We start from the raw sequence: 57,671 nt of genomic DNA, 5'->3' as shown, positions 1-57,671 counted from the left end.
CGAGGACGTCACGTTACAGGTGGTGTAGACAGCGTGGCCCCGTTATTATGGAGTCGTTCAAATGGAGGTGTATGGGTTCGACCATTCCCACTCCGACCGACGACAAAGCGCGCGAGACCATCGGTGACGCTACTCCCGGGTCGCTCGAGTTGGACCCGACCGACGATGGGTTCAAGGCGGCGATGCGGCAGGCGATTATCGACGAGGAACTCGACGATGAGGCTCTCGAGGTGATGACCGAGATCAGCGAGGCGAAGTACACGTTCACGTGCATCTGCACGTGCAAGTGTACGCTCTCCTGCTGACAGGATTCACCTCCGAGTTCTTGCGGATGCTGGCCTGCCAGCACGACCGAGTCCTACACCAATCATACAATCAGTCATTCATGACAGCACTCTTCACGGCATCTCTGTGGCGGCGTATCGCGTGGCAAGCCAGCACTATCGAGGAACGCACGACGGCGGTCGCTTCCCAGCAACGAGGGCTGTCGAGGACGGAGTCTTGGACGGACACTAACCTCGTCGGTGACTGGGCTGCGACCACTCCGGGCTGGACTGAGGACGATGTCGTCCAACGAGTCGCGCGCAGCGATATGGACGAATTCGCCCTTGCGGCGATAGCGGACGTCGACGCGTTCCCAGACGACGTCGCGCTCCCGGACTGGGTCACGACCGCGCAGGATGTCGCCGCGTCCATTACCGACACCCACGCCGACGCTCGGCCAGCACTGGGAAAGCCGCCGGAGGAAATTCCGTTCGCGGACGTGCTCGCACCTATTGTCGCGTTCGCTCGCGATCGTGTCCTCGAGGCGGGTCTGGAGCGGGTACCCTCCTCGGTCGTTACATCGCTGCAGGGGGCGTTGCGCCAGGACCTCGTGCGCCTGTGTAGTGACGTCCTGTACGTCGAGTTCCGGACGTACATCGCCGTGAACCGCCCCAGTGCGTTCCCCGATCCCGCGACGCCAGCAGAGACGGACCTCTACGACGAGTTTATCGCCGGCCTCCGTACCGAGAACGGGCTCGCCGAACTATTCGCCGAATACCCAGTGCTTCCGCGGTTCCTCGCCAGAATCGTCACTCAGTGGTGCGATGCAGTCCGCGAGTTCGACCGCCGACTCGACGCCGACTGGCAGTCACTCGGAGACACGTTCAACTTCGACTACGAAGCGGTGGCGCTGACCGAGGCCTCGATACTCGACTCAGACAGGCACGCCGACGGCCGCCGCGTCGTTCTCCTCACCTTCGACGACGACACGCGAGTCGTCTACAAACCCCGGAGCGTCCGCACGGAGGCTGCGTTCGACAACTTCCTCAAGCGAGCAGGCGACGCAGTCGGCGTCGAAACCCGCTCGGTAGACGTGTTGGCGCGCGAAGCGTACGGGTGGGTGGAGCACGTCGCCGCTGAACCTTGTTCCAGTACTGACGCGATGGACGCGTATTATCGTCGTGCGGGCGTGGTGCTCGCGAGTGCGTACCTGCTGTATTTGAACGACTGTCACTACGAGAACGTCGTCGCGAACGGGCGGTCGCCAGTCGTCGTCGACGCGGAGACGCTGCTGACTCCGGCCGTCTCGCCGAGTACGGATGAAGCGGCGCCGACCGACACCGCGACGGGGGCAGGGAGCGTCCTCTGGACTGGTTTGCTTCCGCAGAGCTACGCCTCGGGGACGATCCCCGAGACTGCGATGGTCAACGGCTTCGGCGAGCCGGAGATCCCGATCGGGTCCGGGCCCGTTGAGACGGCGTGGTCCAACGTCAACACGAACGCGATGCGCCGGCGGGAGCGAGACGCTGAACTCATGTCGCCACCGCCGCGGAACGTCCCGTCTGTCGAGGAGTCACCGGACTCGCCAGTCGCAGCAGCGGGGTACGCAGACGAAATCAGCGAGACGTTTGCTGCCGTTTGTCGCGCCGTCGTCGAGGACCGCCTGTCGCTCCCAAGCAGGTTCTCGACGCTCCAGACGCGGGTCTTGTTCCGGAACACTCAGGAGTACGATGGAATCCTATCGGCGCTGCAGTCGCCGGAGACGCTGCAGGATGGGCGGCGACTGACGTTCACCACAGACGTCCTCGTATCAGAGGCAATGCTCGCCGATGCGGACGATCCTGCATGGGACGTCGTCAACGCCGAACGGCGCGCGCTCCTTCGACTCGACGTACCCAGACTCACCGCCGATGCGAACAGTGGAACCCTCCACTGCGGCGACGCCACTATCGATGGCATCACCGAGAGCGCCGGATACCGCCGAGTGAAAGAACGCTTCACCAGTCTGAACGCGGACACCATCCGCAAGCAATGCGACGTCATCGAGATGGCACTCAACCCGTCTGCCTCGGAAGAGGCCGCCATGTCGACACCATCGCACGCCGCGAGCAGTCCTGACATTGCCGTGAACGACCTCATGGACGCAGCCGGCCGGGTCTACGACTGCGTAGTCGATGCGACCGTTGCTCACGACAACGACGCCGGTGAGTGGGTCGTCCGGCGTGAGACGGACGCGGGCCGGCTGCAGGTCGGAACGGCTGGAGACGGGCTGTACGAGGGGCAACTGGGCGTCGCAGTGTTCGCTGCAGTCGTGGCCGACCAACTCCACCGCGACGACGCCCGCGAGACGGCACTCGAACTGACCGGTCCGCTTCGAGACGCTATCCGGACGAACGGTGCCGAAGCGGTGGACGGCCTCGGCCTGGATGGCCTCGGGGGCGCGATCTACGGGCTATCTGTCGTCGGTACGGTCCTCAATGCATCCGAATGTCTCGCCGCTGCGGAGGATCTGGTCGATACCTTCGAACCCGACCGCATCTCTGAGGGAGGCCCGTACGACGTGATGCGTGGTGCTGCAGGTGTCGTCCTGGGGTGCCTGGTACTCCACGAGCATCGGCCGACGTCGAGTGCCCTCACGGTGGCCCGTGAAGCTGGTGACGCGCTCGTTGGCGCCGCAATCGCCGACAGCGGCGGTGCTGCGTGGCCGACGGGACCGACCGACGAGCACCTCACCGGGTACGCCCACGGCGCCGCTGGCATCGCGCACGCCCTGGGCCGTCTAACGGCTGTCACCGGCGACCCGCTGTACCGCGAGTGCGCCACACAAGCGCTCCAGTTCGAACAGCAATCATACAGCAACCAGCGCGCGAACTGGCCGGACCGCCGGGAACACGGCCCAGCGTTCGCCGACGCGTGGTGCCACGGCCGCACCGGCGGCGTCCTGGCTCGCCTCGCCCTCGGGAACACGCCCGTTCCCGTGCATGCCGACGTTGCGACGGTTGCCAACCGAATTGGCGAGCACGGTCGGGGGGTGGATGGGCTCTGCTGTGGTAACGCTGGGCGTGCCGTCGCGCTGGCCGCGGCCGGCGCAGAGTTGGACGACGACCGGCTGTGCGACCACGCTCGGAGTCGGCTCGGTTCGGAACACGACCTTCAATGCGTAGCCGGTTCCGCTGCCTTGGCGGCGCACACTAGCCGCGTACCGAACCCGACGCTCTTCCAGGGACTCTCCGGTATCGGGTTCGCGCTCTTGTACACCGCGAACCCGACTGTCGTCCCGAACGTTCTCCAATGCGAGCCCGCCTGACCGGCCACCGTGCCAGACTCGTGGCCAACGCGACCGACGTTGTCGCGAGTGGTCTCCGACCCTGAGACGATTTACAACCGTTGTAGTCGCACCCGAGTCATTTCAGGCTCCTCAGCGTCGGTGGGCCTATGCAGAGCGACGACGCACGAGGCGTGCTTCTCGGACTGGCCTGTGGCGACGCCCTCGGACGACCGGTCGAATTCTCGTCCCCGGAGGCACTCAGCGCGGAGTACGGTCGTCTCGAGGAGATGGTCGGGCACGGGACGTGGAATCAGCCGGCAGGGACGCTCACGGACGACACCGCGCAAGCACTGTGTATCGCGCGGAGCGTCGTCGAAGAGGACGGGTTCGATCCAGCGGACGTCGCCGCGCGGTTCGTGGAGTGGTACGAGTCCGACCCGTTCGACATCGGGCGGATGACCGCGCGCTCGCTCCACCAGATCCAGCAGGGAGCGTCGTGGGACGAGGCCGGTAAGCGGGTCTGGGAGCGAAGCCCCGAGGGGCAGAACGCTGGGAACGGGAGCATCATGCGGTGCGCGCCGCTCGCAATCCCGTACGCGGGCAATAGAGACCGGTTGGTCACGGTCAGTCGGCAGTCTTCGACCATCACGCACGCCGACCCACGGTGCAGGGACGGCTGCGCGATACTGAACCTTACCATCGCCGGACTCCTCGAGGATAGGAATGCACCACTCCGAGACGCACTCGCGTTCGTCGAGGACGTACCCGACGACCTCGTCCCGGCTCTGGAGCCACTCGTGGACGGCGAGACGCCCAGTCAGTTCGAGACGTCGGGCTATGTCGTACATTCGCTCCAGACGGCGCTCCACGACGCGCTCACCGCTGAGAGTGCGGAGGACGCCGTCGTCACCGCGGTCAACCGCGGCGGCGACGCTGACACCATCGGTGCCATCGCCGGCGCCGTCGCCGGTGCTCGCTTTGGCGCCAGCGTCCTCCCCGAGCGGTGGCTCGCGACCATCGACGAACGCTCCGAACTCGAGTCGATCGCCGAAGACCTCCTCGAACTGGCCTGAGGTCTCGGTCACGCCGCTTCACCGATCGGTCCGCGCCTCTCGGGAGTGTCGGGACAGAACGCGCTGTATCTCGAACCGGACCGTCTGGTTGCCTTCTTGCGCCAGACGCGTCTCGAAGGTTGCTTGGGTCTCGGCGTCCATGTCCGCACCGAGGGCGCGAGCGGCGTGTGCTCGAACGCGCCAGTCCTCATCGTCGAGCCCATCGAACAGTGCCGACCGCACCGGCGATACCCAGCCGTCGCGTGCATCACCGGACGTCTCAGTGACGTATTCGAGCCACGTCCCGAGGGTCTTGACGGTTGCGGACCGAACACCTGGGTCAGAGTCGGTCATTCTGGCGAGCACAGCGCCTTGGATGGTCGGTGCCCAACCGCCGTAGCCATCTGGACGCGTCTCGTACAGGCGAACGACCTGCTTTCGAAGCGACGCATCCCGGTGTTCGAGGTGCTCCAGAAGCGCTGGCACGGCCTTGTTGGGCGCCGTCTGGATCACCATTGGCGCGACCGCGGTCCGAAGGAATCGCTTGCAGTAGACGGCGTGCTCGAGGTGGAGCATCCGGGAGAGGCGCTCGCGGTCGTCGGTCGCGACGGCAATCCGACCGAGGATCGTCACGAGGTCGCTCCAGCGGTCGTCGCCGGGCCGGATGGTGTTGTTCCACGACCAGAGCGTCTCCTGAAGCGGTTCGAGGGCGGCTGGGTCGTCGTCGCTGAGGGCGACGAGCACGGAGAGGACGTCCGCGACCGGCGCGGACGCGCCGTCGACGGCGTCAACTGCCGCGGTCAGGACTGTATCTGGTGCCCGGTCCTGCAGAGTCGACAGCGCGGCGTACGCACCCGTCGTGTCTGCGATAAGGAGCTTGAATAGGTCCTCGATCACGGATTCGGGCGGTGGCGTCGGGACAGTGGTGGCATACAGTTTGCGGATGCGAGCACCGCGATCGGCCTGCTGGTCGAGTCGCGCCAGCAGCCGGTCCTCCTTGACGACCTCCCACACCAGTTCGCGGTCGCGAGACGCGATTTCGAGGAGGACTCGCCACGCCCTATCTGTGTCCCAACCCTCGCCGGACTGAGTGGATTGCGTCGGGCGCTCGGCGTCGGCCGCCAGAGCGTGGTCCGCGATCGGGATGTCGAGCGCGTGGCCGACTGCGGGGAGCACTTGTTCGGGGTGAGCCGTGGCGACCGAGGCGACTAAGTCGACATTCACGCGCTTCGTCCGCGAGTCGTCTTCGTCCGCCGTCCGCAGCCACTCGCGAACGAGGGTGTCGACCGCGACGGGGTCGGGGTCGTGGACGGCGGCGTGTAGTATCGTGACGACGGCGAGCGTTGTCGGTTCTGGGTCGAGGTCGTCTAGCACGTTCGCGAGGGAGGGTGCAGCGGGGACCAAGAGCGCCGGTCGCTCGGTCGTCAGGTGGTAGAGCGTTTCGACGCTCGACGCCGCTCTGTCGGGCTTTTCGAGGGCGGCGAGGGCGCGGTCGCGGACCGTACGGAGCGTGTCGTCGGCGCCGGCGCGAGCAAGGGCGTCGATAGCGTACCATCGGGTCTCCGCTCGCGCGCCAGACTCGGCGAGGGTGGCGAGCTGGGTGTCGTGTGTCGCGACCTGCTCGGGGAACCAGTCCGCAAGCATCGCCACTGCGAAGGTGGCCTGCCAATGACACGCGGAGCGGCGGGACGCACCCGCGTCGACGGCTCCCCAGAACGTCCGCGTCGGGTGCGTCACGGCGAACGCTGCCGTCCACTCGAAGCGCTCGTCGCCAGTATCGGCTACGAGGACCGCAAGAAGCGCACCGACTGCGGGCTGGAATGTTGCTCTCGTCCCGTCGGGAAAATCGCCACGGGTGTCGTCCCTGACTGCTTCGGCGAGCCAGGCGACGGTGGACGCGGCGGCCTCCCGGACGAGCGGATCAACATCCGTGAGCCTCGGGACGACGGCATCGAGCAGGTCGACTGCGGTGTCCGGGATCGCGCTGGCGGCGACCTGGAACGCGGCCATCGCATGGACTCGCGTCCGTCGGTCTGGCGCGTCGAGTACGGCCGCGAGGTCGTAGAGCGTTGGCTGGACGGCTCGCGCATTTTCGTCGGCGACTGCGGCCAGCAATGCCGCACCGTCGGCCCGGTATTCGGGGTCCCCGCTCCGAAGACACGCGCAGGCGGCGAGCCGCGGGTCGTCCGGCCGGGGTGGCTCCGAGTCGTCTAGCTTCGCTCGAACTACCTCATGAGCCGCCTCGGGGCTCACGGGAAAATTTGTGTGGCTGGACACTACTGGTCACCCCGCTCAAAACGGAACGTGTCGTGCCGGCACCTCGAACGAATCCACATCGAGAACACCATCGCTCCGACAGCGTATAACCACTCTTGCCGACCTACAGGACGTGTGTGCCAGCGCGTTCGACCACGTCGATTGCGCTCGTCCTATTTCGGATTCGACGACATTTGGGGATGGTCGCTAGTCGCGTCTACTCGTGGCTTTCCACTGATTAAGAGCCAGCGCTCGAACTGCCGTTCAACAGCGCTCTCCCGAGCCACTTGAACCAGTGATGTAGTCCAGCGCGCCTCTTGACGTGGACGGTGACGCCAAGTTCCTGTTGTTAGCGGGCGTCGTCGGCCGGACACTCACGGCTGCACGCGATACGGTGGTCGAGATGAACAGCCCGAGGTTCGCGGCGAGCTACGAGACAGCCAACCGGCCGCTGGCATCGGTTCTCGAGACGCTCGGTGCCGTCGTCCGCGACGCTGTCCACGCAGGTCACTGCGATGGACCGTGTACGCACTGGGTCGCCTCGCGAAGGCACGGTCCGAGACCGTATTCGACGCGCTCGTCGCCCTCTGGACACTGCGGCGCAGCCACGGGAGCGTTGACGCCGCCGCTTCCGTCTCTGCGGCGTCGAAGTCAGGGATGGTATAGTAGACACTGAAAGTCAATGCACACCTGATCGCACGACTGCTGTGCGATCAGTATGTAAATCGTTTCAGTTGTTACTATATTCCGGCACCGGAGGTAGGCCGACCGTCGGCGAGCTTGTGTGGCGAGCGTCAGGGCCGTGTCGCTGGCTGCGCGTCCCTTACTGGAACGCCGGGTCGTGGCTCGCGCTGGACTCGCTAACCTCGGCGTCGTCACCGCCGTCACCGCTGACGCCCATGGCCGCGATGTCGTCGAGTTTCGCTTGCTCATCACCGTTGCGCTCGGCGTCGGTGACTCCCTCGCTGTCATCGGGGTCCTCACGGAGATTGCTGTTGATGACGAGGAGCTCGGACCACAGCGCATCCGCGACCTCCGCAATCGTGACTTCCTCGTGCTCGCCCATGAGTTCCTTTATGACCGCCCGGATCGTCTGCTGGATCGCGTTGCTCGTTTCGCTGTCAACACCGAGGGTGAAGTGAGCGATCTTGATCAGTTCCGTAAGCTCCTGGCCGTCTTCGTCGATGGCTTCGAACTGCGCTTCAAGAAGCGCCTCGACGTCGAAGCCGTCGGAGTCGTCGTATTCGTCCGCCGCGTTCTCGAGTTCAGTGCTGTCCTCGCCGTCGTCGTCTGGGCTCGCTGCCATATCTCAACCAAGTGGTGCCACCTTCACCGATCGGTCGTTGACAGCCCACCTGAACTCCGGCTTTATTACAGATACGGGGGTGAGTGGGATCTCGGCAGGCTCGCTCTGGCGGGACGCTCGTGGAACCTCTCGGTTCGACGTGGTTAGTCCCCGCTCGAGGGGTCGTAGCCGTTGCGTTGAGACCTTGAGTATCCGGATGGTAGTCAAACGAGCTTTGACATCCAGGGCGTCCGCTCAGAGGAATGCGCCGAGGGCTGGCGCGTACCGCTGGAAGGCGGCAAGTACCCATGCTGTCACCGTCTTGAACAGGTTGAGCGTGCCAGGCATGGGGTGACTTCAGTCACGAGTGCACGCGTGTCGCTGCTATCTCGGGCGCTCCGTGCGCTAATCGCTGGGCAAGGTCGGCCGGTAGCAGCGCGCTCGCGTCGACCAGTGTTGTCAGCACGGCCCCACCGAATCCTGCCTCCCTTCCCGGAACGCGGCGACGAGCGTCGACCGTATAGCCGGTGGGGCCGTTGTCACCACGCCGGCGGTGACCAACCTTGGCGCTGCCAGACAACTCGTCCAGCCCGAAACACAACGTCGACTCCGGACGAGGCGACGGCGTCGCGGACCTCCGTCGCTCGCTCGGTTACATCGGACATACGAGCGAGATCGACTCCGGGTGCGAGACACTCGCTGTGTCCGCCATCGAGGCCTTCCCTCGGCTGATTCGCCAAGCACAAATCAGTGTAGTGGCCAGGGGGCACCCGGGATCCGATCGACAGGCGGATGCAGCCGCGTTAGCGGTCCATGTTTGCCGCGGTCGTGTCGACCGCGCTGCGTGCGGCCACCGCGTGGAGTCGAGCGGGCGCTTCTGCGTCGGTCGATTCGCGCAGCCAGGCGTCGAATCGAGTGCCGGGGTTGCCCGGAGCTCTCGTTGCGCGTCGTCCGAGTGCGGTCATGAGCGCGTCGAGGAGTGGGTCGCGTATCGGTGGCGGTGATTCCAGGAGCGTCTCGACGGGCGTCGTGTCCACATCGATGGACGATACGAACGCATCGTCGTGCGTCTCGCCGACGGAGAGGGCCGCAAGGAGGTCCTCGACGCCAACTGCATCGACGGCGGTGAGTCCCTGGGTCATGCGACTGCGGCGTGCGCGCTCGAACACCGACGCATCGGTCTCGGCGGGCACGACTCGGTCAAGGACGTTTCCCAGGTCGTCGGCGACGGCAAGTTCGCCGAGGAGGCGTGCGAGCGCTCGCCGGTCCTGGCCGGTCGCGTCTGCGACGGCGTCGACGAGGAGCGCAGGCGCCTCGATGTCTGGGTCGGGGACATCAACGAGGACCTCGCCGAGAGCTCGCGTTAAGTGTGCCCGGGCGTCGCCGCTGGCGTCACTCGCTGCGTTCTGGAGCGCATTCACCGAGGACGGCTCGGCGAGCGCGGGCATGTTAACGTACTCGCCGAGCGCGCGTGCCGTCGTCGTCCGCACAGTGCCCGATGCCTCGCGGACGCTTGCCACAAGCGTATCCGGAACACCCGGGAAAGACTCGGGGTGCGCCGCGGCGACCTCGCCGAGCGTGTACGTTATCGCGCCTCTGCTTTCCGGTGTCCCGCCGAAACCGGTTGTCACCCACGCGAGGACGTCCGGCGCCGGGTACTCGTCCAGGACGAGTGCTGCGCCGAGTGCCCTCGCCGCGCTCTGACTGTCCCAGCCATCGGATTCCACCACCGTCGCAGCGAGCGACCCGCAGCCAGTCGGAACCGAATCCCCCGCGACCGCTGCACCCTCGCCGAGCGCACGGAGCGGCCAGTCGCGGTCGACCGCCGGCACCCCTGCCGGCAGGCGCGTCGTCGACGCGTCTCCAGCCTCCGGGTTCGCCCGCCAGACCGCACGACGCGTCGCTCCCACGACCTCATCGTGGACCGCCAGCCTGGCGACGGCGGTACCGATCGCGGCGGCGTCTCGCGCCCCGAACCCCGCGCGTACGGTCATCGCTACGCCGAGGGCACGAGCGGCCTGCTCGCGGCCCGTGCTGGTCGTCTTGCGAACGCGCTGGATGAGTGCCGTGACCCGGCCCTCGCTCGTTCCGGTGGCAGCGACCCACTCGCCAAGGAGCCTGAGACGGTGCGGGCGTTGGTCAAGCGCGCTCGACGTCACGGCCGCTCGGATCGCCACGAGGGGCGCGCTCCCCGTCGATTCCCGGTACTGAAGTGCCAAACCGAGCGCTTGCGTCGCGAAGCGCCTGGTTGCCCCACGGTTCTCGCGGAGACCGACCCGGGTCTCTCGCGTCAGGTTGAACCCGTCGACGTCCCCTGCCAGAACGCGTTCGCCGCGCACCCGAGTCGCCCGGGTCGACGCGTCCGAACCGACCACGGTCGTCCCCGCCTTCACGCCCCCGGCCGCGACCGCGACGACATACATGCCGAGGACTGCCGCGACCGCCTCACGATCGCCGCCGCTCGTCGACCTGACGACAGCCGCCTGCGAATCCACTTCGGCGTCGACGACGTCGGGGACGTGTGCGACCCACTCGCCGAGCGCGACCGCGGCCCGCTCGCGCTCCCGACCGGTCCCCGCCCGTACCTGCCGACGAAGTACCGCGAGCGGACGACCGTCTTCGGCCGCAGCGACGACGCACTCGCCAACGCCACGCACCGCAGCCGCGTCGGGCGGACTCGCCGCGGCGACCCGCTCGCGGAACCGCCGCGAGACCGGGTCGACTCGTTCAGGGCAGGCCACCGCGACTTCGCCCAGGAGACGCACGCGACGGTGCCGGGCGTCACCCGAGGCGCCTTCCACCCGTTCGACGAGTGCCGCTCCCGTTCTCTCGTTGGACGCGACCGTGTTTGCGACGACCTCGCCGAGTGCGGTCGCCGCCGGTGCCAGCTCCGCTCTGGGTGCCTGTCGCACGCGCTCCACCAGCGCCGCGGGCGCGTCTGCGGTCAGGTCGGGGTCCAGCGCGACGCATCGTCCGACCGCACGAGCGAGCCGACGCCCCTCCCGGTCGCCGAGAGAGGAATCTTCACCGAGCCGCCGGAGCGGCTCAAACGGCTGTTTCCCGGGACCATCAGGTAGGACGCCTTCGAATCCTGCAGGTGCCGTTCGACTCACGGCTCGGGCGAGCGCTCGCGTCGTTGCCGATTCGCTCGCGAGCAAGTGCTTAGTCACAGTCGCAATCGAGGCGTCGTCCCAGACCGACGGCAGCGCTGGGGCGGTGATCGCGAGCAGTTCCGCGACGACGGTCTCCTGCCATTGCTCGGGCGTCTCGCGGCGCTGGAGCCAGTCGACGCCGATGGCGACCGCGTCGCCGTCGAGTGTCTCTTGCACGACATCCGGTCGTACCCGACCGAGCGCGGCGAGCGTCCTGAGACAGTGCTCGCGGACGACGTCCGCGCTTGTCGCGGTCAGCGTCCGCCCGACCGCCGCGACCAGTCCCCGCAGCGAGTACAAACTCGCCTCATAGCCCTGGACCAGTGACGGGTCCGTGATTGACGCCAGCGTTGCCGTGATGAGTTCGCGACGGCGCTCTCGTAGCCCCGACACGTAGAGGTCGCTCGCGGTCGCGTCTCCACTCGCACCGTCGGGCTCCCAGAGTGCTCGTTCGAGCGTCGGCGCGATCGCTCGCACGCTGGTTGGCGCGTCCACTTCCCGTTCCCGTAGCGCTTCCGCGGCACGCACCGCGTCGAGGTGCGCACCGACCGAACTCGACCTGGAGGCACCCTCGTCGAGCGTCTCGGCCAGCGTTAGGATCTCGCCGTCGACCGGGAACGCGATGCCCGCGACGTCGCTCATCGACTCGCCGTCGAAGCACCTCATTGCCGCAGTTGGACGACGCTCGTGGCGTCTTCTCCCGCTATCTCGCGGAGGTACACTAGAATCCTCGCGTGGCTTTGCCGGGTGACTCGGTGCATCTCGTCGTCCGAACGCACACAGGCCCGACGCTTGAGTATGATGGTGGCTCGCGGGACGGTACCGGCCGGGTCACACTCGCTGTGGACGGCACTGTCGTTCTTTGGGTCTCCGTCGCCTCGTTCCACATGGGTGGTCGGGCGATTACCGGCCGCTCGCGAATCGCTAGCTGCCACGACCGGTCAGCCCACAGCAAAGGGGATGGGGCCTGTGGGTGACCGTTTTCGCTCTCGAACGACTCGCCGCTGTGACGACCCGAAATCCAGTCTCTGCATGTGGTCCCACCTGACGCAGGCACTCGTATGACGCCTCGCTCGCCTCCGCGTCCGGGGCGAGTGTCAGCACTTTTCCGGCCGGCTGCGGCCCTGTCGTTTCCGACTGTCGACGAAGACCGACGCCGCATTCACCTTGAGTTCGATACCACATCGCGTTTGAACCAGTCGTTACGAACAGAGATCACAAATGCTTGATTGCGGCCTGTTTCGATGAGATGATTGGTGCTTCTATCCACGACTTGGAGGCACAGACGCGTCGTCAGTTGAACGATGCGAACGTGCGTTTAAGTAGAGGCAGACGAGTGTCACGTACCGGACGATGACGGAGCCGAACGATGTGGGCGCCCACGCGGACCCGCTGGACGGTTACACGCCCAAGGAGCTGGCCGCGAAGCTCCGGGCCCCAGTCGGCCCTGACAACCCTCGGAGCGGGCTCAAGCGGCGACTCGTTGCCTGCAAGACGCTGCGGGACACCGCGGAAGAGCACCAGGAGGTGGCGCAGTACTTCTCCCCCATCCTCACACACCTACTGATGGACGAAGTCGAACGGCTTGTCGAGACGACATCGACAGGGGAGACGGTGCTCGTACGGGGCCTCTCACTCGACGTAACGCGGACGCTGCTTGCGGTACTGCGTGAAGTCGTTGACCCGAGATTGTTCCGGAAGATCGAGACGGCCGACGAATTGGCGGTGTCGATCGCACACCCGGCTGCGAATATCCTCGCTGTAGGGTTCACTACAGAGACAACGCGGCTGAGCGTGGCGGTACTCGCGAACTTGACCAAGTGGTGCCCCGAAGTTGTCTGGGACCACATCAGTCTGCGATTCGACCTCGACGTTCTGTGTCGAGCGCTTGTCGACTACATTCGGGCCGTCCGTCCGCCACTGATGGCCGTTGATCAGTCGAATTCGGCGCTTCGACATGCGATGCGCTTGCTGGCCGTGCTCCTTGGCCAGCATGCCGACCGGCTGACGGACCCGGAGCCGGTCGCTGCGGTACTCGACGAGGTTGCGAACAGTGAATTCGGCCGAACGCAAGCTTACGTCGCAATTGCGAACGATGCGATACGTACCAAGCAGCCAGACACCGTCGGCGAACACCATTCTGGTGGGTCGTTCGAACAATTCGTCGAGGCGACTCGAAGTGCGGCTGGGTGTCGTCGGATGGATGCTGCACGAGCGATCGGTGAAGGTATCGCCCTCAAGCGTATCGGGGTGCATGAGGAGTCGCCAACGGACGCGGTTCTCGAGTACATGGGCGAGGTTGACGGATTGGTTCGTGCGGCGGCAGCCCTCGCCGTAGGCGAGTACCGCCTTGCAGACGCAGACTCGATGGCCGCGATCTGCCCGGTCCTGAAGGAGCAGGCAGAAAACCCAGAGTTCCTCTTGCGACTGCAGAACCAGTCACGTGTCGCGCTCGGCGTAATCGCTTTCGCCTGCCCCGAGTCCTTCTCAGACAGTATTCAGACGTTCGTGGAGAGGTTCGACTCGAGTGACTCGCCGCCCAGACTGGCAGTCACCCGGGAGTTGGGTCGCGTCATCGAGAACGAGTCTGTCGGTCGCGATGATGTCCTGTCGACACTCGAGTCAGAGCTACGGACCTACGACGGAGATGCAAAAGAGAACGCTGCGCAGGGATTCGCAGAACTCGTCCTCGAAGCACCGAACCGCATTCCGAAATCGGTACGCCCGCTCACGGAGGCGTTGGAGTCAGTGGACGGTACCTTTCGAGCCCCGTTACTGCACGCCCTCGCCATCGCAACGATAGTCATCTCGGAGAGCGCCACGGACCCGATCGAAGCACTCGTCGACTTCTGGCAGAGCCCTGAGGCGACACCTACAGAGCGAGAGTGGGCGAAACAGGCCCTCGGCGAACTCGCACTCGCCGACCGCTCTCTAGTGAACGACGTCACCGAGCCGTTCGTCGACAACGTCTTCCACGGCCCGTCCCTCGGGAACGACGAGCGCGCGTTCAACACACGCATTCTCGGCGAAATCGTCGGTTCGAACCCCCAGACCGCCTCGACGGCAATCGACATCTATGTCGAGGCTATCAGGAGTACGGACGACGAGATACCCCAGTGGCACGCGCTGGGGTCACTCAGGGACAGTATCAGGGCGCTAACGTCGTTGGAAGACGAAGCGGTGGCGCGACTTGTGGACCTGGTTCAGTCCCTCGAACAGCCGCTTCGGATTCGCGCCACTGGAGCGCTCGGTGAAGCCATCTCGACCGTCCCACGACCGCTCCCCGAGCAACTCCAGCCACTCCATGTTGCGTGCAAAACGGCGGAAGGCAGCAGGCGGGACCGTCTCGCGCAGGTACTCGGCGAATCAATCGCGCGGAACGCGAGTACCTCGGCGGCATTACTTCGGGAGTACCGAGCGCGCATTCCGTCGACCACTGGGCCGACTCGCTGGGTGGCGACACAGGAACTTGGCGAGGTACTCGCGGCGGCCCCAGAGGTCGCGCCGGCCTCATGCAAATCATTGCTCGAGCACGTAGAGACAGTGCCACGGCGGCATCGACTGTCGGTCACCGCTGCAATCGGCGAAGTCGCGACACTCTGCACGGATGAGGACCGGAACCCGATACCTGTGCTCGAGGACCACGCCGCTGACACCACGGGGCTCAGACGCCGCTACCGCACTCGACTGGTCGGCGAGGCAGTCTTCGCAGAAGCGCCCGACGTGCCGGCGGTGGCGAACGACATAATTGACAGGGTAGCGCTCGACGAGAGCCCTGGCGAAGACACGCCGTTCGATTCAACGGGTTGGATTCTGCCGGGCAGCGGTGAAGGCTTGATTCAGCAGATTATGATACTCGATGAGTTTCTACAGACGCCCGGCGAGTGTCGACGTGCGACGATTCTTCGAATGCTGGGGTCGACCGTCACCGAATCGCTCACGGCATATATAGGGCGCCAACTCCGGAAAGCCATCTACAAAGAGACGGAGTACACGCCTGTGCAGTTCTTTCCCGGATTGGTCGAGACCGACGTCCTCGATCCCGAGTGGTTCCTGGAAACGGTGCTCAAGGTCGGAAGTGGCCAGGCGATTGGTGATGTCGACATCATTCGGATGTCTTTCGAGGACGGACTGCGTCGGTACCTCGACAGCACGGACCCCGGTCGACGGGAGATACTCGAAGCCGTCGCTCGCGCCCTCGAACGACGGCCGGACTCCGAGCACGCGGAGCGTATTCGACGCCAGACCCAGAGGTTCCTCGCGGAGACCGACGATGTCCCGCCCGCGACCCGGCTGACGGCCATCGACGTCCTCACCGCTGCCCAGACTGGCGCCGCTGACGTGCCATAGCCGACCTTCGACCCGGTGTCGTCCACTGAGATCGCCGTCAGTGCCAGCCACGGTTTGGGGGTGGCGGTCAGTCCTTTTCGTCGGTATCCAGGCCGTCGATGCGCGAAGTGTCTGGTTCCTCAGGATACCCGTCGACCGGTTCAACGCCTTCGTGACAGCAGTTTCAGGCTCGCATCGACACGACGTACCGTAACTCGGTCTCGCCGTGGAGTAGGCCAACTCGTCCATGGTGTCCTCGTGGTACGTGCCGCAGGAGGCACAGAACGCGAGGCGCCGGTGGGGCTTCCGCTCGGTGAGAAAGTGTCCTTGTAGCCGTCGTATTCACGCGAACGGTGGTCACGACGTTGTCGAACGGAGGTCCGACATATGTCACGGCACCGTCCTGGGTCGACGCTAGGTTCGTATCTCGCGGCCATCGGCCGCCCAATCGAGTGGTACAAGTTCGGTCTTCATACCTAGTTTGACAGCGGTCAGGCGTCCGACGCTACCGTTGACATGCCGACTCAACGCTGGATTCAAATACGAGCGGGGAGCGTCGGTGGCCGCCGTCAGACTCGACGTTCGAGACGGCGTTCACCGTTGTTCGGAGCTCGCCATGCAGGCGCTGGACACGAAGCGCGGTCGCCGAAATTGCGGTCATCATCGAATACAGCTTGCTCTCGGTGTAGCTGTGCGGGACGTGTGCCTCGAGAATGATGGTGGGGTCTGCAACGGGCGTGACGTACTCGCTCTCGTGAACGCTCGCGATGGTCTCGTGTGCTGCCGAGAGGGTTTCTACAAACCCGTCGTCGCTCGGTTCACCAGTGCCATCGAGCGCATGGTCGAGTCCCTGGTAGAGGACTAGATGTGCGGCCGAACCGTCGCCGGGGCCGGGGAGTTGGCAGTATAGCTCCGCGTCAGTCAAGAGGTGCGTCAGCTGGAGTTCGGCGACGGCGGTTGGGTCGGCCGCGGTTGCAGCGACGCGGCTCGGCCTGACATCGCCGTTGATTGAGTCCCACGGGCAGTCGTCGACGAGATGTTCGATGATGGTGCGGTAGAACGCTGAATCGTGCGGTTCGGGATGCATGGATGACTCACGTGAGTTTCCGTGCACTGGCCGTTTAGGTCGCTGTGTGCGCCTACAGGCCGTGTAGTAGCTCGCGCTCGTGTCCCACTCCTAACGTTACAGTAGTTGTGCATCGCCAGGCCCCACTATCCGATCGAGGGGTGATGTTCGAGTGAGATGACGCTCGCGACTCCAGACATTCGATCATCCCGAACATCGCGACTCCACATCACCGACGCGGAGGTGGGTCGATGACGGCGGAGGAGGCTTGCGACGCGGCCGTGGACGCGGTCGTCGACGGCTGGCAGGAACAACTCCTCGATTTGACGCGGCGGAATACGCTCGTGGACTTTGAGCCGACAAAGACGAAGTCGATTCCGCTGGCTGCGGCGGCTGGGCCGGTCGTCGACCGCCTCCGCGAGACTGGCGCGATCGAACTCGCGAAGGCACCGGACGAGTCACCACCGGAGACGGCCCGAACGGACCCGACGACGGTCAGCGACTCGGCAGGGACAGACGCGGCGGTCGCCCTACGAGCGCCAGAGGCGGCCGAGGAGTCGCTCGACGCCATCGAACGCTATCACCGCCAGTACCTCCGCGAGCGCGGCGCGGATACGCTGTTCCTGTCGATCGGCCGCCTCACGTGGACCGAATCCGGTGACACCGAGCCCTACGAGTCCCCGCTGTTCCTCCTGTCGGTCGAACTCGAACACCGGCCGGAAACAGCCGAGGACGTCCACGCACACGTCGTGGCGTACGACGGGGCGCCGCTCGTCGTGAACCCGGCGCTCCGCCGGAAGCTCCAGATAGAACGGGACCTCGACCTTCCCGCCGACGGTGATATCGCCGTCGATGACCTCGACGCCGCGTTCGACGCCATCGCCGCCATCGCCGACTCGTTCCACGACTGGGGAATCTCCCGCGAGCTCGCGGTCTGCATTTTCGACTTCGCGACTGTCAGTCTCTACGAGGACCTCGACCGGAACCGCGAGGCCATCACGAGCGACCCGCTCGTGCGCGCAATCGCCGGCGACACCGACGCCCTCAACGGCCACACGGACGACCGAGAAATCAACGAGGAGACGACTGCCGACGGGACGACGAGGGAAGGAACGTCCACTGACGAGACAGAGCGCGACGCGAACCAGTTGGCATACCAGGTCTTGGAGGCGGACCCGTCCCAGCGGGCGGCCATCGACGCGGCACTCGACGGCGAGAGCTTCGTCCTCCAGGGTCCACCGGGCACGGGGAAGAGTCAGACGATCTCAAACATCGTCGCGGCGAAGCTTGGCCGGGACGAGCGCGTGCTGTTCGTCAGCGAAAAGCAGGCCGCACTCGACGTCGTCCAGTCGCGGCTCGCGGAGGTCGGACTGGGGCGGTTCTGTCTCGAAGCGCACGGCCAGCAGGCCACCAAGTCGAACGTCCTGGACGCGCTCGGCCGCGAGTTGCGCTCTGGCCGCGCCGACCTACCGGCGGGTCGGGACGCGTGCCGTGAGCACCGCGACGACGCGGCCGCCATCCTCGACGACCACGCGGAGCGATTGACGACGCCGCCCGATGGGTTTGCGGTCACGCCTTACGAGGCGCTCGGCATCGTCGCCGCCGGCCGCAACGAACCTCGAGTCGACGTAAACGTCGACGCGCCGCTCGCCGTCGGACAGAACGCTGTCGACGACGCCATCACCGCACTCCGTGAGGTGGCGGCGTTCGATGACGTACTCGAGAACTTCGCGACGCACCCCTGGCGGGCGGCGACGGTCGACGGATGGCGCGTCGACACCCGCGAGCGTGTCGCCGACGCCATCGAAGATCAGCTCTCCGCCGTCGACGCGATGTGCGACCTCGCGGACCGGCTTGCGTCTACCGTCAGCGTCGAACTCCGAGACGCGACCAGCTTCGAAGATGTCGAGCGCGCGCTCGTGACGCTCACCGACGCCCCCGTCAACTTGCTCCCGGCAGCATTTCTCGACGCCGCGTTCTACGCGCCTGACGGCCCCGTCGCCACCCTGGCCGCAGCGCACGTTGAACGCGCCGATCACGAATCGCACCTCCGCGAGCGATACGCGTCCAGCATTTTCGACGAGGATGGCCGCGAACTCCACGAGACGCTCTGCGCGTACGGACGGCTGCGGTACGTCCGTCCGAGCTACCGGCGACTCAAGCGCCGGCTCACCACTCACGCACGCGAGGGCTACACGCCGGACCTCGCGGCTCTCCGTGAGGACGCCCGTCGGCTCCGCGCGCTCCAGTCACTCGAAGACACTATCGCCGAGGTGGATGTCGACCCGCGCTACCTCGTGCCGTTTGTGGACGGAACCGATGTGGACCCCGAGCCCACGCAGGACGGCATCGATGGTGCGCGCCTGCAGGAGAACATCGACTGGCAGCGGGTGCAGGGTGTCTCGGACTGGGTGCGTGCACTTGCCGACACCGACGTCGTCGACCCAGCGACCGCCAGCGGGGGCCTGGACGCGAACGCGTTCGATACCATCGACGAGTTCCACGAAGCGCTCGCCACGCACCGCGAACGCTTCCAGGCCGCCCGCGACGACCTCGCGTCGTTCGTCGCACTCGATGAACTGGACGCCGACGGTACCGCGTTCCCCGCCGCGTCGTGGAGCGCCCAGCGCACCGTCCTCGAAACACTGCGCGAGAACCTCGACCGCCTCCAAGACTGGGTAGCCTTCCAAGCCGCCCGCAACCGCGTCGCCGACACTATCGCCGGCGACTATCTCGACGAGTTCCTCGCGGCCGGCCACGACTCTAGCCACCTCGTCAGCGCGTTCGAGCGTGGGTTCTACCGCCACTGGCTGAACGCCCTCTACGACGAGACGGACCTCGACACGTTCAACGCCGAGACGTACACACACCACCTCGAGACGTACCGAGAGGCCGACGACGCGCTCCGAGAGCATGACGCCGCGGCCGTCCGCCACGCCGTCACGAGCCGTCGTCCCAGCATCGAACTCGAACACGCCGACAGCGCCGCGCAGGTCGTCCTGAAGCGCGAACTCGGGAAGGCCCACCACCAGCGACCGCTCCGTGAACTTTTCGCGGACGCCGGCGAAATCATCCAGCAACTCAAGCCGTGCTTTATGATGAGTCCCCGTACCGTCGCTGACTCCCTCGCGCTCGACGCCATCGAGTTCGACACCGTCATCTTCGATGAGGCCAGCCAGATACCGCCCGCGAAAGCCGTGAGCGCACTCGTCCGTGCCGACCAGGTGATCGTCGCGGGGGACGCGAACCAGCTCCCGCCGACGTCGTTCTTCGAGACCGACCTCGCCGACGACACAGGCGGCCGCACTGACCTCGAGAGCATCCTCGACGAGGCCGCGGCCGTGATCCCCGAGCAGTACCTCACGTGGCACTACCGGAGCGCCGCCCCGTCGCTCGTCTCGTTCTCGAACGACCGCTACTACGACGGACGACTCCGGACATTCCCCGCGCCGGCCACCGACGATACGACCACAGGCCTCGAGTTCGAGTACGTCCCCGACGGCGTCTACGACCGCGGCGACACCAGACAGAACGAGCGCGAGGCCGAGCGTGTCGTCGACATCGTTGCCAGCCACGCCGAAATGCGTCCCGACGAGACCCTCGGTGTGGTTGCGTTCAGTCGCGCCCAAGAGCGCGCCATCCGCGACGCGCTCGCCGACCGCCGCCGCGAGAACCCTACGCTCGACGCATTCGTCGACTGCGAGGACGTCCAGGAGGGGTTCTTCGTGAAGACCCTCGAGGTCGTTCAGGGCGACGAACGCGACCGCATTGTCTTTAGCGTCGGTTACGGCCCTACCGAATCGGGGACCGTGACCGCGAACTTCGGTCCTCTGAACCGGAGCGGGGGGCACCGCCGCCTGAACGTCGCTATCACGCGCGCCCGCCGCCAGGTTACCGTCGTCTCCTCGCTCCATCCCGAAGACGTCGACGCCAGCGGCGCCACACACCGTGGCGTCGCGGACTTCAAACGCTACCTTGCGCACGTCCGCGACCACGACCCCACCGCCGCGTCTCCGACCGCAAGCGACGGTGACCCCCCGATCACGAGCGAGGTCGACGCCGACAGCGTCCCCACGACCGCCGGCAGGGCGTCGCCAACCGACGATACGCTCGACTCGCCGCTTGCTCGCGATGTCTACAAGACGCTTAGCGATGCCGGATTCGATGTCGCCACCGACCTCGGAACCGCGGGGTACGTCCTCGATATGGCGATACGCGACCCTGAGGACCCCCACCAGTACGCGCTCGGCATCGAACTCGACGGTGCCGCGGCACGACACGCCGCCAGTACCCGAGATCGCGAGCGCCTCCGCCAGCTCGTGCTTGCGGACCGCGGCTGGGACGTCCATCGTATCTGGGCGCCAACCTGGGCGACCGACCCCGAACGTGAACGTGACCGCATCCGCGAACGTGTCAACGGCAACGGCGATCCCGAGCCGGCGGTCGACGCTACGACCCTCGTGCACCCGCCGAGCGACCGCGAGTGCACCGCCACCGACCCAGCCGCTGAAGAGGCGGACTCGCACCCTGTACAGTCCGACGGTGGTGACCCATTCGACACGTACGAGCCGCCCACGGTCCCCGATCTCAACGGCGACGACTTCGGCGTGCCACCGCGAGAAGTCCAGCGTGCACTCCTCTCGATAGTCGCCGATGCCGGCCCCGTCACCGAGACAACCGCCTACCGAACCGTCGCCGAGGCGCTCGAAGCCGACCGTCTCGACACCGACCTCCGCGAGCGGCTCGCTGACCAGGCCCAGGCGATCGCCGATGCCGGCCACCTCCACATCCACGACGCCTTCCTCTGGCCACCGCGAGATGCCGCGGAGATTCCGCTCCGCGGACACGCCGATGATCGCCGCAAAGTCACCGCGATTCCACGTGCGGAACTCGCGAAAGCCTCCTACGTACTGCTTGCGAACGGGGGCGCGATGACCCGCACCGACCTCGTCCTCGAGACTACACGACGGTTCGGTTACGATCGCGTCGGCAGCCGTATCGAGGAACGGCTTGAGGAAGCCGTCGACCACCTTATTGAAATCGAGGCCGTCATAGACGACGGCGACCGCATCGAGGCAAATCTCAATATCGACATCGACGCCGCGCTCGAATCGGTCGTGTACCAGTAACGATCGGAACAGGTTCAGACGAAGGGCAGCAGCAAGTGTCGGGAAGTTTACAGTCTTCGTAGAATGCCACAAGCCCATACGGTGGACTGCGACGACGACTCGGATATGGACACGGACCCGTACTACAAGTTCACGACATCGGAGGACGAGGACGTTCCAGAGGGGACGCGACCCCACTGCTTCAGCTGTTCTACCTCCACTGCGCCTGGCGACTGGCCCACCGCCGTGTCCGGCGCTGGCTTAAAGCACACCTCGCACCTGACTACATCTCCTGCTATCCAGTCACCGGCGACGACACTGAGAAGTTCATCGTGACCGCGCCGGATCAGTCTGCGAAGATGTCGGCAGACTGTTCGCGCCTAGCCCGATCTGCGTCGCCGAAGACGTCCTGGAGGGCGGGGAAGTGGGCGTCTAAGACGACTTGCGGATGTTCTCGGCGATATCGGCGAGCACTGATGTCGTAGTACGGATCGTCTCCGACGACAGCGTTCTGAGTCCGAACGACGTGCCGCTGGCACCGAACTCAGGACTACTGACGTGCACCACGACGTCGAGAAGGAGATTCACCGTCGACACCGTCGGCGGACGGTTCTCGGGAAGAGCGTCGATAAGATCGGTGACCGTGTCGCGAACCCGGAGAAGGGTACCGCGATTGAGGTTCTCGGCCAGCAGCTCCCGTAGTGTCGATCATATCGCGTCCACGTCCGTGGAAGTCGATGCGAACACTGCAGCGGGGTCGGCAGGCTGTGAGAGATCGTTCGCCGGCCGATCGATGTCGTCCCACCCAGAATCCATGCTCTTGTCGTGACATGGCAGTGGCCTAAATCGTTCCCCTACCATGTGACCCACGACAGGTAGCTTTCTCAGACCCCACAGCGTCTCGCGTCGCCGTACAGTTCATAGTTCCAGTCGGGCTTACGTCGTCTCGGGACTCGGTCTTCGAGGATTGCCCCCTGGAGAACGGTTCGTCGGCGACGCCGTCGTAGGTTGTTGTGAATCAGACAGATTCGCCACGGTACTCGTAGTAGGTGACGGTGGAGGCACCGTAGGTGCAGTACGGCCACCCACAGCGACAGTTCCGAGAGTACTCCGGCGAAACGATCTCGATCCCCCGCTCGTATCGCTCCGCGAGGTCCTGGTACTCGTTCTCTCCGGTCCAGAATTCGCGTGCCGGTTGCGTCATACCTCGTTCTTCGCGAGTTCTGTCAATATCGCCAGGGTTCGGCTACACTCGTTGTAGGTCGGGTCTGTCACCCGCCCAGATCGCGGTTCAGGTCCGGGAACCGTATTCGTCATCCCAGTCGTAGAAGCGCGCGACGTCTTCCTCTGGGAGCGAGGGTGACGTGGTCGCGAACGCGTGGGTGACGTCCTGCGGTTTGATGCGGCCGAGGTTGAGCGTGTGTGAGCGCAGGCGTTTGACGCTCTCGTCGACGAGGTGCGCGAGGTCGGGGTTGTGCCGCGTGACCATGTTGTTCACCGCGGCACTGCAGAGCGCCTCCATGTCCCGGCCGGTGTAGCCATCCTCGACGCAGCGTTGGGCGATGGCGCGTTCGGGACTGTCAACGCCCCGAGCGTGTTTTGAGTCGTCGACGAACGCGCTAGGGTGGCCCTCGAACGCGACGCCGCCGTCGACCGTGTGGATTCGAATAATCTCGGTTGCAGCATCGACGTTCGGAAGGGGGACGTGGATGCGCTTCGGGAATCGACTCCGAATCGCACTGTCCAGAATCCAGGGGGTATTGGTGGCCGCCAGCGTCAGCACGAAGTCGTCGCTCCCCTTCTCGACGCCGTCGAGTTCTGCGAGCAACGTGTCGAGCACCCGTCGTGACGTCTCGTTCATATCACCGTCCCGTGACTGCGCGAGCGAGTCTACCTCGTCGAGGAAGACGACGCTCGGACTCAACTCGGCTGCGGTCTCGAACAGCGCCGAGATCTGCTTGGAGGACTCGCCGTACCACTTCGACAGGAGGTTCCCGAGTTCGACTTTGAAGAAGTTGGCATCGAGTGACCCGGCAACAGCACTCGCGAGCAACGTCTTGCCAGTCCCTGGGGGGCCGAAGAGCAGTATCCGCTCGGTCGCGGACACCGCATCGGGCTTGTTCGCGATTGAGCCGAGCGCCACCGCGCGCTTCAGGTCGTGCTGGACATCATCCAGGCCGCCGATGTCCGCCCACGTCGTCTCGGTCTCCGCAATGAACGACTCCATCTGTGCGCGCATCTCGTCGTCCTCGCTGTCACCACCAACAGATGGCGGTCCACCACCGTCGCCTCGGTCATCTTCTGGCTCCTGATTACGCTTGAAGTGGTCCTCGAGGTCCTCGCCGCGACGCAGAATGTCTGCCGCCCGCTCCAAGCGTTTCACCTGATGCGCACGGTCTTCGTTGGTCGCATCGTCCAGTTTCGACAGCGTTTCCGCGGCGTCTGCGTACGCTCTCGCCGCCGCCTTCTTGCGGCCAGCTCGGCGGTGCTCTTGGGCGGACTTGAACGAGTCCTCGTACTGTTCTCGTAGTATCTCTATCCGGTAAGCATCGTACTTCATGAATGAAAGGGGAAGTGGTTGAACCGCTAGAAGTGCTCGGCCTGCCCGGTCGACGAGGCGGCTTCGGGTTCGGACACGCTCTCCTCGACGTCGCTGAACGTGTCGTCAGCGAGTTCCTCGAGGGTGGGGACCTCATCGCCGTCCCGCGCGGCGTCGATCGCCGCGTCCACACGCTCGTCCGCCATTGCCTCGATGTGCGCCGACCCGCCCTGACTGATGTCCTCCAGGCGGTTCGCGGCGATCCCCCACTCGTCGAGGCGATCCTCGCGCCGCCCTATCTTTTCCTCGATAGACTGGGCGGCCGCCTCGAACTGACGGGGGTTCATGTTCGATGGCAACGCCTCCGGGCCGTCGGCACTGATCTGCTTGCCGAGCGCGGCCTGCTGCATGAACCGCAAGCCGACGAGCGTCTCCATCCACTGCGAGCGGATAGCCTCGTACTTGCTGAGGAGCCGCGACGCCTCGGACTTGATCTCCGGGATGCGCGTCTCGTCGGCGTTCTGTGCTTCCTTGATCTTCTCGTCGTACTCCTTCTTCGCGCTAGTCATGTCGCTCTTGTACTCCTGTTTCTGGCGCTCGAGCTTCCGGATTCGGCGCTCGAGCTCGAGGGGACTCATGTTATCGATGGGAGAGCGTCCGATGACGTTGACGTTCACCCAGCGCTTAGTCTTCGATATGATGCGTCGGAGCATTGCACTCGGAGAGAATCCGCCAATGGCAAAAGAAAGGGTATCCCGCTCACACGACCTGTAACCGACCGGTTTCGAGGAGCGGTAGCCCATGCTATTTTGGTAGAACAGAGTGAAAATCAACGATAAAACCTATGACTCGGCGACTTCCGGACCGGGCCCAAACGGACGTTGCGAGGATCGTCGATGAACTTCAGACACCGTTACCGCGCAATCCCGGGCCTTCGACGATCCTCAAACGTCGAGACCTGTGCGAACGGGCGCTCGAATACGCGGAAGAGGACGTAGCCTCCCAAGATCTCTCTGCTCCGGTCGCCGATCAATTGTCTCGGCTGCTCACTCGTCCAGAGCCCGATTCAGCGGCTGCCGTGTTCGGTGTCTCCGACGTGATCGCTGACAGCCGTCGGCTCCTCGCAGCCACGCTCGCCGCCTTCGATCTCGACACTCTCGCGACGCAACTCGATACTGCCGAGAAGCACGTCGTTCTGGACGCCCTCGAAACGACGATGGTCGAAACAGGGGCCATGCCCGTCGCCGACCACGCGATAGAAGTACTCGACGGCTTCGTACTCCGTGATCCAGTCCTCGTCACTGACCGGATCGATATCTCCACGACGGCCGATGCGGTTGCCGACCACGTCATCGACGAACTCCGTAGGTCGGGATCCGATCGTTCAGCGTCTCGATCGACCCCCGCTGCCATCCGGTTCCTCGCACTCGTCGCTCTGCAGGCGCCAAGAGCCGTAGCGATGCGCCCATCCGTGACGGATGCACTGCAACTGGCTGCCGAGCCTTTCGACGAACTACAGGGTTACAGTGTCGGCGGTCGAGACGCCCGAATCCTCTGGGGAGCCATCGGTCTGGCAGCACTCTCTCGGAAGACCGATTTTGAGTCGGAGGTGTCAACGTCGGCTATCTTCGAGACTCTCGTGCGTGTCGTGAGGAACGAAACTAGCTTCGACCGAGGGGAGGCCGCCGAGATACTCGGGCTCTTGTTCACTTTGCTCTACGATGCCGATACGGAGAGTGATGCGATCGAAGCACTCTGCGCCGATATCTATGCCCGACCCGCATACCCGTGGAAGCGGGCGGCCGAAGTCCTCGGCAACCTCATCGCGATCGGCGCACTCTCGCCAACTGGGGTCGACCTCGAAGCGCTAGCCGAGCGCGTACGAACGTCGCCGATTGGCCAGCAAGAACTTCTCCCGATACTCGGTAGGGCTACAGCCTACCTCGATTCAGACGACACGGTCGATGTTGTCAACGAACTCGCGACTACCCTCAGAGACGAGCCGCGTTCTGGCGCTCGGCCACTGCTCGGAGATCCGGAAAGTGTCCTCGGCTACATTTCGGCGTACGGTGATCCCCACGACGAACGCGAAACGGTACAGGGGCTCGCCGAACACGTCGCTGAGGCCTTCGAGACGCCAACGTTCTGGCCCGAGAAAGCACAGGCTGCCCTCGGCGTGGTGGTCGCTTCGGCCGACTCCTACAGTCCTCCAAAGCCGATCCAACGAGTGATGGCATCGGCTGTCTCGGATACCTCCCGTATCGATTCCGAGGTCGCCAAACGACTCGGGTTGCTTGTCACCTTTAGTTTCGTATTCGACGACGCATCGCTCTCCAAGAACCTCGCTGTGCTCGTTCGTGCTAGTGACACGCCCGGGTGTCGAAAAGCGGCGACGGCACTCGGAACGTTAGCGGCATTCGACGACAGTGTCCAAGACTCCGTAATCGAAACACTCGCGGAACAGGCCCGAGCCGGTGGACTCTCGTCGAACGAGCGCGCATCACAGGCACTCGGATTCGTCGTCGCTCACGACGGGGATTCCGTGCGAACCGTGCGGCACCTTCGGTCGGCGGCCGAGGAGTCTCCGACTAAGCAACTGTCGGTCGGCGATTTGGAGTGGGATTCGGACCTGATCGACGATGCGTTCGCATCCGAACTCTGTGGCTGGATACTGCTCGCAGACGAAACCGCGTACTCGGCCGCGGAACTCGACGGGCTACGGGCGGCAACGGACAGAGAGGGCGGCTTGAAACCAAGTACGGCCGCGAGAATCGCCGGCGAGATCGAACGAATAGTGGGCATTTCGGAGATACAACAGGCGCTCGATATCCTGACCGAACGGGTGGCTAACGAAGCAAGCCCCCGCGCCAGATCGGTGGCAGCAGCGCTCGCCTTCGGCGCTGGATACAGAGCACCACAGCGACTCGAGGGCACCCCACGTCGAATGTGGGACGCGGTTCGCTCGCAGGAATCGCCCCAGAAACGACGACTGTACGTCGCGACCGGATACGTAATCGCACTCGCGTACGGGCCCAGCGAGGCGATCAGCGCACAGCTAGCAGACGATCCCACGGTACTCGGCATCATCACCGCGTACTCCGACTGGGGCGAGGACGACCCTCTCATCACGCACGCCAAGTCACGGGTTCGGACTCGAAGAGCGCGGACTTATGCCCAGGAGCTCGGAGCGCTTCGAGCCGTGGAACTCCGACACTCGGAATCCCCGGACAGGCAACGGTTTGCGGATCACTTCCAGGAAGAAGGTGGGTCGACGGCTGGCTTCGAATTGCTCGAGTCGGCACTCCGTGCTGGTGTCATCGAACCCTCTAGAGTCGTCTATCTGCTTTTACAGTCGGGTCCTGACGAAGATCGCCTGCTCGTCGAGAGCGCACTGGCGGGGATTGAGCGGACACAGGAGGCAGTCATCGAACTGGTTTCGACCCTCGAGGGCGTTCGTTCGTTGCCGGAACCGATTGTCGAGCAACTGGTTCATCACTTGGACGACGTCTCGTCGGTCGAATCGAGAGTGCGGATCGTTTCACTGCTGGCCGAGACCGACAGTCGAGCCGTTCCGGTAACGGCTACCGCTGGAGGCCAGGGCGCGCGCTAGCCGAGCACGCCTGCTTCAAACAACTCCGGATTGCGAAGGCTGTATACGCGACTCCCGCCTTGGGGGTGGCTTCGCCGGAAACTAGTGTTGCACGCCAGCAACCAGTTGTTTCGGAGCGAGACCACGACGGTCTCCAAGAGTTCTGGGAGAGAGTAGGCATCGTCGTCTATCTGGCGCATCTGGCGCACATCGCGGCAGTGACGCCGGCGGTGATGGTGATTGTAACTACGGCCTGACAGTCCGGCGGCCTGAGTCGGACGGCAGTCGTCACGTTCGAAGAACTGATAGGGGCGAGCCGCCTCAAGCTCGTCCTGTTCAGTCCTGGTGCGTACGCCGGCCTGGTCGCGCTATTGTTGTTCGACGATATCAACCGCGTGCAGGGCGTACTGCTCGCAGTCGCTGGATTCCGGTCGAACGGCCACCTGCCGTACACGACGCTGGTGTCGTTCGCCGACGGCCAACTCCAGCTCGCCACCGTCACGCAGCTGTCGCTCGTTGGCGCGGACCTCTTTCAGCTCGCGCTCACCGCCGTCATCGTCGCTGCACGCATTGCACTCCTCCCCTCGGCCACGCTCCTCTGTGCCACCGGCTGACGTGGAACTGCCGGACGAGCCCACCGCTACGGGTTCGGCCACGGGTCCACCTCTCCGTGCCTAGAACTGTCTTAGTGAGTTGCTCCGTCCCAGTGCTCGGTGACGCTACGTCGACCGTGGTGACGAGATGGGGCCGAAAGACGACCGACGGTCGTCTCCTATCTGACGTCGAGGGGCCCACACGACGCAACCCGGAGTTACCTTCGAAAAGGGGAAGTCCTCAGAGCAGGCGCGTTGATTCCGGGAAGACGGTCTCGGGCCAGTCGCCGGGCGCGAGCAGTCGGTTTTCGAACTCGCTCTGACGGAGCACGAAGCACCACGGCGTCTCGCGCTCGATAACGGCGTCGTGGTAGACGAAGTGGACGCGCTCCTTGCCGTCGAACGTCGGCTCGGCGCCCTGGATGGCGATGTGCGCCAGGTCCGAGTCGCCCTCGGTGTACTGGTGGGGGACCGTACAGCGGTGACCGTCGGCCTCGCTCCCGATCTTCCGCGCCGCCACGGTCTCGTAGCCCTCCAGTTCGAGCGGGGCCGAGGAGACGACGAGCGTGCCGGTGGTGGTCTCGTGACTCCAGTAAGCTTCCTCGTGCTGGTCGAAGACGCCCTCTTCGAGCAGGGAGCGGGGGAGCTTGACGCGGCCCGCGGTGTCCGCGGGGGCGACGCCGAGCCAGTTCCAGCCGGACGCGTCGCTCTCGCTCGTGGTGGTGTTCCGCATCGGAATCACCCTCCGTGCCCGCGGGACCGCACGTGGTTCGCCGGCGCGTCCGCGGACAGCGTGCCGGTGCGAAGCTCTCGCGTGGACGGCCCACTCTCGCCGGGGACGTTCGAGGCGTGGACCTCGCGCCCGCAGGTCGGGGAGACGTACGTCCGGCTCTGGCCGTGCTGGACGGGGACGTCGTCGAACATCGCGGTCGGTTCGTGTCCGCTCTCGCAGTCGGGGTCGAAGTCGTTGTGCCACGACATACACGAAACGTAGCCGCACACCGTCGCGGAGCTGGTCTCGGGCCAAACACCGAACAATAGATTTATAACCCAAACCTGATGATTGCGGCTGGTTACTTATTACGGAAGATTTCCGAAAGATCGTTTGGGGCCCGGATCGGAGGGACCATTCAGAGGAGTTCGGCGTCGTCATCCGGGTCCTTCTCACTCGGCTCGTTGGTACCTGTGTCTTCGCTGGACAGTTCACCGAAGACGTCCTCGGTACCGTCCTTGGCGTCGTCCAGTTCGTCGAGGTCCGCTTCGAAGTCCTGAACCGCTTGCGTCGAGATCCCCTGGATGATAGCGTCCACGTCCTTCGGCTCGACGTATGGGACTGCAAGCAGTTCGTCCCGGTCGGCTGTCCAGAGGTCGCTAACGGTCTCGAACCCCGCGGCTTCGAGCTTGCCGATGGCCTCGTAGCTGATGCCGGTGGTGAACTCGAGCGCATCCACCACTCCAAGGCTGGGATCGAGCGCGAGTGTACGCCCAGTCGCCGGATCGACGTCGCCCCCGCGCTCCTCACAGGTGAATGCGTCGGGGACGACGACGGTCATCTCGCGCATCCGCTCGGTGATCCACGCGTCGCACGTGTCACAGAGCGCCTGCGCTCCGCGGCCCGGTCGGGTGGTGACTGTTTCGTCCGCGTTCCCACAGAACTCGCATCGGGTCGTCGATTCGGTCGACATACGTATTCGCACGGCCGCCACGCTCTCGGACGCGGTGTTGGTCTTTGACTAAACTCGCCTTTTATGTCCAATCTGTTTTCCAACCAGAACAAGAACAGTCGGGACACTCGGCTGCGACCGGGAGCATCGCCTCGAGTCACCGGTCATCGGGTAGCGTGTGACTGCGTGCAAGCTCCCTGTCGTCCGCGAGGAGCGAGAGGACCGCGAGCCGTGCTGGCTCGGCGAGGTCCTCGACGGCGAGGCACGCGCGGAGATCGTCTCGGGTCCGGACGGCGGCGTCTGGATTCTCGCCGTGCTCGACGACGGCCGCGAGGACGGTCGCCGCGGCTGCGCAGACGGCGTCTCGTTCGTGGCCGACGTACGGTGTGAGCAACTCGGGGTCGACGCGCCCGCCAAACCTCTCCGGGAACGTTTCGACGAGGTCGGCGAGGACCTCGCGCGCGGCCTCTGCCCGTGGCGACGGCAGCCGTTGGCCGAACGGTCCCGTTGGATGCGGGGACGTCGCGATGCGGTCCAGGAGCGTCTCGACGACGTCGTTCGCGAAGCCCTTCTGACCGTCCGTCACCGCGCCAAGGGCCACCGCGAGGGCCGAAACCGTCTCGCCCTCGGCGTCCGGGAGGGCGGCAACGAGGTGTTTCTCGATGGGCGGCAACGCGGTCGGGTCGAGGTGGTTGGCGAGCGCGGTCAGGGCTGCGAGGTCGGCGTCGGTCGGGTAGTTCCCCGACTCCCGTCCGGCGATGACGAGGTAGCGTGCGGCGACCGCCGCCCTCTGCCCAGAGAGCGCGGCCACAAAACTGGGGAGGTTGTCCACGACCGCGTCGCGGACCGCCGCATTGTCGTCCTCGAGCGCGTCGCAAACCCACTCCGTTGGCGGCCACTTGCCCGAAAGATCGTCGCCTGCGGCGTCGTGTTCGTCGAAGTCGTCGACGACCGATGCGACGACCTCGGCAGCCGCCTCCGCAGCTGCGCGTCGCACGCGCCCCGTATCGTCGTCCTCGATCCGTTCGCCTAGGTAGACAATGATACGTGAACGCAGGTCGAGGGACGCCTCGACGCGCTCGACGAATCCGGGGAGCGCTTCCACTGCCGTTTCGCGAACCGTCGCTACGTCGTCCTGTAACGCAACAGCCGCGTCGTTGATGACGGCACGCGAGGGAGCGCCATCGAGCGTGAGTAGTGTCTCTACGGCGGCTGTGCGGACGCTCACCTTCGGGTCGTCCGCCACGAGATCGGCAAGACGGAAACGAACCGGCGTCCGAACCTTGTCAGCGTGGCCGATCACGTCCCGGAGGCCCTCGACGGCGGCCAGTCGCGCCTGCGCGCTATCGTCGTTCATCCGTTCGTAGAGATGCTCGACTGCCCAGGAGGAGCCGGGTGTACTGTGCACGGTTGCGACGGCAGGAATCGCTTGCGTCGCCGCGACGCGCACGATACTTTCGTCGTCCGTCAGACAGTCCTCGAGGACCGCGCGTAAGACGGCACCCTCGTCCGACCCAGTCGCTGCCAGGGGGGACGCTCCGGTCGTGCTGGTTGATTCGCGGGCCCGGACCGCTGCCGCGTCTGGGTCACCGCCGGCGCTGAGGACGTGCGTCACGACGTGGAGGGCACCACGGCGGACCCGCGGTCGGTCGTGAACGAGCAGGGGTCCCAGTGGTGTCCACGTCGATCGCGGAGCGGCGTCGGCAGCAGCCCCTGCGACGGATTCGAGCGCATCGAACGCTGCCATCCGCACGGCCGCGTCCTCGCTGATGGCGGCGATCGCAAGCGTGTCGACAATCGGTTCGATGCGGTCGCCCGGCAACGTCGTCGCGACGACGTCGAGCGCGGTGATTGCTTCCGCATCCGCGTCAGTGTCTGCAGCCGTGTCAGCGTCCGTGGCCGCGAGCTTGGTGACAAGGCCGTCGACGAGCCGCCGGACTTGCGCGTGTGTCACGTCGAATCCGACTGAGGCGTCGGTGAGGTGGTCGCGGGCGACACGGCTCGCGGTGAGCGTCCGCGCGAAGCCTCGAGCGACCGCCACCTCGGTCCCCGGAGTGCTAGCGAGCGCCCAGAGGATATCGAGGCCGTCAAAGATGACGTCGCCATACGAATCGCTCGCGGCGCTGACCCCAGCCGCAACTGCGGCTGCCTGATCGGCCGCGAGGCGCGGGACCACGGCGAGGAGGAGGTCTGCCGCGACAGACCGCGTCCCCGAGTCATGGCTCGCGAGTCCGAGGAGTGCGACGGTCGCGACGCGCTCGATGCGCTCGCCGGGGAGCGCGTCGGCGACGGACTCGAGGGCGTCAAACGCGCGGCGGCGGCTCCGCAGGTCGTCGCTCGCCGCACGTTCGAGTAACCGATCTGCTATGACCACGCTCGACGCTACCGAGAGCGTGCCCAGCACCGATGGGGCTGCCTCTACGGCGGCCTCCCGAACGGCATCTTCGTCGTCGGCGAGTCGGTCGACGAAGCGATCGCTAACAGCTGTTGCGTCCTGTGCGGCGTCGTCGCCTTCCCCGCCGGCGTCGATGCTACCCGCGGCGAGGAGTTCGACTGCGTGCTCCCGAACGTCGACGTCCGTGTGCCCGAGCAGACCGGCGAGCGTCGACGGCGCCTGAACGCCCGCCGACTCGGGGACCGGGGCGACGACTCGGGCGCGCATAGCCACCGACTCCGCGGTCGCGTCGACGGGGTCGGAGACTGCACGGAGGGCGTCCTGAACCACCTCGAGGTCGGAATCGGACCATTCGTCGCTCCCCTGCAAAGCGTCCGTCAGGAGTTCGACAGCCAGACGCGCGCGCCGCCGGCACGTCGCGTCCGAAGCTCGCGCCGACCGGAGGCACGCCGTCAGCGTGTCCCGCAAGCAGCTGTCGCGGTCGACGGCCACCGCAAGATCACCGGGCGTCCCCACGAGGGCGACGAATCCGTGCACTGGCTCCACGCCCGCACCGGTCGTAACGGCCGCGAGCGCACGGACACGGTTCGCGTCCCCGGAGTCGGCACTCGGAGCGAGCTCGGCCAGACGTTTGGATGCGGCCGCATTTCTGGCATCATCCGAATCGACCTCGGTGGCCGCGCCAGCGAACAGCGCCGCACCGACTGCAGTCCAGCGGTGGCGGCCCCCGCCGGCAAGGTATTCGCCGAGTCGTCGCGCGGTACAGTCGGTCGCTACACCGTCGCTGACGTCGAGCAAGAAGTCGACCGCCGACGCCTGCACGGCCGGAACAGCCTCGTCGAAGTCGCGCAAGCCAGCGACCACCGTATCCGCGGGAGCGTCGCTACGCAGACGTTCGAACGTGGTCGAGGCAGCGCTGGGTGCCCGGTCAAGGAGGGCCAGCGCGGCTTCGACTGCATCCTCCTGGATACCGCGGGTGTCGTCGTCGAATCGTCGGGCGAGCGCATCGAGTACGTCCTCGATCCGGCCGTTCGGTACCGCTTCTGGATCGTCCGCAAGTGCGCCGGCCGCTGTGCGACGATAGTCCGCATCGTCGTGGTCGAGGTGCTCGAGGACGACTTCGAGGACACACCTGGCGCGCTCCCCGGTTGCGGTATCGAGGACGTTCGCGACCCCGCGTTCGAACGAGATGCGGTTGTTAACGAACTCGAAGTCCTCGAACCGCAGCAGCCAGCGCACGACATCCGGCGCGGTCCCAGGCGCTTGCCCGGCGGCCGCGGCATAGACGCCGCCGTGCCCGATTACGCCGCGGCGCGTGGCTGCGAGCTGGATGCGAACGTTGCTCTCGCCCGCCTCGAACGCGGTCATGAGATCTGTCACGGGCACCGCATCCGCGGGTATCGAGTCGGCTTCGAGCATCACGTGCAGACAGCGTTCGGCCGCGGCGGTACGGACGTCGAGGGAGCGACCGCGGTGGGTCGCCCAGCCAAGGACCGGGAGCGCAGCTCCGACCGCCGTCGGATCGTCGATCGGCGTCGCCGCGAGCGCGTCGATACAGGTCGCCTGGATGTCAGTCGCGATCGCATCAAGTCCGGTGACGCGCTCGCTTACCGCGGCCGTGGCGTCCAGTTCGGCGGCGAGCAGTGCGGCGACTACCTCGATTGTCTCAGTGTCGGTCGGCGGGGCAGTGGCCGCGGCGCGTGCAGCTGCAGCGCGCGCTCGCAGCCCAGCGAACGAGCGATCTCGCTCGCTCGCCGTTTCGATGCAGTCGACAAGGTCGTCGTCAGTCATGAATCGTGAAGTGAGTGGAGTGAGTGTGGTCGTCGCGGTTCGATACCCCAATTGTCCTCTGTCGTGATGTAGATTTGGCCAGCGGGACTCCTGTCCCAGGCTGTCAGGGACGGGCGTCAGTCCGCGATCGCGAGCTTCCGGCGCCCCAGCTCGACGAGCCGGTCGAGTGCGTCCGCAAGCGCCGCCTTGCAGTCCTCCGGGTGGAGATTGCCGGACTCCACTGCCGCCTCCAAGGCGTCGTAGGAGTCGAAGGTGACATCCCCGCCGAAGCGCTCGTCGCGCTCGACGGTCACGGTGTTGAACCGCGGGAACACGTGGAACTCGAACAGCTGCAGCACGGGATTCTCGAGCTCGACGTCCGCCGGCTCGACACCGTCAGGCAAGTCGTCGCTCGACAGCTGCTCCTCCGGGTCGGGATCCGCAGTCGGCGGACAGAACCCCTTGTCGACCTTCGCCGCGATATCCATCGTCGAATCCTCTATGCTGATGGTGACACCGTCGCTAGAGGACATCTTCCCGATTCCAGTCTCGAGGTCCGCAATGAGCGGCGTGTGGAGACAGGTTGGCGCGGGCTCACCGAGCTTCGGGAGGACGTCTCGTGCGAGCATGTGGACCTTCCGCTGCTCCATCCCGCCGACCGCCAAGTCGACGTCGAGATGCTTGATATCCAGCGCCTGCATCAATGGGTAGACCGCATGACTGACGCGCTCGGCGTCGTCACCGGCGATCTCGCCCATCGATCGGTTCGCGCGGTTCATCGACGTCTCCACGCAGAACTCGTGCTGGTCGAGGACGTACTCGTCGTCGAGCTGGAATTCGGAGCCGAGCAGGAACTCGGTCTGCTCGGGGTCGAGGCCGAACGCGACGAACTTTTCTTGCATGCGCTCGGCGATCTCGCGGATCTCCTCCAAGGTCCCCTTGTCATTGAGGGACGCGTGGATGTCCGCGAGCAGGACGACCACCTCGAACCCGGCCTCCTGTAGTTCCATGAGCTTGGTCGCGGTAACCATGTGCCCGAGGTGGAGGACGCCACTCGGCTCGTAGCCGACGTACGCGCGCTTGCCCTCAGGGTCGGCCGCGAGTTCGCGGAGTTCCGACTCCGTCACGGCCTCGACAGTGTTGTTCGTCATCAGTTCGAACGCTTCTTCTGCGTCGGACATCACGATTCGACGAATGATCCCCACGGCACTCGACCTCGCGTTCGGCAGGCACCTGAACACCGCCTTTATACGCAAGGGGCGGGGACGTCGCGGCCCTCTCGCAGCACCGGTCACCTCTCCTCCTTAAATGTTGTGTTGGGGAGGTAGAAAGACGCCAGAACGGGTGACGTGGCGACGCAACCCTTCGACACGATGACCACACTTGAATCGACGACGCATCAACCGTTCTCGCCGGAGGTCATTCCGTCGAGCGAAAGGACGATGGGTATCGATGCAGGAATCGGTCGGTCGAACGCGACACGGTACCCCGTCGAGACGGGGGGTAGCTTTAGGTCACGTCCCCAAAAATACGGTGTCATGGGGTTCGTGACCGTTCGTGACGAGGGGGACGAACATTACGACTGGCACCTTCGCCCGGGAGGTGGCCGCCCGTTCGACGTACTCACGGTCCTCGTCGATTTTCTCGACGATGGGGGGTACACGGTCGACAGCAATGACGTCCTCGCAGCACTGGAAGAACGGATCGATACCGACTGGGGGGACACCAACCTCAGTCCGTACATCAACAGCGATAGCGATGTCTCAGATCTCCGGAGCGCCGGGGCCGTGAACAAAGTCAAAGCCGTCGGGAACGAGAGTCGACGGCCGCTCCAGCTTGACGCTCCCATGATTCGGACGCTCGCGCCCGGATACTACGAGCACGCTGCGAGCGACGAGGTCCGGCGCATGATGCGCTACCTCGGGTCGGCCGACCTCGACGGCGAGGATCTCGACCCGCGAGCCGCACGACTCTATGTCATCCTCGCGGCGAATGCCGATGTCGTCGACGAATCAGAATACCCGGAGGTGAAGGTGACATTCCGCCAGTTCGGTCGCCCCGACGACGCGGACGACGACTGGCTCGCGGACTACCCGTTCGACTCGCCGCCACTCCTGCTCGGTGCGTTCGAGAAGCAGTACGCCGAGTTCGCCATCCTCATCGACATCGACTACCGGAACCTCGAGGTCGCCAAACCCGAGGCTCTCGAACGTGCATATAACGACGAACTCATGGATTACCTAGCGGCCGCGCTCTACGACGACTACGCGACGTTCACGACAGAAGCGAGTCACGCTACTCGCGAACAACACGTCCGACAGCAAGCAGACGCCTCCGGTGCGTCTGACCCGGCTGTTAGCGCACAGATGCCGTTCTTCGACAGCATCGTTACACTCGACCGCAACTCGAACCACGTCCAGCTCGCCGCGCTCTACCAGCGCGAGAAGAACTAACCGTACTAGTACGTCGAACAACGCAACAAAACCCACTCACCATGCCAATGACCACGGAAAACGACTCAGCACGGTCCCTCGAAGACGTCTGGCACAACATCCTCCAGCGTCACGGCGTCAGCGAGGCCCAAGCAGAGGACATCGTGAAGCTCACGTTCGGAACGCCCGCGCTCACGCGAGACATCCCCGACATCGACGACGTTCCCGACATCGTCGCTGATTCCCTTGCCGAAACCGATTTCGAGATGCACCTCAACGCCGACGCCGACCCCGATAACGTACGGCGAGAACTCGAGCTTGCGCTCGAGGACGCCCTCAGTGGGACGCTGTCGGGGCCGGCGTCGGTCTCCGATGCAACCCTGGCACAATCGTTCGACGCCGGGACAGCGGGCCCGGGCAAGAGTGGTGTCTCCGCCAGTAAAGGCGTGAATGTCGGCCAGCCAGACACCGGTGCGGCCTGGAAGTCCGCGGGTGTTGACCGGGGCGACGAGAGCGATCTGAACGAAGAGGATATCGAGACGCTCGCAGACGCACTCGAAGCAATACGGGAGAAACACGATCTCGAAACCGTGGACCTGTACGCCGCGCTCGAACGTCTCGAGGAGCGAGAGAACGAATGACAGAGGAGTTCGCCGCGTTCCTAGACGCGTTCAAGAATGCGACTGTCACAGATAGCGGCGACGAGCACGTCAGGGCCCGCGCGGACTATACGACGAACACGCTCCGCGTGAACGAGGCCGCCGACGACCCCTACGGGATGACGCTCATCCACGCGCTCGTCTCCCGTGAGGAGTTCATGCACGGTGAGTGGTCCGTCGGCCTCGTGAACTCGCTGTCCCGCCTCAAGCTCGCCGCCATCGACGCGCTCTACGACGCGCTGGACGACCCAAGCGTTCGCGACGAGCGCCTCCAGACGCTGTACGACGCCTGGATCGCCGCCCAGACCGTCGATGCGGTCGTCGAGCCCTTCCAAGAAGCCGTCGACAAACTCCAGATACTGTCCGTCGTCTACGGCGACATGGAGTTCCTCTCGAACATCCAGGACACGTTCGAGGCGGTGTACGGGGACAAACACGACGCCGACAAGATTTACAAGCAACTGCTTGACGAGATCAAGGCCCAGACGGAGATCGCTCGCGGTGCCATACACGCAGAGGACGGCGGGTCGCTCTACGTCAACCCGCTCTACTATCACGCGCTCAGTCACGCCACCGGCACCGACGCCGAGGACGATGCGACGGCCAGCGACGCACAGCGGGAACTCGACCGGCTCTCCGAACGCCGGAGCGTCGCCGAGACGGTCGCGCAAGTGACGCTCGACGTCCCGTACCCCATCGCACCGCTCGGCCCCGACGCCGCGTACGACTCGCTCCGCGTGGAAGGACTGGACGTCGACCCCATCGACGCCGCCGACCTCAAGGAACGATATCGGGTTGCTGACGACGCTATCGAGGAACACCTCCTCGCACACGCTGACAGCATCACGAACGACGACGTCCGTGCCGCGCTGGGGACTGACGTCGGTGCGTACGAGGACACGTGGCTCGACCACGTGTTCGTCTCGACGCTCCAGGCACTCGCTGCGCTCGACGCCGACATCGACGGCCGCGTGCACGAACTCCACGCCGACGACCTCCGGCGTCGTCTCACCGAGCGCGTTCATGGTGTTGACCTCCACGCCGACGAGACGATGGTCGACCGCCCGACGCCGCTCCTTGAGGTCCCCGCCGCTGCAACGACTGACGTTCCCGATCAAGACCTCATCGGCGTCGAGAAGGAGCCGCTCCCGAAGGTTCTCATCGAGGCGTTCGAACAGCACGGCTCGTTCGGCGCAGTCGTCTTCCAGCGGACCGGCGACGAAACCAAACGCCAGCTCAACTATCACGCCGTCGACGCCGACGATCTGGCGTCGAATTCGGACGTTCCGGCGGGTGTCGACAGCTACCAGGCGCTCTGGGAACACTACTTCGTCGGGAAGGAACTCCTAAACACGCTGTTCGTGCGCCGACACGAGTACGAGCGCCGTGTCCGGGAGGCGTTCGGCGAAGGGTTCGAGGACGTGTACGCTCTCCGAGCCGCACTCGAGTCCGTTGACTTCGAATCCGTGGTCACGCCAGAGACAGCCGACGACGCCTTCTCAGACCCCCGGCCGGACTCCGGGCTGGCTTCTCTGGACGGCTCCGCCGAAGTAGCAGATACCGCTAACGACACCCTTGAAGACGCGGGATTCGGCTCGCCCGACACAAGCGAGGAGACGTCCGATGACGCTGACGGCTCGGCGGTCTCCGAGCAGATGACCGCAACTCTCGACGAGTACTCGCTGGAGGACATCCGGACGGCCGCGGACCAACTTGACGACGTCCCGGACGTTGGAGTCGATGCAGTCCGGTTCGACGGAATTGAGTGCCCGCTCTGTGCGGTCATCGCCGAGCCCTGTGGCGGCGACGCCTGCGTCACCGCGGACATCCGGGAGTCATTCGACGCTCAGTTGCCCACACTCCTTGACGACTACCTCACGCTCGAAGGTACGCGACCGCGGTGACTGCGGGTAGCCAAGGCACGTAGCGGGTGGTCAGCGCCCATCAAGGAGTCGCGTCCCGATACGTCGCGGAAGTCCGACCTCCTCGACGCGTTGGATGACGCGGTCGATGTCGTATTCGACGCGACGCAAGTCTACGCTCGTGTCCTCACTGTCGAGCACCGCGTACGCCGCTCGCGCATCGCCGTCTCGGGGTTGGCCGACACTCCCTGGGTTCACGATGAGCTTCCCGTCGACATGCGCTCGATGCTGGACGTGTGTGTGGCCGAGCACGAGGCTGTCGCACTCGTCAAGGTATGGCCGCATCTCTGGGAACGCTCGCGGCCGCACATATCGCCCGCGGTGGTCCGGGTCCGGGTGGCTGTGTACTAGCTGGATTCGGCCTCGGGCGATGGTCGTCCGCGGCGTCAGCTCGGCGAGCCACTCGCGTTGCTCCTCGTCGAGCTCCCGCTTCGCGTAGTCCAGTCCCCCCATCGCCATTTCGTTGTGACTGTACTCGTCAGGCGTCTCCACGGACCGGTCGTGATTTCCCTGTACGACGACCGAACACCGTTCGCGGACGCGCTCCACACACTCCCCCGGCCACGGTCCATACCCGACGACGTCGCCAGCACAGACGACTGTATCTATCCCCTCTTCGTCGTTGATGTCGTTCAAGACCGCCTCGAGCGCCGGCAGATTCCCATGAATGTCCGAAATCAACGCTAATTGCATACCCACACGGTCAACCACATCGTAAGTAAACCACGGGGCAAGACTACACGCCGTGTATTGTCGTACTCCTCAACTGCTCCCCCCATCAGTGACGCTATTGTCGTCATCGCCCGCGTTGACGTCGGGGGGTCCTGGATCTTGAGTGCTGGCATCCGCTTCGCCCTCGTCAACGTCGTCGTTGCCCGGACCGTAGACGTACCCGTCGAGTTCGTCGTCGGTGTCTGTTTCGAACAATTCGGGGAGCGTCGGTACTAGTCCGTCGCTCCGGGCGGCAGTCACCACATTGTCGACTCTCGCTTCGACTTCGCCCAGTCCGCGCTGGCCCCGCCCCTCGAACCGTTCGAGGTTTGGAACCGGGTCGAACCCCTCCGTCGATGGATCCGGGTCGCCCGGGTCGTGGATGACAGTGGGGAACGCGTCCGGATCGAAATCGACCCCACATATCGACATATCGGAGCGCTTGGCAAGTGCGAGCCGCTGCAGGGCGTGTGTCGCACGCATGGCCTCGATTAACTTTGCTCGCGCGAACGCGGTTCGATTGAAAACGGCCGCCAGATCCGTGCGAACGATGTCGAGCGTACTGTCCTCAACGCGCTCAGCTCGCTGTACGGTTGACCGGTAGCGCTCCCGCAGCGACTCGATCTGCTCCCGGTACTCGGTTGTCCTTCGTTCTGCTTCGTGGATTCGCCGCTGGAGCTCTATCTCGTCGAGCTCTGTGAGGGTATCCGTTTCTTCGGAGTGGTCCAGCATCCACGCCTTTGTCTTCGAGAGGATCGATACGAGCATCACTAACTGTTTCAGCCCGTCGAGCGATCATAAGCGGCGACCGAGAGGTACCGAACTTGTAACACACCGCCCGCAGCTATAGGCGGGTGCGCCCTCAGGTGTCAGTCATGCGCGTATTGGTCTGTAACGATCTCCACCTCAAGCCCGCTGCGATCGACTACGACGTCGAGGCGATGACTGTGCCGGACGATCTCGATGCAGTGTTTGTGGCAGGCGACCTCACGCATCGCGACGGCGAGGACGACGTAGCACTCGCCCGGCGGTTCGTAGAGCGGTTCATTCCGGATATCCCAGTCATGTACGTCCCGGGGAATCACGACCACGCGCCGATGCCCGAGCGCGTCGCCGACGGCCTCGAGAACGCGACCAGCGGCCACGATGCGGTCCATGAGTGCGAGTGGGGCACGGTAGTCGGCTGGGGCTGCGAACGCCGGTCGCTCGAACCCGCGCTCGACCAGACAGCGTTCCCAGCCTTGGATCCGCGGACCGCGCCGCGGGGCGAACGCCGGTACGTGGCCGATCGGACCGCCGACGCTATTGAAAACGCGCTTTTCGACGTCGTCTCCAGCGGAGCGAGCGCTCGCGATGCCGCCGCCGAACTCGGCATCGCGGCCGAGCACCGCGAGACATTTCACCGGAGCGTCGATGCTGTCCAGAATACGTACGAGCATCTCGCCGGCCTCCTCGGCGACTGTTCGAACGTCGTCCTCATCTCGCACCTCTCCCCGTTCAACACGACGTTCGACCGCCATCACTCGACGGGAACGCGCGAAACGGACCGCGAGGGGCTCCACACCGGCTCCGTCGCACTTGCCCTCATCGCAAGAACCCACGATGTCTACGCGACCATCAGTGGGCACTCCCATGCCTTCGGGTACGACACCGGCGACGGCGCCGGGGGCGTGCCGCATATGCTGAACCTCGGGTTCCGCGGGCTTGGCATCGTCGACATCGATCCCGACACTGGCGTGTTCTCGTTCGCTGATGCGAACCCGGGGTGAAGCGCTCGTGGTGACGACGACCGCGCGCAGCGAAGGCTAGCGGTCCAGCTAACAGTATCTCTGGTACAGCAAGACCCACAGCAATCGCAAGCACCGCTGCAACGCGTGTCGCGGTGCCGGCTCGAACGAGATGTAGTGGTCCCTGCCGGGCGTCGCGCAGGGACCTCGTGGGTAGGAGGAGACGGGTGAACCGCTGCACAGACTGGCCTGTTGTGTCCCCACGTTCTGTAGACTAGCTCCTGAGCTTTCCGTCCTGGCTGTCCCTCTCGCAGGTATATGTCGAATCCGACAATCGAAGTGACGGATTGCGCTCGGGCGCATGTCGACGCGGAGGCCTACCGGCTCACGTTCGAGCTACAGGCCAACGCCGAGCGGCCAGCCGACGCACACGCTCGAGCCTCGGACCACCGACGGGCTCTTAGACGGGGCACGCGACCACGAGGTCGGTGTCATCGAAGTGGGCGTCACCGTGACCGCGACGTACACCATCGCACCGACCGGGGCCGAACCGTGACAGGGATCGACCTGCCACGACTGATCGGGTTCTTGAATGCACCGTTCGGTCACGTCACCAACGACGCCCCCCAGAGGCCGCACGACAAGGTATCGACAGAGCCGTCGTCTCGGCGGCCGGAGTCGCGATGAGTTTCGAGTTTCCGTTCCACGATCGGCATGGCATTCTGCTCCCACGAGCGAGTACCGACACCGACGCCCGCGTCGAGGTGAGCCCGGGATTGAACACGCTTAGCGTCCCACCGCGCGTCCAGGACGAACTCGGGTCGGCAGTCGGTGTCTTCCAGTTCCCCGTCGTGTTCGCTGGATATCGGTCGTGCACCGCGGCCGGGGCGGCGTTCCGCATCCACAAACGTGCACTCTGTCGCATGACCCGCGAGGTCGTCGGCGACGACGAACCGCTCGCGGAGGGCGCCCGTCAACTCCTCGGGTACGACCGCGCACTTACGGACCTCCAAGCGGAGTTCGGCACGGTCACACGCGCCGGCCTACACGCGTTCCTTACCTGGCTTGCAGAAGACGAGGTATATGTCAACTGGTACGCGAACAACTACATCGACAACAACACCTTCGTCGACGAAGCTGCCGTTCGCGACGCTATCGCCACACTCGGCCGCGGCGCAGGCCACGGTGGGTCGCTCGCGACACTAGCTGCGGACTACCGCGACCTGCTCGACCGCCACGGCCTCGGCGCGTTCGAGATCGCTATCGACGTCGCACTCGACCCGCCGCTCGCGACCAACGGCTTCGCGCAGCCCCCGGTCGATGTCCGTGGCGCCACTGATCCGAGGGATGGCCTGCCCAGCGCTCCCCGCATCCTTGCGACGCGCGATTTCGAAGACAGGGCCCGGTGCGTTCTCGACGCTGTCGCTGACATGGATGCCGTCGCGGGCGCGGACCGAGCGCTCGCTGACTTCCACACCGAGGTACGTCGTGCCATCGGCGACACTGAAGATGGTGACCTCGCCCCGGAGACGACCGCTGACAGCTGGGCGACCCAGCCCGCCGTCGCAGACCTCCCGTTGCTCGCCGAACCGCATCGCGCGTGTCCATCCGACCGAACTGCTCGCGAGCACCAGTCAAACGTTGGGTACCCAACCGGGCAAGCGTGGCTGTTCGCGCAAGCGTATGAGGCCGGTGGGTTCGGCGCCGTCCTCTACCGGCGCCGCGGCGGTGACCCGAACTGGCTCGTCAACCCATACGTCGCCAGCCACTCGGTCCACGACGGCGAGTCCTACGGCGCCGTCTGGGAGCGCGCGTTCGTCACCGACCGCTTGACTGCAAGCATCCTCGACCGTGCCTCTGACAATCCCCGCCCGGACCAGCCACTGGAATGCCCGCTATGTGCACTCTCGACCAACAGCTGCGGCGACGATACGTGTGCGTTCCGAGACGAGATCGACATAGTCCAGAGTCGAGCACTCACGGTCGTCGAGGCCCTGAAATCGGTCCAGCGTTGATGTGGTTTCGCAGGTGACGGCAACAATTCGAAGGGCGCGTCGAATGGTTCAAGCGCAACGACAATCCCCGTCACTGTCATCGAGTTTATGACGACCCACCAAGTGGGGTACACTCGTCGTAACGCGTGCTTGACGCTCTGGACACCAACGACGGTAAGTCACCGGTACGGTGCACCGCTACTCGATACAATCTCCGTAGGGGCCGCCTCAGATACTTGTGCACGGGTTTCGTACATTTGAACCCAGTGTTGAAGACTCCGAAATGACCGAACCCACGTCAGAATACGACCGAATCGAGGAGATTCGCGAACGAATAGCGGTGTCATCAGGAGTAGGTGCTACGCCTTCCTCCGCACTCAGAACGAAGAATGCCGTTTCGGAGGCGCGCCAGCTCAACGAGAAGGACCCGACAGCTGCTGCCAGCCTCGTGCCGTCACTCACGTCCGTTCTCATCGAAACGGCAACGTTCTCCCCCAGCACAGGGACGGACATTTTCGGAATGGATTCGGTCGTACGCGAATTGCAACTGGAAGCGACCCAGGCACTGTCGGCGCTCGATACGAGTAGATTCATTCGAGAGGACGCAGATTCAACATCGCTGAGAAGACTTGTCCGGGCGTTCGAAGTCAGCGTCAACGTGGAAGGCTCCATATCACATCAACACGTAGACGAGATTGGAATTCGCAGTCTCTCCGCCCTGTCTGTGGAGGCTCCGAACAGAACGCCCAAGACTATCCGACGTGAGACGATTACCCGTGCGGTCGACCTCTGGAGTCAAATCGACCCCGAGGAGAACACGCCTACGGGGTCGGCTATCATTCGACTGTTGGCTGTCGTCGCACGACAGACACCCGAGACGTTTCCAGCCACAGATACCGCATCGACGGTCGTATCAGAGGCTGCTGACTCCAAGTATCCGCAACTCTACGCGTGGGCGATCTTGATTTATTGTACTGACGTTCTGGCTTCCCCAGAGGAAGCACCGGAGCTGGACACGCTAGACGAGATCATTCCATTGCTTGTCGACCGCCTCTCGTCGAGTCCGGACCCACGTATCCGAGAGGGTGCCGCAGAGGTACTGACTGATCTGGATTCACTGGGTATCGTCACCACAGAACGCGTCCAAGGTGTTGTCTCCTCGTTACTCGATAGCAATTCCGACAAGGACGAAGGCTGGCAGTGGGTCGTCGCCAACGGATTGAAAGGCTTACTCGAGGCAGGTATCGTGCCCTCCACTGTCTCCGAGACAATTCTCGAGGCCCCTGAATTCGGTCTTGCGAGCGCAACGGAGATGTCGCGACGTGGCGTGTTCGAATGCTATCAGGCAGTTCTAGAGCATGACCAACTAACTGCAGCACACCTCTCGACGATTCTCGACGAACTCGATGCGTTCGAGACTAACGACCCCGATACTGATGCGTTCTACGTCGCGAAGTTGCTTGTCGACGTCGTGAAGAGTGAGTGTCTGACCGCACGGCACGTACCGGTCGTTATCGACCTCCTCTCTGAATCGGTTACTGCTCACGAGACCCGAGCACCGATCAAGGTCGCAGTCGCTGTCGACGGCCTCCTTTCAGCTGTCGACATGCCCCCATCACAACTTCGAGAGCTATTTGCCCTGCTGAATGAGGTGGCGGAGTCGACGCACTACACCGACGTCACCGCCGAAGCGTTAGCGACGCTCGTGCAATCAACATCACCTGCCACGGTGTCCAGGTGTAGAGAGTCGGTTGTCGGGCTGGTCGAGCAAATCATCAAGGGCGAGGACGGCCTCAACGGTTTCGCGAGACACTATCTGCAGCAGGCGGTCGAGGGGCTCGCCGAATCAACGATGGATACTGACCTGTTACTCCGGCATTTGCTCGCTTCGCTTGAACGGGTTGTCGACGGTGAGGACACGTACTCCCCGAAGGCCGTCGCCGAGTGTCTCACCGCTCTCGTCGACGAGGCATCAAATCAAATGGCGCAGATTCAGGCGGTCGTGAACGCACTCGAGAAAGCCGCGGTTGAAACCCAGGGGGAGTCTCGGACCAGAGCGTTCGACGCTCTCTCGCCGCTCCTCCGAGACGGCGCATGGTTCTCGGTCGACACAGAACGGCTCATAACGCCCCTTGCCGGGAGCGTCAGGAGTACGCGACCAGAACTCAGGAGGGCGGCGTTCGATCTGCTCGCTGCCTGTGCAACCGCAAACCGATTCCCTCAGGACTGGGTGCGTGAATTCGTTCCGGCTATCGAGTTCGGTTGCCGTTCCACTCAGCTGGACGAACGCACGGCTGCAGTCCATGCCATCGACGCACTTACAAGGAACGGGAAGTTCCCGTCCGATGCTGCACTCCCCTGCTTCTGGGAGCTCCTCGGTATCCTGCTCGTAGAGCGCCCACCAGATGTCCGAATTGGGGTCGGTAGGTCCGTTCGGGGTCGCTCGACGGGTGCCGCGCCGGCAGCAGCAACTGCACTAAACACGCTCGTTATGGAGCGCCTTGTCACCACTCAGGACATACTCGAAGTTCGAGACAAACAACCAGCTGTAGTCGATAGGCTGCAGCAAATCGGTTCGATGCGTGTCTCGCAGGTCTGGTATACCGCGGCTAGCAGTCGGATCATCGACGAATGGCAGGACGAAACGCTCGAAACAGTCTTTCACGCGCTCGCCATACTTGCACCGACCACGGTCGAGCCAGCAGCGGCCTGGCGTTCTTTCCTCCTGGACCACGCCCGCTCGCCGTCTCGTGCGAGGCTACGACTCGATGTCGTGGACCGTCTCACAGAATTCCGCACAGCAGCGGCCAGCAGATCTTAATCCTGCGTCCGGTGTCCTCGGTGCAGAATCTCACATCTTAACGTATTTCAAACAAATTCTACACAATTGAATCGGACGATCGATGGTGTTCACGCAGGTTCGTATCGCCACTTCCCCTGGCTGCTGCGAACCCTAGTGAACCATCCCACCCTACTCGCTCGCTTGTGCTCGCTCCTTGAGGGTGGGGCTTCCTGTTTCCACGACGCGCTTTGCAGGAACCGAACGGGTTCCCGTAGGGAGCACAGTCTCCATCTATGAGAATTCTGCCGACTGCACAAACCACGTTGAGATAAATAGGCTCTGGTGAATCGCTAGACAGCGCCGACCTGATCCGTCAGAACTAGGGAGTTGAAGCGGGAAACGGCGGATTCTCTATGTCCAAGATTTCCCGCTTCACTGGGAAAGTGGTGACGTTGGCTAAAAGTGCTGTTGGTGGCCGAGGCGAATCCGCCACCCTTCGGGGCGGCGGATTCGCCGACTATGCGGTCGTTTCGCTGCATTGTCTGCGGATTTACTTGGAGAAGTCCTACCGCGAAGCGCTTGATCTCTTGAGCGAGATGCCACAAATACTGGCGGAGATCGGCCTTCAAGGCCGATCTCCCAGACCACTCGACGCTAGTGAAGGCGTTTGACAGGATCAAGATGGCGGTCTGGCGAGTGCTGCTGCGCCGACAGGCGCAGCTGCACGAGCCATCTGGTCACGCTGCGATGGACGCGACGTTTTTCGACCGCGAAAACGCGAGCAAACACTACTGCCGTCGGACGAATTATCGTGTTCAGACGCTCAAAACCACCGCACTTGTCAATACCGAGTCACAAGCTATCCTCGACGTTCACTGTACAACTGAGAAACGTCACGACACGCAGATCGGCTGGCAACTCGCCCGCCGAAACGTGGGCGAGTTGCACAGCCTCGCTGCCGACAAAGGCTATGATTGGCAGCAATTACGCGATAAATGAGGGAAGAAGACGTGAGACCGTTGATCAAGCATCGTGAGTTTTGCCCCATCGATCACGCGCATAACGCGCGGATCGATGGAACTCTCTACAGTCAGAGGGCGTTATCTGAGACTGTCTTCTCGGTGAACAAGCGCACGCTCGGCAACGCCGTGCGTGCGCGATCTTGGTATCGGGAGTTCCGTGAAATCGTCCTGATGTGTGTCGTCTACAACATTAAGCGTGCCATCAAGCAGTGAAATCAACCGCCGTATGGCGATTCACCACGGCCAAGGAATTGGAATACAATTCCAGCGGTCGTTAGCAAGGAATCGACTCGCTCCGGAACATAAACTATGCGCACTCCAAGTTTGTATGGCGCTGGACAGGGACGCTAGCCCCCTACCGGCCGGCACTGACTCTGGAGCATAGCGTTGCCCGTCGTATCCTCCGTAATCAAGCCCTGAATCGGAACAAATCTGTGGAGATCAGCTGTCTCAGTCCGCATTGCGACATCCCCGCGAGCAAAGCACAGGGGTAATATCAAGGCTAATATAGACCAGATCACACACAAGTTCCGCTAGTGGTGTCGACGAGAGTATGTCTGTCGGCGTCTACACCGTGCAGGGCTATGGCACGGTTACGATATCGGCGTCGTGTTGTCGACTGAATCAAGGGTACGGATCATCTCACTGTTGATCGAATTGGGTAGCAGTGCAACTCCCGCAAAATGTGACGGAAGGCATTGACAATGGCGCGTTTCAAGTCCATATCTAAACTCAACATACATTCTCACATTACGAAACGTGTAGTCATAGCTCCTACTTTAGGGTGGTTTCTCCGGAATCCAGTCGTGCATGCAGTACCCACAAGAACCAGAGGCCGACCACAAGGGCCTCGCAGAGTTTTGGGAGAAAGTTGATCTCGTGTTCTACCTGGCGATCATCGCAGTGGTGACGCCGACGGTCACGAGGATGGTGAGTGCGGCGTGGCAGTCCGACGGCCTCATTCGGACGGCGGTCGTCACGTTTGAAGAACTCGCGGGCATCAGCCACGGCGAGTTCGTGCTGTTCGGGCTCGGTGCGTACGCAGGGCTAGTCGCGCTGTTGCTGTTAGACGACATCAAGCGGATCCAGGGCGTCCTGTTAGCGGTGGCCTCGGCTATCTCCGTGACGGTGTTCCGTTCCAACGGGGTTCTGTATCCGCTGTACCCGGTCGAGAACGCGCCCGTGATCGCAGCCGGATTCGCGGCATCCTTCCTGCTCGCGGGCGGCCGCCGACTTCGAAGCAATAACCCGCCTTACGAGTTCCGGGCCGTGACGACCGCTCTGTTCTGGGTAGTCGCGGGGATCGTTACTATCGGCTTCGTCGACCATCATCTGGTGTACACGTCGGGGGAGGCGCTGGTCGACGGCCACATGCAGGTCGCTGCAATCAATCAGGTCAGATTCGTCGGTGAAGGCCTGTTCACTGACTTCATCGCCGCGTCCGTCCTTGTGACGGGTGCCTACCTGTTCACAGGTTACAAGGCACAGCGTGACGTGTTCGTCGTCGGCGTCCAGCGGGCCGGCAAGACCATGCTGGCGGCAGCACTCAACATCGCCGCCGATGAGAGTGCACGAAACACGCGCCTGAGCCCCTCGGGCCCCCTCTCCGCGCTCGTTGGATCGCTGCGCGGCGGTGAAGACGAAGACGGGTTCGGCGGCGACGGGTACACCGGCCCGACGGAGAAGGGCGAGTACCACCTCCACCAGTTCCGGACCAGAGCCGGCGAACTGTTCAAGGAGTACATCCAGGTCGACGTCCTCGACTACGCTGGTGAGTACGTCGACGAGAACTTGGTCGAGTACGTGAAGGCGTTCGCCCCGGACTCCCGGCTCTCCCTGCAGTGGCTCGTCTACACCTACGAGTCCGTGCGTGGTCTACCGGATCTTCCGGAGAAAGCCGAGGGGCTGGACTCCGACGAGATTCAGCGTGTGATGGCCAAGCAGATCGTGCACTCGGACACGCTGTGTGTCATCGTCGACGCTGGGAGCCTTGTCCCCGAGGTCCCCTACGGCGAGGGCGACTACGACACGCAGGACGACCTCGCGTCGTACCTCGACACGTACGTGCAGCTGATCAGGCACCTCGATCAGAGCATGCTCGACGAGAAGGAAGTCGTGCTGGTGGTGACGAAGGCGGACTATCTCTATCAGCTGTATCGGACCGTCGACACCCGGCTGCCGTTCTTCGACTGGGTAAACTACCACCTGCTCGAGTCTCTCGAGGGCCGCGAGAAGCTGGGGGCGCTCGTGAACCAAGCCCAGGTCGACCGCGTCTACCCTGTCTACTACGACCTCGACCACGACGCGTCCCTGGCGGAAGGCGAGCCGGTTCCGGAGCGTCCGATCGACGTCAACGGCGCCCAATCGCTACTCCAGCGCATCAAGGGGGACGCGTAGGATGCCGGACGTGCGCGTCTTCCGAAACGACGGCGATGAGATGTTCGCCGACGACCCCGGCGAACTGGACTACATCGACCCAGGGGTGGTCCTGCTGTACGCGGACACGAGAGCCAACGTCGTCTGCAGTTATTTCGAGGGCCGTCTCGGGTACCCGGTACAGGCGACTGTCGAGTGCACGTTCGCTGACGGAATCGACCTTGGGGCAGTCAGGCCAGCAGTGGAGGAGGGCAGCGAGTCGGAGTTTTCGGTCGCGGAGGCTCCGCCCGACAATGCGACGAGTTCGCGGTGGGCCCTCGACGGGCTCAGCGCTGACCCGCTCCCCGTCGCGGAGCCCGAATGCGACGCCATCCGCCGGCTGGTCGACGGCGGCCGCGAGGAGTCGTGGGACGGCTGGCTGAGTGACCTCACTAGCGGCATCGGCCTTGAGTGCTCGCGAGGTGGTATCGTCGGTCGGGACCGGTCCGTCTTGAGCGACGACGACCTGGAGGCCGCCCCGAATCGGGATGCAGATTCAAGTGCTCCGCCCAAACGCACGGGTGACCACGCCACCGACGGAGGGGGATCGACCGAGTCGGTGACGGACGTGACTGCCTCGTCCATGGACGGCGCAGGGCTGGACTTTACTGTTCAGTCGACGTACGACGCAGCACGATTCTTCGCGTTTCTGGTGTCCGCGCTCGCGGACTCGGCGGTGACGATCGCCGTCTCGAAAGCGGGCCGCGTCGACACCGTCGAGGACACGGATATCGTCATCCACCCGAACGGCGACCTCCCGTCGGACAGTCGGGTGAAGCCGCTCCCCGAGACACAAGATCGGATCGACGACGAGCTCGATCACGTCAAGCGGGAACGCGTCCGTGGGCGTCTGGTCGACGCGGTCGACGACCTGAATGTGGCATACCGTGAAACGGTCAACGATCCCACCATCGACGTCGAGACCAGTAAGAGCGTCCTCCGAGAACTCCTGGCTGAACGTCTCGCCGAGTCCTCGAACCTGACGGTCGTCGACAGTAGCCGAGCGCGCTACCGTCAGGCTGGTATTGCAGTCCTCGCCGCGTTTATCGGGCTAGTCGTCGGCGTCGTGGGTGGTGTCGCCGGTGCCGACGTAATTCGGCGTACGGCCTTGCATGGGAGGGCTGCGGTGAGAGACCTCATCGCGGCCCATCCAGCACCGCTGGGAAGGTATTTGGTGGATGCCGTGAGTGGCGTCGGTGGCCTCACCCAGGGCTTGATGGTGGCTGTGTCCGCATTCGTGCTGATCGTCACGGTCGCGATCCGTCACTGGCGCGGTGATCACAGACAACGCGACCTACGGCCCGCGACCGCACGGTCAGACGCTGTCAGGGTCGTACTTCGTCTTGCGACTCTCAGCTCCCTGATCGCGCTTTTCATCTCAATCGTGCTTCTCTGGACGGCCAGATGATAGTGAGTGCCGGCGCCGATCCTCGTGTCACCGCACAGATCGACTACGACACCTTTGGCGCAGCGGGCCGTTGAAGCCACATACACGACAACCCGCGACCGACGTGACAGCCCCAATGGAGACGACGCAACGGGACACCACTAGATGAAGACGTTGAGGCGACTGTCGACCGTATTCGCACGGGGCTGGCACCCGACGCCACCCGGTCACCGTCGACGGTTCTCGACCGTGAATCGGCCCTCCAGAACATCACGTCGATCGTCCGGAAGACCGACGGTTATCCCGAACTCCTGGCAGACGTCGCGACAGTACCCGAGGCGGAGACGCGTCCGGTACCACGTTTCGCGGGGCATCTCTTCGAGACAGTGGTCTCGTCGGTGCGGATCTGTCGAGTGTTGACCTCGGACGACTCTTCGTGGAGCTATCTCTCAAAGACTCGTCTCATTCGGGTTATACTTTCCCACGTAGATCTAGAAGGCCCAACAGTTGATGGTGCCGATGTACGCAGTACCCGTGTTACTGTGTTGAAAGGGGATTTCAGCGGGTGCTAATGTCATAATTACGATCTGCAGTCGCTGTTGGATATGCCACTAAGCAATCCACCATTGCGAGGCGTGTTGCGGGATCAAGCGTATGCGCCTCTTCTGATGATAAGTTTGATTCTAAGGAACGCCTCAAATCCATATTCAAGCTGGCTCCTGCTTGTCTTGACACCGCCTGAAGTGCCGAAACCACATGATCTCGAATCTCAGAATCGAAGTACGTCCTGAACTCCTGCCTGCTGTCGGCGGGGTCAGCATCGGCAAGTAGTTGTAAGAACTCATCGGGAGAGAACACCTCCGTCTCCGCTATTATCGGCAACAGTTCGGCTCGTTTCTCTCTTGTTGAGGACTCAAGCGCGTCGGTCACGGTCTTCGTAACGAACGTGTCGCCTATTCCGAGCGCGACAGAACCAATCGCCTCAAGAGCGGCTCGATAATCGGACTTCCCCGTAGGATCAACTGCAGCGATGAAATCGTCGGGAACGGCTGATACGAAGTCCGTCCCGTCGGGATCAACCATCGCTATTGCCCCAATTGCTACAGTTGCTGACCACTCAATCTCATCCCCATCAGTTGCTTCATCGATAAGTGCCTCCATCGGATTAGGGGCTGTGTTCGGTCTGTCTATCGCCGCGTGAAGTTCCCCTAATGCCCGAGCAAGATACCACCGTGACACCCCGCTTGCATCATGGATAGCATTGGCGAGGGTCCTCTCCAAACCTGGACTTTGATGAGAGTCATCGAACACAGCAATCGCTTCGCCAAGCGCCTGAGACGCTTGATCTCGAAGTATTCCCTCTTCTGTCTGTACCTGTGGTCGTGTTAACTTAGACATGATTCCACCAGACGGCGTAGGCTTGTAGCCACGTTTCTGCGGTGGCTGGATCGACGTGGCTAAAACAGTTTGAGAACGAAGAGGTTCGTCGTTCTACCTCACGAAAGACACGTTCAACTTGATTTCTGTAGCCGTGTGGTTGGATTCGGTAGCTGAGGCCTTCTTGACGGAGTCCACCAATGAGATCATCGGCGTTGTCGACGAGAAACACGGCGTCTTTGACGTCATGTTTCTCGACCAGCTCAGTGAGAAATTCTCGTGCAATTGCGATCGTATACGTCGGAAACAGCCGTGAATGGAGGATTCTATTGGTTTCTGGGTCGACTGCGGCGTACAGCCAGTACTGCTCGTCGTTGATTCGGATCGACTTTTGATCGACCGCAACTCGATCCGGACTCTCACCGCCTTTCGGCTGTAGATTTGCCTTCTGCACCCAGTTATGAACTGCTGTTCGACTGCGCTCGACACCCAATTCCTCGAGAAGAATAACTGTATTCGAAAGTGATAATCCGGCCAAATGGTGGCGAATACCCTTTTTAATGATCTCGCGGGGTGTCCGCTCTCGCTGCACAAACTCCAAGTCAATCCAGTCAGTAGACTCGGTGAGGCGGTCGGTTTCGGCCATGAGCATCCGAATCTTCGACCGCCTCGTTCCTAACTTAACACCACCGTACCTGTCGCATCAACGTATAAATGACTCCAAATCCGGAGTCAGTACCAAACGTGATAGCAACCGCTTCGCCAAGCGTTCTAGCGAGGTCGTGGCGTTCCCAACTGTTCGCATTGGCAGTCTGACGAACGAGGGGTTGAAGGAGTGCGGGAGTATGTTCCGGAATAGCTTCGGCAGCGGCCAACTCTCCCGCTACTTCTTGCATATCGTGCCGCGCCGGCCCCCCACGGAGCAGTACATACGAAAGTAAGCGATCAGGGCCGGAAAGCTTAGATCTAGCTAGTCTGCTCGGATCATCAGTTGGTTCCGCTTCGACGTCCATAACCTCCGTCATCACGGATCTGTGCCTGCCCAACCGATTGGGCTCATCGATCCCATGTGCATCGACTTCCAGGGTGGCGACAGCCACACCGACTAACTCGGCATGCTCGACCCGCAACGAGTTGTCAACGCCACGTAATTGCTCAAGTAAAGGATCGGGCCACGGCGTAGAGTCACTGGAAATATCCAAAATCCAGACTAGTTCTCCAAGGGTTCGTCCGGCGATCCATCGAACCTGTCCCTTTCCGGTATGGGCCTGTAACACAAGCCCTGTTGGAAGGTCGGCGGGAGAGTCGGTTGTCGTTGAGAGCCCGAGAGCCCGCGTTGAGAACTTTCGCGATCGGCCTATGTCCCCACGAATGTGTTCAATCGCCATTGATGGCGCCGAAACGGCGCACGTTTGTGGATCCATTGTGATGACCGCCTCCCCTAGTCCTTTTGCGGCAGCATCGCTGAACGGCTGTTCCTCGCGTATATACCGCTGTAGTACCGGTGTCGGATCGATAGCGGTTGACGGATCTCCGCTCTCATAAACTGCCACACCGAGTGCTAACGCTGCATCAACCCGGGGTTGTCCAACGCCGGTTCTAACTTTCTCTACAAGCGGCCTGATGGGATCCGGGATCTCAATTATGCCTCCATGCGCGGCGACGATCTCTCCGAGCATCTCTCGGGGTTGGCGCCACCGGATTGTTCCAGTCGCGTCGATCCACCGGATTGCCAGTTTTATCTGCTCAGAGGGGGTTTCAGCACCTACGGCTGCGACACCACCGAGTGCGCGAGTAGCGTTCTGTCGCTGTTCCAATTCCCGAACATGATTGATCAGCGACCACGGAGGATCGGGTACTACTTGCGGGCACGCCGCGATGGCCTCTCCGAATGCTTCTGCGGCATCCGAATCGGGGCCGTTCTGTTGGATTTGTGTGATCGGTGACGGATTTGATTCGTCATACTCATCGGACGCTTCGGTAGTTTTCTCTGACCCCAATTCGACAGGTTGGGTCTTGACCGAATCCGGAACCGGTGTGTAGACAGGAGTCGATTCCCAACCCGATTCTCGAACCAAGTCTACTTCGCGGCGGGACGGCATAGTTCGTTCGAGGAGATCTCCAAATACAGTTATCGCAGTGTCATCCGCGCTCTGCAGCCTGACCGGGAGCGTCCGAAATTGATGTGTCGACGGTAGGTGATCCGGGTGCTGGTACTGAACCGTGATCACTGCCATGAGGCGTGCCCACCACGCCGGCGATCCTCGCTTGTTCACGCCGCTGAACGGCGAGGCAGAGTCTCGATTTAGAACAGCATAGAGAATCTGTGTAAGCAAATTAAGAACGGCGGAAGTGTCTCCCTCATCGGCTATGGCCTTCGCGACCATTTTTGGCCGATACTTCGCAAACCCACATAGCGCACGAAGTGAGTTCGATATGATTCCGATTTCGCCGCCTTCAGTAACCCCCCGTGCAAGAACATTGAAAAGTGACGACATCGATTCATCTGACTCCTCGTACTGGGCCACTACTGCTTCGATCGAAACTGTCTCGATTGCATCAGTCAGTAGTAGCTGGATCTCCTCGGATACAGCCCCGTAAAACATCGCCGTCGCTGCCGAACGGTTAATGTCCTCGTGAGCGAGTTCCTCCTTAAGCGCATGAACGAAAATCGCGTAGTGTGGAATAATTGCGGCAGGTTCGGACTTGGCTAACTCTGTTATCTCTAGTGCCGCCGCATGCCGCTCCCTTAGCCGGCTGAGATTGACGTCCGATCGGATCGGGTCTCCGAGAGTGGAAGCCAACTCATCAGCCCGCTTCTTAGTCTGCTCTTCTACCTCTTGATATGCGATTATTGGGAGTGGATCGATCATCGCAAACCATCTCCTAATCCAGGCGATATCGTTGGCCGTAGCTGGACTATGGTAGACTGCACGTTAACCCAGGCCGGTATCTCTATCTCCAGAGGGCGGTCGAGCAGGTTCGGACGTTGCGAGAGGCTATCGGTCCGAAATGGATTGCGGACCCCGAAGATTTCGAGGGTCCCGAGATGGCCGTTGAAGAACCCAATATTCCACAGCGTTTTCACTAGCTGGGCGAAGAGTCTCTCTACTCTCGGACTCATTTTCGCGCCAGATTTAGGATTGACAATTCCGATCGCTGCTGACAGTTCGGAGTTTGAGACGTACCTCATTCCGGGGAATTCCACCTGATCATTAGCCTCGGTTGCAATAAATGCATAACCACTCTTATGAAACAGATCCTGCCTCGTAGTCTCCTCCACAAATATCGGCTCCTCTTCGTAACTTCCGAGATTCTATGAATCAGTGATTCATTGATCGGTATCTTCTTTTGCAAGTTCGCGAATCTTCTTTTTCGTTTCCTCCCGGTGCTCGCCAAACGCCATCTCGAATACCCCGCGGTAGAAGTGTTTGTTTTTTTCCAGCGTGATATCCTCGCGTTTGAGTTGCTTTTTCAGGCGAGTGAACGTGATCTCGATGTCCTCGCTTTGCTCGGGTTCAACGTATATTGTGGCTGAATCCCAATCTTCGCGGATGTTCAGCGGTTCGTCATCTGTCTCTCCTGCCTCACTGGTCGACGAATCAGTATCGGTCGTGGATGCGGGCCTCTGCTGATCTGATCGACTTTCAGTCGCCGCTGCAGTTTCACGCCCCTTTCCTTCTGGTTCCACCGACGTCTCCGTGGTCTCCTCGTCTGTGACCGCGTCCTCCTCCTCCCCTTCGTCTGAAGGATCCTCGAATCGCTCATCCATTCCTCGAGGCATACTTACACCTCCACCTGCGTTTTGTCGAACGCCTGTTCCATCGTTTCTGCAACCTCGAGGAAGATATCGCGCTCTACTTGCTGGTCGTTCGCGTCCTCCCATTCGAAAATATCCCGTCCGTTGTCCCACGCACGCTGGATCGCCACCCGCATCGGGAGTTTGAAAATCGGCGCCATCGACGCGAAGGACTCGTCGAATGCGTTGAGGAATTTTTGTGACTGACCGTCGTCCCGGTACATGTTCGCCAGGAGTCCAACGATTGCGATCTCGATCTGCTGGTTGTCCTCGATGGACTCCAGCTGGTCCCACAGGTCGTCAAGTGCATCCCGTGATGTTGCTTGGGTCTGTGCAGCCAGGAAGACGTTCTGAGCCGCGATGAAGGCCGCGTCCGTCAGGACTGAGAGGTCGGGAGGGCAATCGACTACGATAAAATCGTAGTTGTATCCGTCGTCAACCATCTCTTCGAGGGCGAGTTTCAGCGAGAGACGAGCATTCGCATCGTCCATCCAATCTCGAGCAAGGCCCATGTCCTTGTGACTGGGAATCAGGTCGAAGTTCAGATGGTCGTACTCGTCGGCTTCGATCACGATCTCTGAAAGACTAGTCTCGTGCGTGCGCGGATTGTCGACGAGCACGTCGAGTAGGTTCTCGTCATCGGTGACTAGTGTGTTGGGGAGGTCGTTCTTCGGGCTTGATGGATCATTGTCGTCGCCCGGACCCAGTCCAAGCCCTTTCGTCATGTCGGCTTGTGGGTCCATATCGATTGCAAGAACATCGTGGTTGCGAGTGGCCAGTGCCGCGGCACTGTTGATCGTCGCGGTTGTCTTTCCCGTCCCGCCTTTTTGGTTGCCGAAGGCGATCGTAGGGATGCCAGTCGATGGTGTGACGCCCCATCCACGAGGTGATTCAGTCATAGTTCGATCATTGAATCAATGACTCATAAATCCATGTCAGACACTCAGTTGTGTCTCTCTCAATGCGATTCTGTCGGATATCGGTGTTTGAGGGGCTGAGATGTGTAATCGTCTCTTTTTGGGTGCTGTCTTTGAATCATTGAGTCTGTGATTCAATGATTCACGATATCAGTACTTCACTGATTCATTGATTCAATAACTCCGTGATGCGGGTC

The 57,671-nt window shown here is 63.2% G+C and carries 38 protein-coding genes and 1 pseudogene; 19 read left to right on the top strand and 20 right to left on the bottom strand.

Annotated features, from left to right (window positions below; all coding sequences use genetic code 11):
- Window positions 1-71: 71 nt before the first annotated feature.
- From NATTI_RS0124330 to NATTI_RS0124320, 3 genes are all read left to right on the top strand, one after another.
- Window positions 72-305 carry a hypothetical protein gene (locus tag NATTI_RS0124330; RefSeq protein WP_006092970.1) on the top strand — a complete coding sequence of 78 codons (234 nt, stop codon included), beginning with the start codon at window positions 72-74 and terminating at the stop codon, window positions 303-305.
- A 287-nt stretch (window positions 306-592) separates the two neighbouring features.
- Window positions 593-3,571 carry a type 2 lanthipeptide synthetase LanM family protein gene (locus NATTI_RS0124325; RefSeq protein ID WP_006092971.1) on the top strand — a complete coding sequence of 993 codons (2,979 nt, stop codon included), beginning with the start codon at window positions 593-595 and terminating at the stop codon, window positions 3,569-3,571.
- Between the two features lie 128 nt (window positions 3,572-3,699).
- Window positions 3,700-4,605, top strand: a complete 906-nt coding sequence (locus NATTI_RS0124320) for an ADP-ribosylglycohydrolase family protein (protein WP_006092972.1) — start codon at window positions 3,700-3,702, stop codon at window positions 4,603-4,605.
- Between the two features lie 18 nt (window positions 4,606-4,623).
- Here NATTI_RS0124320 and NATTI_RS0124315 read toward each other — a convergent pair whose 3' ends face one another.
- The 3 genes from NATTI_RS0124315 to NATTI_RS0124305 all read right to left on the bottom strand — a co-directional run bounded on the left by NATTI_RS0124315 (window position 4,624) and on the right by NATTI_RS0124305 (window position 11,919).
- The gene (locus NATTI_RS0124315) at window positions 4,624-6,861 is read right to left on the bottom strand and encodes a HEAT repeat domain-containing protein (protein ID WP_241434429.1); all 2,238 of its coding nucleotides are present in this window, start codon (window positions 6,859-6,861) and stop codon (window positions 4,624-4,626) included.
- A gap of 802 nt (window positions 6,862-7,663) precedes the next feature.
- Window positions 7,664-8,146: a hypothetical protein gene (locus NATTI_RS0124310; protein WP_006092974.1), complete on the bottom strand. Its 483-nt coding sequence runs from the start codon at window positions 8,144-8,146 to the stop codon at window positions 7,664-7,666.
- A 782-nt stretch (window positions 8,147-8,928) separates the two neighbouring features.
- The gene (locus NATTI_RS0124305) at window positions 8,929-11,919 is read right to left on the bottom strand and encodes a hypothetical protein (protein ID WP_152423984.1); all 2,991 of its coding nucleotides are present in this window, start codon (window positions 11,917-11,919) and stop codon (window positions 8,929-8,931) included.
- A gap of 711 nt (window positions 11,920-12,630) precedes the next feature.
- Between NATTI_RS0124305 and NATTI_RS0124295 the strand changes: the two genes are divergently transcribed.
- Window positions 12,631-15,627, top strand: a complete 2,997-nt coding sequence (locus NATTI_RS0124295; RefSeq protein ID WP_006092977.1) for a hypothetical protein — start codon at window positions 12,631-12,633, stop codon at window positions 15,625-15,627.
- 484 nt (window positions 15,628-16,111) lie between these two features.
- On the opposite strand, the gene NATTI_RS0124290 is transcribed toward NATTI_RS0124295, so the two are convergent.
- Complete coding sequence (locus NATTI_RS0124290) at window positions 16,112-16,693, bottom strand: hypothetical protein (RefSeq protein ID WP_006092978.1); 582 nt, start codon at window positions 16,691-16,693, stop codon at window positions 16,112-16,114.
- Between the two features lie 230 nt (window positions 16,694-16,923).
- On the opposite strand from NATTI_RS0124290, the gene NATTI_RS0124285 reads away from it, so the two are divergent.
- Together NATTI_RS0124285 and NATTI_RS26320 are read left to right on the top strand one after the other, a co-directional pair.
- Window positions 16,924-21,801, top strand: a complete 4,878-nt coding sequence (locus tag NATTI_RS0124285) for a DUF4011 domain-containing protein (protein ID WP_006092979.1) — start codon at window positions 16,924-16,926, stop codon at window positions 21,799-21,801.
- Window positions 21,802-22,338: 537 nt separating this feature from the next.
- Window positions 22,339-22,482: a hypothetical protein gene (locus NATTI_RS26320; protein ID WP_019992245.1), complete on the top strand. Its 144-nt coding sequence runs from the start codon at window positions 22,339-22,341 to the stop codon at window positions 22,480-22,482.
- A gap of 316 nt (window positions 22,483-22,798) precedes the next feature.
- Here the strand turns inward: NATTI_RS26320 and NATTI_RS0124270 are convergent, their stop codons facing one another.
- The 3 genes from NATTI_RS0124270 to NATTI_RS0124260 form a co-directional block, all read right to left on the bottom strand.
- A complete protein-coding gene (locus NATTI_RS0124270; RefSeq protein ID WP_006092980.1) occupies window positions 22,799-22,984 on the bottom strand; it encodes a hypothetical protein in 186 nt (61 codons plus the stop codon).
- Window positions 22,985-23,071: 87 nt separating this feature from the next.
- Window positions 23,072-24,340 carry an AAA family ATPase gene (locus tag NATTI_RS0124265; protein ID WP_006092981.1) on the bottom strand — a complete coding sequence of 423 codons (1,269 nt, stop codon included), beginning with the start codon at window positions 24,338-24,340 and terminating at the stop codon, window positions 23,072-23,074.
- A gap of 26 nt (window positions 24,341-24,366) precedes the next feature.
- Window positions 24,367-24,957 carry a hypothetical protein gene (locus NATTI_RS0124260; protein ID WP_241434430.1) on the bottom strand — a complete coding sequence of 197 codons (591 nt, stop codon included), beginning with the start codon at window positions 24,955-24,957 and terminating at the stop codon, window positions 24,367-24,369.
- Between the two features lie 458 nt (window positions 24,958-25,415).
- Between NATTI_RS0124260 and NATTI_RS0124255 the strand changes: the two genes are divergently transcribed.
- Together NATTI_RS0124255 and NATTI_RS0124250 are read left to right on the top strand one after the other, a co-directional pair.
- Window positions 25,416-27,929 carry a hypothetical protein gene (locus tag NATTI_RS0124255; protein ID WP_244879989.1) on the top strand — a complete coding sequence of 838 codons (2,514 nt, stop codon included), beginning with the start codon at window positions 25,416-25,418 and terminating at the stop codon, window positions 27,927-27,929.
- A 353-nt stretch (window positions 27,930-28,282) separates the two neighbouring features.
- On the top strand, window positions 28,283-28,522 hold the full coding sequence (locus NATTI_RS0124250) for a hypothetical protein (protein WP_019992244.1): 240 nt from the start codon (window positions 28,283-28,285) through the stop codon (window positions 28,520-28,522).
- A gap of 220 nt (window positions 28,523-28,742) precedes the next feature.
- Here the strand turns inward: NATTI_RS0124250 and NATTI_RS0124245 are convergent, their stop codons facing one another.
- The 5 genes from NATTI_RS0124245 to NATTI_RS0124225 all read right to left on the bottom strand — a co-directional run bounded on the left by NATTI_RS0124245 (window position 28,743) and on the right by NATTI_RS0124225 (window position 35,511).
- Window positions 28,743-29,234, bottom strand: a complete 492-nt coding sequence (locus tag NATTI_RS0124245) for a hypothetical protein (protein ID WP_241434433.1) — start codon at window positions 29,232-29,234, stop codon at window positions 28,743-28,745.
- A gap of 5 nt (window positions 29,235-29,239) precedes the next feature.
- On the bottom strand, window positions 29,240-29,482 hold the full coding sequence (locus tag NATTI_RS0124240) for a hypothetical protein (RefSeq protein ID WP_006092986.1): 243 nt from the start codon (window positions 29,480-29,482) through the stop codon (window positions 29,240-29,242).
- Window positions 29,483-29,631: 149 nt separating this feature from the next.
- The gene (locus tag NATTI_RS0124235; protein WP_006092987.1) at window positions 29,632-30,186 is read right to left on the bottom strand and encodes a helix-hairpin-helix domain-containing protein; all 555 of its coding nucleotides are present in this window, start codon (window positions 30,184-30,186) and stop codon (window positions 29,632-29,634) included.
- Window positions 30,187-30,322: 136 nt separating this feature from the next.
- Window positions 30,323-34,351, bottom strand: coding sequence for a HEAT repeat domain-containing protein (locus tag NATTI_RS0124230; protein WP_006092988.1), 4,029 nt, complete (start codon window positions 34,349-34,351; stop codon window positions 30,323-30,325).
- Between the two features lie 116 nt (window positions 34,352-34,467).
- Complete coding sequence (locus tag NATTI_RS0124225; protein WP_020657258.1) at window positions 34,468-35,511, bottom strand: tyrosine--tRNA ligase; 1,044 nt, start codon at window positions 35,509-35,511, stop codon at window positions 34,468-34,470.
- Between the two features lie 357 nt (window positions 35,512-35,868).
- On the opposite strand from NATTI_RS0124225, the gene NATTI_RS0124220 reads away from it, so the two are divergent.
- From NATTI_RS0124220 to NATTI_RS0124210, 3 genes are read left to right on the top strand one after another with little or no spacing between them, the layout of a single operon-like run.
- The gene (locus NATTI_RS0124220; protein WP_019992243.1) at window positions 35,869-36,783 is read left to right on the top strand and encodes a hypothetical protein; all 915 of its coding nucleotides are present in this window, start codon (window positions 35,869-35,871) and stop codon (window positions 36,781-36,783) included.
- A gap of 47 nt (window positions 36,784-36,830) precedes the next feature.
- Entirely contained in the window at window positions 36,831-37,403 is a 573-nt protein-coding gene (locus NATTI_RS0124215; RefSeq protein WP_006092991.1) for a hypothetical protein, read from the top strand.
- Window positions 37,400-39,325, top strand: a complete 1,926-nt coding sequence (locus tag NATTI_RS0124210) for a hypothetical protein (protein WP_006092992.1) — start codon at window positions 37,400-37,402, stop codon at window positions 39,323-39,325. Before NATTI_RS0124215 ends, NATTI_RS0124210 begins: the two co-directional genes overlap by 4 nt.
- A 30-nt stretch (window positions 39,326-39,355) precedes the next feature.
- Here NATTI_RS0124210 and NATTI_RS0124205 read toward each other — a convergent pair whose 3' ends face one another.
- Both NATTI_RS0124205 and NATTI_RS0124200 read right to left on the bottom strand, forming a co-directional pair.
- The gene (locus tag NATTI_RS0124205; RefSeq protein WP_006092993.1) at window positions 39,356-40,036 is read right to left on the bottom strand and encodes a metallophosphoesterase family protein; all 681 of its coding nucleotides are present in this window, start codon (window positions 40,034-40,036) and stop codon (window positions 39,356-39,358) included.
- 69 nt (window positions 40,037-40,105) lie between these two features.
- Window positions 40,106-40,822, bottom strand: coding sequence for a hypothetical protein (locus tag NATTI_RS0124200; protein ID WP_006092994.1), 717 nt, complete (start codon window positions 40,820-40,822; stop codon window positions 40,106-40,108).
- Window positions 40,823-40,929: 107 nt separating this feature from the next.
- Here NATTI_RS0124200 and NATTI_RS0124195 point away from each other — a divergent pair, with 107 nt between their 5' ends.
- The 8 genes and pseudogenes from NATTI_RS0124195 to NATTI_RS27570 all read left to right on the top strand — a co-directional run bounded on the left by NATTI_RS0124195 (window position 40,930) and on the right by NATTI_RS27570 (window position 51,892).
- On the top strand, window positions 40,930-41,823 hold the full coding sequence (locus NATTI_RS0124195; RefSeq protein ID WP_006092995.1) for a metallophosphoesterase: 894 nt from the start codon (window positions 40,930-40,932) through the stop codon (window positions 41,821-41,823).
- Between the two features lie 319 nt (window positions 41,824-42,142).
- Window positions 42,143-42,337, top strand: a complete 195-nt coding sequence (locus tag NATTI_RS0124190) for a hypothetical protein (protein WP_006092996.1) — start codon at window positions 42,143-42,145, stop codon at window positions 42,335-42,337.
- A gap of 127 nt (window positions 42,338-42,464) precedes the next feature.
- A complete protein-coding gene (locus NATTI_RS0124185) occupies window positions 42,465-43,796 on the top strand; it encodes a hypothetical protein (protein ID WP_019992242.1) in 1,332 nt (443 codons plus the stop codon).
- 262 nt (window positions 43,797-44,058) lie between these two features.
- Window positions 44,059-46,596, top strand: coding sequence for a hypothetical protein (locus NATTI_RS0124180; protein WP_006092998.1), 2,538 nt, complete (start codon window positions 44,059-44,061; stop codon window positions 46,594-46,596).
- 374 nt (window positions 46,597-46,970) lie between these two features.
- Window positions 46,971-47,792, top strand: a pseudogene (locus tag NATTI_RS25860) (IS5 family transposase).
- Window positions 47,793-48,389: 597 nt separating this feature from the next.
- Window positions 48,390-49,976, top strand: coding sequence for a hypothetical protein (locus NATTI_RS0124165; protein WP_006092999.1), 1,587 nt, complete (start codon window positions 48,390-48,392; stop codon window positions 49,974-49,976).
- Window positions 49,977-50,016: 40 nt separating this feature from the next.
- Complete coding sequence (locus tag NATTI_RS0124160; protein ID WP_241434434.1) at window positions 50,017-51,402, top strand: hypothetical protein; 1,386 nt, start codon at window positions 50,017-50,019, stop codon at window positions 51,400-51,402.
- A 232-nt stretch (window positions 51,403-51,634) separates the two neighbouring features.
- Complete coding sequence (locus tag NATTI_RS27570) at window positions 51,635-51,892, top strand: pentapeptide repeat-containing protein (RefSeq protein WP_152423985.1); 258 nt, start codon at window positions 51,635-51,637, stop codon at window positions 51,890-51,892.
- 47 nt (window positions 51,893-51,939) lie between these two features.
- On the opposite strand, the gene NATTI_RS0124150 is transcribed toward NATTI_RS27570, so the two are convergent.
- Genes NATTI_RS0124150 through NATTI_RS0124125 form a run of 6 tightly spaced genes read right to left on the bottom strand, consistent with a single transcriptional unit; the run spans window position 51,940 to window position 57,456 of the window.
- The gene (locus NATTI_RS0124150; RefSeq protein ID WP_244879988.1) at window positions 51,940-52,779 is read right to left on the bottom strand and encodes a hypothetical protein; all 840 of its coding nucleotides are present in this window, start codon (window positions 52,777-52,779) and stop codon (window positions 51,940-51,942) included.
- Window positions 52,772-53,404, bottom strand: a complete 633-nt coding sequence (locus NATTI_RS0124145; RefSeq protein ID WP_027119300.1) for an IS6 family transposase — start codon at window positions 53,402-53,404, stop codon at window positions 52,772-52,774. Before NATTI_RS0124145 ends, NATTI_RS0124150 begins: the two co-directional genes overlap by 8 nt.
- 34 nt (window positions 53,405-53,438) lie before the next feature.
- On the bottom strand, window positions 53,439-55,631 hold the full coding sequence (locus tag NATTI_RS0124140) for a hypothetical protein (RefSeq protein WP_006093002.1): 2,193 nt from the start codon (window positions 55,629-55,631) through the stop codon (window positions 53,439-53,441).
- Window positions 55,628-56,041 (bottom strand): hypothetical protein, encoded by a 414-nt coding sequence (locus NATTI_RS0124135; protein ID WP_006093003.1) that lies wholly within the window; start codon window positions 56,039-56,041, stop codon window positions 55,628-55,630. The genes NATTI_RS0124140 and NATTI_RS0124135 overlap by 4 nt, the downstream gene beginning before the upstream one ends.
- A gap of 48 nt (window positions 56,042-56,089) precedes the next feature.
- On the bottom strand, window positions 56,090-56,530 hold the full coding sequence (locus tag NATTI_RS0124130; RefSeq protein WP_006093004.1) for a hypothetical protein: 441 nt from the start codon (window positions 56,528-56,530) through the stop codon (window positions 56,090-56,092).
- A 14-nt stretch (window positions 56,531-56,544) separates the two neighbouring features.
- The gene (locus NATTI_RS0124125) at window positions 56,545-57,456 is read right to left on the bottom strand and encodes a ParA family protein (protein ID WP_006093005.1); all 912 of its coding nucleotides are present in this window, start codon (window positions 57,454-57,456) and stop codon (window positions 56,545-56,547) included.
- Window positions 57,457-57,671: the final 215 nt, after the last annotated feature.

Source organism: Natronorubrum tibetense GA33, assembly GCF_000383975.1.
Classification (GTDB): Archaea; Halobacteriota; Halobacteria; order Halobacteriales; family Natrialbaceae; genus Natronorubrum; species Natronorubrum tibetense.
Note: the sequence above shows the minus strand (reverse complement) of the source record. Positions and strands in the feature narration are given on the sequence as shown.

Coding starts and splice junctions, on each gene's coding strand:
- NATTI_RS0124215 (WP_006092991.1), top strand. CDS start 36,831: ATGACCACGGAAAACGACTCAGCACGGTCCCTCGAAGACGTCTGGCAC.
- NATTI_RS0124195 (WP_006092995.1), top strand. CDS start 40,930: ATGCGCGTATTGGTCTGTAACGATCTCCACCTCAAGCCCGCTGCGATC.
- NATTI_RS0124210 (WP_006092992.1), top strand. CDS start 37,400: ATGACAGAGGAGTTCGCCGCGTTCCTAGACGCGTTCAAGAATGCGACT.
- NATTI_RS0124180 (WP_006092998.1), top strand. CDS start 44,059: ATGACCGAACCCACGTCAGAATACGACCGAATCGAGGAGATTCGCGAA.
- NATTI_RS0124190 (WP_006092996.1), top strand. CDS start 42,143: ATGTCGACGCGGAGGCCTACCGGCTCACGTTCGAGCTACAGGCCAACG.
- NATTI_RS0124270 (WP_006092980.1), bottom strand. CDS start 22,984: ATGACGCAACCGGCACGCGAATTCTGGACCGGAGAGAACGAGTACCAG.
- NATTI_RS0124265 (WP_006092981.1), bottom strand. CDS start 24,340: ATGAAGTACGATGCTTACCGGATAGAGATACTACGAGAACAGTACGAG.
- NATTI_RS0124285 (WP_006092979.1), top strand. CDS start 16,924: ATGACGGCGGAGGAGGCTTGCGACGCGGCCGTGGACGCGGTCGTCGAC.
- NATTI_RS0124185 (WP_019992242.1), top strand. CDS start 42,465: ATGAGTTTCGAGTTTCCGTTCCACGATCGGCATGGCATTCTGCTCCCA.
- NATTI_RS0124295 (WP_006092977.1), top strand. CDS start 12,631: ATGACGGAGCCGAACGATGTGGGCGCCCACGCGGACCCGCTGGACGGT.
- NATTI_RS0124290 (WP_006092978.1), bottom strand. CDS start 16,693: ATGCATCCCGAACCGCACGATTCAGCGTTCTACCGCACCATCATCGAA.
- NATTI_RS0124130 (WP_006093004.1), bottom strand. CDS start 56,530: ATGGATGAGCGATTCGAGGATCCTTCAGACGAAGGGGAGGAGGAGGAC.
- NATTI_RS0124330 (WP_006092970.1), top strand. CDS start 72: ATGGGTTCGACCATTCCCACTCCGACCGACGACAAAGCGCGCGAGACC.
- NATTI_RS0124230 (WP_006092988.1), bottom strand. CDS start 34,351: ATGACTGACGACGACCTTGTCGACTGCATCGAAACGGCGAGCGAGCGA.
- NATTI_RS0124205 (WP_006092993.1), bottom strand. CDS start 40,036: ATGCAATTAGCGTTGATTTCGGACATTCATGGGAATCTGCCGGCGCTC.
- NATTI_RS0124160 (WP_241434434.1), top strand. CDS start 50,017: ATGTTCGCCGACGACCCCGGCGAACTGGACTACATCGACCCAGGGGTG.
- NATTI_RS0124140 (WP_006093002.1), bottom strand. CDS start 55,631: ATGATCGATCCACTCCCAATAATCGCATATCAAGAGGTAGAAGAGCAG.
- NATTI_RS0124145 (WP_027119300.1), bottom strand. CDS start 53,404: ATGGCCGAAACCGACCGCCTCACCGAGTCTACTGACTGGATTGACTTG.
- NATTI_RS0124220 (WP_019992243.1), top strand. CDS start 35,869: ATGGGGTTCGTGACCGTTCGTGACGAGGGGGACGAACATTACGACTGG.
- NATTI_RS0124245 (WP_241434433.1), bottom strand. CDS start 29,234: ATGCGGAACACCACCACGAGCGAGAGCGACGCGTCCGGCTGGAACTGG.
- NATTI_RS0124305 (WP_152423984.1), bottom strand. CDS start 11,919: ATGAGCGACGTCGCGGGCATCGCGTTCCCGGTCGACGGCGAGATCCTA.
- NATTI_RS0124310 (WP_006092974.1), bottom strand. CDS start 8,146: ATGGCAGCGAGCCCAGACGACGACGGCGAGGACAGCACTGAACTCGAG.
- NATTI_RS0124125 (WP_006093005.1), bottom strand. CDS start 57,456: ATGACTGAATCACCTCGTGGATGGGGCGTCACACCATCGACTGGCATC.
- NATTI_RS0124235 (WP_006092987.1), bottom strand. CDS start 30,186: ATGTCGACCGAATCGACGACCCGATGCGAGTTCTGTGGGAACGCGGAC.
- NATTI_RS0124150 (WP_244879988.1), bottom strand. CDS start 52,779: ATGTCTAAGTTAACACGACCACAGGTACAGACAGAAGAGGGAATACTT.
- NATTI_RS0124260 (WP_241434430.1), bottom strand. CDS start 24,957: ATGAGTCCCCTCGAGCTCGAGCGCCGAATCCGGAAGCTCGAGCGCCAG.
- NATTI_RS0124200 (WP_006092994.1), bottom strand. CDS start 40,822: ATGCTCGTATCGATCCTCTCGAAGACAAAGGCGTGGATGCTGGACCAC.
- NATTI_RS0124225 (WP_020657258.1), bottom strand. CDS start 35,511: ATGTCCGACGCAGAAGAAGCGTTCGAACTGATGACGAACAACACTGTC.
- NATTI_RS0124325 (WP_006092971.1), top strand. CDS start 593: ATGGACGAATTCGCCCTTGCGGCGATAGCGGACGTCGACGCGTTCCCA.
- NATTI_RS0124165 (WP_006092999.1), top strand. CDS start 48,390: ATGCAGTACCCACAAGAACCAGAGGCCGACCACAAGGGCCTCGCAGAG.
- NATTI_RS0124320 (WP_006092972.1), top strand. CDS start 3,700: ATGCAGAGCGACGACGCACGAGGCGTGCTTCTCGGACTGGCCTGTGGC.
- NATTI_RS0124240 (WP_006092986.1), bottom strand. CDS start 29,482: ATGTCGTGGCACAACGACTTCGACCCCGACTGCGAGAGCGGACACGAA.